Origin of the sequence: Phocaeicola abscessus CCUG 55929 (assembly GCF_000312445.1) — a bacterium.
GTDB classification, from domain to species: domain Bacteria; phylum Bacteroidota; class Bacteroidia; order Bacteroidales; family Bacteroidaceae; genus Phocaeicola; species Phocaeicola abscessus.
This window is the reverse complement of sequence record NZ_HE997182.1, coordinates 590,512-648,182: the sequence shown is the minus strand read 5'-3', so window position 1 is coordinate 648,182 and position 57,671 is coordinate 590,512. Positions and strand designations below refer to the sequence as shown.

General features: G+C 49.7%; 36 protein-coding genes, 3 tRNA genes, 1 other RNA gene and 2 pseudogenes (2 of these 42 only partly in view). 32 read left to right on the top strand and 10 right to left on the bottom strand.

Translation table 11 applies throughout. The features are described 5' to 3' along the window. Nucleotides 1-1,827, top strand: the 3' portion of a protein-coding gene (locus tag BN102_RS02560) for a SusC/RagA family TonB-linked outer membrane protein (RefSeq protein WP_019207504.1). It extends 1,260 nt beyond the left edge of the window; 1,827 of the gene's 3,087 nt are visible here — the last part of the coding sequence; its start codon lies beyond the left edge, outside the window; it ends in the stop codon at nt 1,825-1,827. 20 nt (nt 1,828-1,847) lie between these two features. Next, nucleotides 1,848-3,560, top strand: coding sequence for a RagB/SusD family nutrient uptake outer membrane protein (locus tag BN102_RS02555; RefSeq protein WP_019207503.1), 1,713 nt, complete (start codon nt 1,848-1,850; stop codon nt 3,558-3,560). Nucleotides 3,561-3,605: 45 nt separating this feature from the next. On the opposite strand, the gene recO is transcribed toward BN102_RS02555, so the two are convergent. Further along, nucleotides 3,606-4,334: a DNA repair protein RecO gene (recO, locus tag BN102_RS02550; protein WP_035456811.1), complete on the bottom strand. Its 729-nt coding sequence runs from the start codon at nt 4,332-4,334 to the stop codon at nt 3,606-3,608. Between the two features lie 150 nt (nt 4,335-4,484). Between recO and BN102_RS02545 the strand changes: the two genes are divergently transcribed. The 14 genes from BN102_RS02545 (at nt 4,485) to BN102_RS02475 (ending at nt 26,881) form a co-directional block, all read left to right on the top strand. Further along, nucleotides 4,485-4,556 (top strand) — tRNA-Glu (locus BN102_RS02545). Between the two features lie 42 nt (nt 4,557-4,598). After that, nucleotides 4,599-4,850 carry a 30S ribosomal protein S20 gene (rpsT, locus tag BN102_RS02540; protein ID WP_021312215.1) on the top strand — a complete coding sequence of 84 codons (252 nt, stop codon included), beginning with the start codon at nt 4,599-4,601 and terminating at the stop codon, nt 4,848-4,850. 197 nt (nt 4,851-5,047) lie between these two features. Continuing rightward, nucleotides 5,048-7,015, top strand: a complete 1,968-nt coding sequence (gene gyrB, locus BN102_RS02535) for a DNA topoisomerase (ATP-hydrolyzing) subunit B (RefSeq protein ID WP_019207500.1) — start codon at nt 5,048-5,050, stop codon at nt 7,013-7,015. A gap of 291 nt (nt 7,016-7,306) precedes the next feature. Beyond that, nucleotides 7,307-9,988, top strand: a complete 2,682-nt coding sequence (locus tag BN102_RS02525; protein ID WP_019207498.1) for a 4-alpha-glucanotransferase — start codon at nt 7,307-7,309, stop codon at nt 9,986-9,988. Nucleotides 9,989-10,561: 573 nt separating this feature from the next. Further along, nucleotides 10,562-11,455 (top strand): 1,4-dihydroxy-2-naphthoate octaprenyltransferase, encoded by an 894-nt coding sequence (gene menA / locus BN102_RS02520; protein WP_019207496.1) that lies wholly within the window; start codon nt 10,562-10,564, stop codon nt 11,453-11,455. A 122-nt stretch (nt 11,456-11,577) separates the two neighbouring features. Next, nucleotides 11,578-12,063 carry a CPBP family intramembrane glutamic endopeptidase gene (locus BN102_RS02515; RefSeq protein ID WP_198006538.1) on the top strand — a complete coding sequence of 162 codons (486 nt, stop codon included), beginning with the start codon at nt 11,578-11,580 and terminating at the stop codon, nt 12,061-12,063. Between the two features lie 154 nt (nt 12,064-12,217). Continuing rightward, nucleotides 12,218-12,805 (top strand): RNA polymerase sigma-70 factor, encoded by a 588-nt coding sequence (locus BN102_RS02510; RefSeq protein ID WP_019207494.1) that lies wholly within the window; start codon nt 12,218-12,220, stop codon nt 12,803-12,805. A gap of 77 nt (nt 12,806-12,882) precedes the next feature. Further along, entirely contained in the window at nt 12,883-13,821 is a 939-nt protein-coding gene (locus tag BN102_RS02505; RefSeq protein ID WP_019207493.1) for a FecR family protein, read from the top strand. A gap of 203 nt (nt 13,822-14,024) precedes the next feature. After that, entirely contained in the window at nt 14,025-17,354 is a 3,330-nt protein-coding gene (locus tag BN102_RS02500) for a TonB-dependent receptor (RefSeq protein ID WP_019207492.1), read from the top strand. A gap of 30 nt (nt 17,355-17,384) precedes the next feature. Further along, a complete protein-coding gene (locus BN102_RS02495) occupies nt 17,385-19,304 on the top strand; it encodes a RagB/SusD family nutrient uptake outer membrane protein (protein ID WP_021312206.1) in 1,920 nt (639 codons plus the stop codon). Between the two features lie 21 nt (nt 19,305-19,325). Further along, nucleotides 19,326-20,648, top strand: coding sequence for a Gfo/Idh/MocA family protein (locus tag BN102_RS02490; RefSeq protein WP_036786952.1), 1,323 nt, complete (start codon nt 19,326-19,328; stop codon nt 20,646-20,648). Nucleotides 20,649-20,655: 7 nt separating this feature from the next. After that, on the top strand, nt 20,656-21,582 hold the full coding sequence (locus tag BN102_RS02485) for a sugar phosphate isomerase/epimerase family protein (protein WP_036786950.1): 927 nt from the start codon (nt 20,656-20,658) through the stop codon (nt 21,580-21,582). 382 nt (nt 21,583-21,964) lie between these two features. Further along, nucleotides 21,965-25,228 (top strand): SusC/RagA family TonB-linked outer membrane protein, encoded by a 3,264-nt coding sequence (locus tag BN102_RS02480; RefSeq protein WP_245545298.1) that lies wholly within the window; start codon nt 21,965-21,967, stop codon nt 25,226-25,228. A gap of 12 nt (nt 25,229-25,240) precedes the next feature. Next, nucleotides 25,241-26,881 (top strand): RagB/SusD family nutrient uptake outer membrane protein, encoded by a 1,641-nt coding sequence (locus BN102_RS02475; RefSeq protein WP_021311814.1) that lies wholly within the window; start codon nt 25,241-25,243, stop codon nt 26,879-26,881. A 62-nt stretch (nt 26,882-26,943) separates the two neighbouring features. Here BN102_RS02475 and BN102_RS02470 read toward each other — a convergent pair whose 3' ends face one another. Both BN102_RS02470 and BN102_RS02465 read right to left on the bottom strand, forming a co-directional pair. Then, on the bottom strand, nt 26,944-27,861 hold the full coding sequence (locus tag BN102_RS02470; protein ID WP_019207486.1) for a DMT family transporter: 918 nt from the start codon (nt 27,859-27,861) through the stop codon (nt 26,944-26,946). Nucleotides 27,862-27,977: 116 nt separating this feature from the next. Then, entirely contained in the window at nt 27,978-28,298 is a 321-nt protein-coding gene (locus tag BN102_RS02465) for a hypothetical protein (RefSeq protein ID WP_019207485.1), read from the bottom strand. Between the two features lie 139 nt (nt 28,299-28,437). Between BN102_RS02465 and BN102_RS02460 the strand changes: the two genes are divergently transcribed. Next, a complete protein-coding gene (locus BN102_RS02460; protein WP_019207483.1) occupies nt 28,438-29,520 on the top strand; it encodes a phosphotransferase enzyme family protein in 1,083 nt (360 codons plus the stop codon). 289 nt (nt 29,521-29,809) lie between these two features. On the opposite strand, the gene BN102_RS02455 is transcribed toward BN102_RS02460, so the two are convergent. From BN102_RS02455 to BN102_RS02445, 3 genes are read right to left on the bottom strand one after another with little or no spacing between them, the layout of a single operon-like run. Then, nucleotides 29,810-32,782: a DEAD/DEAH box helicase gene (locus BN102_RS02455; RefSeq protein WP_245545297.1), complete on the bottom strand. Its 2,973-nt coding sequence runs from the start codon at nt 32,780-32,782 to the stop codon at nt 29,810-29,812. Nucleotides 32,783-32,795: 13 nt separating this feature from the next. Next, entirely contained in the window at nt 32,796-35,261 is a 2,466-nt protein-coding gene (locus BN102_RS02450; protein WP_019207481.1) for a bifunctional UDP-N-acetylmuramoyl-tripeptide:D-alanyl-D-alanine ligase/alanine racemase, read from the bottom strand. Beyond that, nucleotides 35,237-36,223, bottom strand: coding sequence for a GSCFA domain-containing protein (locus BN102_RS02445; protein ID WP_019207480.1), 987 nt, complete (start codon nt 36,221-36,223; stop codon nt 35,237-35,239). The genes BN102_RS02450 and BN102_RS02445 overlap by 25 nt, the downstream gene beginning before the upstream one ends. A 171-nt stretch (nt 36,224-36,394) precedes the next feature. Here BN102_RS02445 and dxs point away from each other — a divergent pair, with 171 nt between their 5' ends. The 4 genes from dxs to BN102_RS02425 are packed head-to-tail and all read left to right on the top strand — an operon-like array spanning nt 36,395 to nt 42,121. Beyond that, nucleotides 36,395-38,293, top strand: coding sequence for a 1-deoxy-D-xylulose-5-phosphate synthase (gene dxs / locus BN102_RS02440; protein ID WP_019207479.1), 1,899 nt, complete (start codon nt 36,395-36,397; stop codon nt 38,291-38,293). A gap of 15 nt (nt 38,294-38,308) precedes the next feature. After that, the gene (trkA, locus tag BN102_RS02435) at nt 38,309-39,649 is read left to right on the top strand and encodes a Trk system potassium transporter TrkA (RefSeq protein WP_019207478.1); all 1,341 of its coding nucleotides are present in this window, start codon (nt 38,309-38,311) and stop codon (nt 39,647-39,649) included. Continuing rightward, nucleotides 39,649-41,103: a TrkH family potassium uptake protein gene (locus BN102_RS02430; protein ID WP_019207477.1), complete on the top strand. Its 1,455-nt coding sequence runs from the start codon at nt 39,649-39,651 to the stop codon at nt 41,101-41,103. Before trkA ends, BN102_RS02430 begins: the two co-directional genes overlap by 1 nt. Nucleotides 41,104-41,149: 46 nt before the next feature. Continuing rightward, a complete protein-coding gene (locus BN102_RS02425) occupies nt 41,150-42,121 on the top strand; it encodes a type I phosphomannose isomerase catalytic subunit (RefSeq protein WP_019207476.1) in 972 nt (323 codons plus the stop codon). Nucleotides 42,122-42,640: 519 nt separating this feature from the next. Here BN102_RS02425 and BN102_RS02420 read toward each other — a convergent pair. Beyond that, nucleotides 42,641-43,819, bottom strand: a complete 1,179-nt coding sequence (locus BN102_RS02420) for a lactonase family protein (protein ID WP_019207475.1) — start codon at nt 43,817-43,819, stop codon at nt 42,641-42,643. 111 nt (nt 43,820-43,930) lie between these two features. Between BN102_RS02420 and ssrA the strand changes: the two genes are divergently transcribed. From ssrA to BN102_RS11080, 6 genes and pseudogenes are all read left to right on the top strand, one after another. Next, nucleotides 43,931-44,328: a transfer-messenger RNA gene (gene ssrA / locus BN102_RS10670) on the top strand. Between the two features lie 104 nt (nt 44,329-44,432). Then, nucleotides 44,433-45,602, top strand: a complete 1,170-nt coding sequence (pncB, locus tag BN102_RS02415; RefSeq protein WP_019207474.1) for a nicotinate phosphoribosyltransferase — start codon at nt 44,433-44,435, stop codon at nt 45,600-45,602. A gap of 17 nt (nt 45,603-45,619) precedes the next feature. Beyond that, nucleotides 45,620-46,684 carry a tRNA 2-thiouridine(34) synthase MnmA gene (gene mnmA / locus BN102_RS02410; protein ID WP_019207473.1) on the top strand — a complete coding sequence of 355 codons (1,065 nt, stop codon included), beginning with the start codon at nt 45,620-45,622 and terminating at the stop codon, nt 46,682-46,684. A gap of 73 nt (nt 46,685-46,757) precedes the next feature. Further along, nucleotides 46,758-46,832: transfer RNA gene (locus tag BN102_RS02405), tRNA-Val, on the top strand. Between the two features lie 33 nt (nt 46,833-46,865). Next, a tRNA-Val gene (locus BN102_RS02400) sits at nt 46,866-46,940 on the top strand. A gap of 270 nt (nt 46,941-47,210) precedes the next feature. After that, nucleotides 47,211-47,354, top strand: a pseudogene (locus tag BN102_RS11080) (RNA polymerase sigma-70 factor); the annotation flags it as partial. 42 nt (nt 47,355-47,396) lie between these two features. On the opposite strand, the gene BN102_RS02395 reads toward BN102_RS11080, so the two are convergent. Beyond that, nucleotides 47,397-49,880, bottom strand: coding sequence for a heavy metal translocating P-type ATPase (locus tag BN102_RS02395; RefSeq protein ID WP_019207472.1), 2,484 nt, complete (start codon nt 49,878-49,880; stop codon nt 47,397-47,399). Nucleotides 49,881-50,034: 154 nt separating this feature from the next. Here BN102_RS02395 and BN102_RS02390 point away from each other — a divergent pair, with 154 nt between their 5' ends. The 5 genes from BN102_RS02390 to cbiD all read left to right on the top strand — a co-directional run bounded on the left by BN102_RS02390 (nt 50,035) and on the right by cbiD (nt 56,836). Then, nucleotides 50,035-50,409 (top strand): hypothetical protein, encoded by a 375-nt coding sequence (locus BN102_RS02390; protein WP_019207471.1) that lies wholly within the window; start codon nt 50,035-50,037, stop codon nt 50,407-50,409. A gap of 197 nt (nt 50,410-50,606) precedes the next feature. Beyond that, nucleotides 50,607-52,016, top strand: coding sequence for a precorrin-3B C(17)-methyltransferase (gene cobJ / locus BN102_RS02385; protein WP_036787139.1), 1,410 nt, complete (start codon nt 50,607-50,609; stop codon nt 52,014-52,016). A gap of 7 nt (nt 52,017-52,023) precedes the next feature. Further along, nucleotides 52,024-53,226: a precorrin-6y C5,15-methyltransferase (decarboxylating) subunit CbiE gene (gene cbiE / locus BN102_RS02380; RefSeq protein ID WP_019207469.1), complete on the top strand. Its 1,203-nt coding sequence runs from the start codon at nt 52,024-52,026 to the stop codon at nt 53,224-53,226. Beyond that, nucleotides 53,223-55,019, top strand: a complete 1,797-nt coding sequence (gene cobM / locus BN102_RS02375) for a precorrin-4 C(11)-methyltransferase (RefSeq protein ID WP_019207468.1) — start codon at nt 53,223-53,225, stop codon at nt 55,017-55,019. Before cbiE ends, cobM begins: the two co-directional genes overlap by 4 nt. Next, nucleotides 55,016-56,836 (top strand): cobalt-precorrin-5B (C(1))-methyltransferase CbiD, encoded by a 1,821-nt coding sequence (cbiD, locus tag BN102_RS02370; protein WP_019207467.1) that lies wholly within the window; start codon nt 55,016-55,018, stop codon nt 56,834-56,836. The genes cobM and cbiD overlap by 4 nt, the downstream gene beginning before the upstream one ends. A gap of 12 nt (nt 56,837-56,848) precedes the next feature. Here the strand turns inward: cbiD and BN102_RS02365 are convergent. Together BN102_RS02365 and BN102_RS02360 are read right to left on the bottom strand one after the other, a co-directional pair. Next, nucleotides 56,849-57,628: pseudogene (locus tag BN102_RS02365) on the bottom strand (ABC transporter ATP-binding protein); the annotation flags it as partial. After that, nucleotides 57,621-57,671: the 3' portion of an iron chelate uptake ABC transporter family permease subunit gene (locus BN102_RS02360; RefSeq protein WP_021311801.1), read on the bottom strand. It continues 960 nt past the right edge of the window; the window shows 51 of its 1,011 coding nt (coding positions 961-1,011); its start codon lies off the right edge, out of view; it ends in the stop codon at nt 57,621-57,623. The pseudogene BN102_RS02365 and the gene BN102_RS02360, both read right to left, overlap by 8 nt.

Here is a 57,671-nt window from a genome sequence, read left to right as displayed (position 1 = left end):
CCCGCAAGCCTTGCCAATGCGAGAGTGGCCAGTCCTTTGGTGGATAATAAAATCGGGACGGCTAATTACGACATCTACTTAGGCAACGAACTTTTTCAACCCTATCCGTTAGTTTATCTATACATCGACAACTCGGATATCAGTAACGAACTTTTCTCCGTCGGGAGTGCAAAAGTAACCTTACCGTGGATAAAAGGATTGAAATACGAATTGAACTACTCACATACGTATACTGCCAGAAATGTCAGTTCGTTCCACAACTCGAACACCCCTTCGGGAGTCAATAACAGAGGAATGGGAACAAAAAATTTATCGGAAAGCAGAAACTGGATCGTAAACAATATCGTAACCTACTCGCGGGAATTCGGGAACCATAAGCTAAATTCCACATTCCTGCTGAGTCGCGAACAGTTGACGGGAAACACGACAGACGCAAGCGCGGAAGGATTCGACAACGAAGTATTGGGGTATAACAATTTAGGGTTGGGAACCATCCAGCATGCAGGATCGTCGGCCTACAAAGAAAGCAGCCTTTCGTATATGGCACGCATCAATTACAGCTACCTCTTACGGTATATGTTGACTGCTACGATTCGTAAAGACGGTTTTTCGGGATTCGGGAAAGGCAACAAGTGGGCAACGTTCCCCTCGGTTTCTTTAGCCTGGGTGGCCACGGAAGAAGCATTCCTCAAAGAAAAAGGCTTTTACCTGAAACTGAGAACCTCGTACGGCAAAAACGGGAATCAGGGAATAGGCCGCTACGCCAGTCTGTCGAAAATGGCTACGAATTATTATGTGTTCGGCTCGGAGACGGCAATCGGAATATACCCGAACACATTGGGCAATCCTCACTTAGGCTGGGAGACGACGGTTTCATACAATATCGGAACCGACTTCGGATTGCTCCATAACAGGATCACCGGCTCTATCGACATCTATAAGGCCAAAACCACCGACGTCCTTGTAAAAAGGCAGTTGCCCCGATCGTCCGGATACATTGACATCTGGTCGAATATCGGGGAAATCGGTAACAAAGGGATTGAGATCCAATTAAAGTCCGTCAATTTCAATAACAAACGATTCAACTGGGAAAGCAACATCACTTTTTCGCTCAACAGAGACCGGATCGACAAACTTTACGGCAAGAAAGACGATAAAGATATCGGTAACTCCTGGTTCGTAGGAGAGCCGATAAGTGCGATTTACGATTACCAGATGGCCGGAGGCGTATGGACAGAAGAGGAATTCTTCAGCGGAAAGATCCCTTTGGCAGGATGGTATCCCGGACAGTTCAGATATGTCGACCAAAATAAGGATGGCGCAATAGATCCTACCAACGACAGGACAATCGTCGGATACAAAGCTCCGAGTTATCGATTCAGCATCGCCAACAGCCTGTCGTACAAAAATATTTCCCTCTCCGTACTGATCAATTCCATCCAAGGAGGGAAAAAATACTATAAGGCAGACAATGCGTTGATGATCAATCCGCTCTATTACATGCAACAGAGAATGAACAATTCGGCGATCAATCCGTATTGGAGACCCGATGCCCCTACCACGAATACGACGGGGATCTACAACAATCCTCCGCAACAGAGCGGAATTTACCAAAGCCGAAGTTTTATACGGCTACAGGATGTTTCGCTGGCCTACGATTTCGATAAAAAACCGATCGAAAAGATCGGACTGCAATCTTGCCAGTTATACATATCCAGCAAGAATCCCTATGTCTGGACAAACTGGCAAGGATGGGACCCGGAAATCGGCGTAAGCGATATCCCGCTCATGCGAAGCATCGTCTTCGGAATAAAATTAAGTCTGTAAACAGTCAAAAAGAAACAAGGATGAAAACCCCTACTCATAAATACGGCAGTTTATTCCTGACCGTTTGCGCGTCGGCTGTTGCGCTGCTGTCGTGCAGTGAAAGTATTTTGAATGAAGAACCGTTGGATTTCCTTTCGCCGGAAAACGCTTATCTCACGGAGAAAGGAGCCTTACAAGGTATTACCGCCATTCATCATCGCGTGCGGAACGCGTATTACACGTACAGAGAATTTGGGGTGATGAACTGGGCTACCCATGGCTCCGACCTCGGTTATTGCGGCGAAGATCCTGCAGCGGGGAATGTTTACTTGAATTCGTACGGAGACATGACGCCGGTCCGTCGAAATGTAGTCGATACGTGGAACGCCGGTTTTCAAATTATCCAATGGGCCAATATGCTTATCGATAAAGTGCAAAAAGCCGACGCTTCCATTTTTAAAGACGGAGAAGCGGGGAAAAACAAGTACATCGCCGAAGGAAAATTCTTCAGGGCGTTCGCCTACCGGTATCTTGTCTCGACTTACGGAGACATTCCTCTTATAAAGGAACCCTTATATGCTCCCAAAACAGACTTCGTACGAAATCCCGTGGCCGATATTCACGCGCTTATGCTCGAAGATTTCAAGTTCGGAACCCAATATCTGCCTAAACCGGGCGAAGAAGATGCGCCGGGAAGGATCACACAAGGCCCGGCGTGGCATTATTTGGCTGAGACATATTTAGAACAGGGAAAGCCCCAACAGGCAGCAGAAGCCGCATCGCATGCCATTGACAATTATAAGTACGCATTGATGAGACAACGCTTCGGAACGAGATTGGGACATGATATTTTCGGTACGGGCGACGTCTACTACGATCTTTTCGGGTATGGCAACCATAACCTCGCATCCAACACGGAAGCCATGTGGGTGATTCAATGCGAACCCAATATCACGGGAGGAGGACAAATCGCAAGCGCTTACATATACGGCCCCCGCTATTTCGATATCGGTCTTACGCCCGACGGAAAGCGCGCCATCAACGGTACCATATATAACGGGACGTATACCGGATACACGGATACCTTAAGCCGTCCTACGGCAACCTGCCGCGGAACTACTTATGTCTACTACACGATCTGGAAAGACAATTGGAACAACGACATCAGAAACGCAAGACATAATTTAAAACGCGACTTTTACTATGACAATCCGGAATCCGCTTACGATAAAAAACGAATAGATTTCAGCTTGTATAATCCCCCGCGTCCCAATCCGATGCTCGATACTTGTAAAATACTGTTTCCCGTCCATATGAAATTTCACGATCCATGCAATTACTTCCTATATCCGAACAGGGCCGGAGCCGGCGTCACGCATAAAGACTGGTATGCCCTGCGTTTCGCCGAGACATTGCTTTTGCGCGCGGAGGCGTATATCGGAATGAACAGGCCCGATCTTGCAGCCCAAGATATCAACAAAGTAAGAGAAAGAGCCCAGGCGCACCCGATCGCCCCCGAAGAAGTCTCCATCGATTATATTTTAGACGAACGAGCTCGAGAACTTTATGGAGAAGAATGGCGGCTAATCATCCTGCGCCGCACGGGAAAACTGATCGAAAGGGTATTGAAATATAACGACAACCCGCTGTGCCCGGGAGCTTTCATCAAACCGCATAATTTCAGATGGCCGATTCCCCAAGCTCAGATCGATTTGAATGTAGATGCCGAATTCCCCCAAAATCAAGGGTATTAGATCGGACGAGACAATACGCCGTATCAAAACGGAAACAAGTCGAAATCATCCCCCAAACAACTCTTTCAATACCTCTATGGATTTCAACACGGGGAAATCAGGCAAGTGCAACCGATAGTAATCGTTGATAACGGTCAAACAACGGTTGCGCTGCACACGATTCAACCGGAACAGATGCATCGTGTCATAATTCATGCGCATTAGCATGCCGATCTGGGCAGCCTCTTCCGCTTTCAGATAAGCGCCGTGAACGGGTAAAAAAGGAGTAAACTGCGCATTCAACAAATCGAAATAATAACCGTCGATATAATGTTCCACATTCGGATAAAGCCCCAGGAAATGGGAAAGATGCATGAGAAAAACCAGATGGAAATTGGCATAACCGCTTTTGCAAACATCCAACCAACGAATGGAATGATTCAAATAGGCGAAAAGCGGAATGTTCTCTTCTTCCTCACGCAAAGAGCGATACAGAAACTCCGAAAGAAAGAGCGCCATAGCCGATTTGTACGGATCATAAGGAATGGTTTGGAAAGGGAACCATGACTTCGCATCGCGAATAGGATAAAGGCGAGTTTTCGGACGACAATCGGCCTCAAATTCGATAAAAGCGAGCGGTTGGAACAATACCGGCTTCACCTTCGATTGACGGGAATGGGAAAACCTTATCGAATAGGAAACCCTACCTGCATGCTCCGTATACATATCGACGATATTCATCGAATCATTATACTTCAAGCTGTGAAGAACTATTCCGATAGATTTTTGTAACATCCGACAAAAATACAGATTTTCAGGAAGAAAATCCAGAAAGAAAAAATCTTTTTTGTAAAAAAAATCGGATGAATCGTTGGGAGATTTAAAAAGAGTTTCTACCTTTGCGTCCACGTTTGGAGCACACATATGGCATACGACGTTGACGAAGGCCTCTTCGTCTACCGGTTAGGACGCAAGATTTTCATTCTTGAAATATGGGTTCGATTCCCGTAGAGGCTACGAATAAAAACAGTAAAAAATAATAATTAAAGATTAGTCGAAATGGCAAATCACAAATCATCAATCAAACGAATCAGACAAGCAGAAAAAAGAAGACTTCACAACCGTTACTATGCCAAAACCATGCGTAATGCCCTAAAAAGATTGCGTAACATGACGGATAAAAACGAGGCGTTGGAAGCATATCCGGCTCTGCAAAAAATGTTGGATAAGTTGGCAAAGCGGCACATTATCCATAAGAACAAAGCCGGCAATCTGAAGTCGAGCCTGTGTGCCTATATCAATAAGCTCTAACAATTCGAGCGCCTTGTTCAAATAAAGATTACAGGTCGAGTGTTTACATTCGGCCTTTTGTTATTTTGAATAAGTTAAGTCGGAAGTTCGAAAACCCAACAAGGCCCTATTTTTACGATTTTTAGGGTTTAAAGTAATGGCGTTTCCATTGATTTTTCGTAACTTTGGAAGCTAAAATAAAAGATATTGGAATTAATATGACTGAAGAAGAAAAGATGAAGGGAGAAGCCAACTACTCGGCCAGTAATATTCAAGTTCTTGAAGGATTGGAAGCCGTGCGCAAACGCCCGGCGATGTACATCGGCGATATTTCCGAAGGAGGCTTGCATCAATTGGTTTATGAAGTGGTCGACAACGCTATCGACGAAGCGTTGGCCGGATACTGCGACCATATAGATGTCTTTATTAACCAAGATAATTCGATTACCGTCGAAGATAACGGACGCGGAATCCCGGTCGATTATCATCCGAAAGAAAAAAAATCGGCATTGGAAGTGGTCATGACTGTGCTGCACGCCGGAGGAAAATTCGACAAAGGCTCCTATAAGGTATCAGGCGGGTTGCACGGCGTAGGTGTTTCATGCGTAAACGCCTTGTCCACGCACATGATTACGAACGTGTACCGAAACGGAAAAATCTATCAACAGGAATACGCTCGCGGCAAAGCTCTCTACCCTGTCAAAGTGATAGGCGAATGCGGCAATAAGACAGGCACCAAGCAATCTTTCTGGGCGGATGCTTCTATCTTTACGGTAACCACATACCGGTTCGATATTCTTCAGGCTCGCTTGCGCGAACTTTCATACTTGAACAAAGGCATTACCATCACCTTGACCGATATGCGCGAAACAGACGAAGCAGGCCGTCCCCGCTTTGAGAAATTCTATTCGAACGACGGACTGAAAGAATTTGTCCGCTATCTGGATCGCAACAATACGCCATTGATCAATGACGTCATTTACTTGAATACGGAAAAGAACGGTACGCCCGTCGAATGCGCCATCATGTACAATACCGGGTTCCGCGAGAACCTGCACTCGTACGTAAACGATATTCATACCCGCGACGGCGGCACACACGAAGCGGGTTTCCGTTCCGCCTTGACTCGCGTATTGAGCAAGTACGCCGAAGATTCGAAAACGTTGGAAAAAGCCAAGGTAAAGATCGAAGGCGAAGATTTCCGCGAGGGTTTGATCGCGGTCATCTCGGTCAAGGTCGCCGAACCGCAATTCGAAGGACAGACCAAAATGAAATTAGGCAACAGCGAAGTTCGCGGCGCCGTCGACCAAGCGGTCGGCGAAGCGTTGACGAATTACTTGGAAGAACATCCGAAAGAAGCCAAACTGATCGTAGATAAAGTGGTTTTGGCAGCTACAGCACGTATTGCGGCGCGCAAAGCGCGTGAAACCGTCCAACGAAAAAATCCGATGGGCGGTGGCGGACTTCCTGGGAAATTAGCCGACTGCTCCAGTAAAAATCCCGAAGAATGCGAATTGTTCCTCGTCGAGGGCGATTCCGCCGGAGGTTCCGCCAAACAAGGCAGAAGCCGCGCTACACAAGCCATCCTCCCCTTAAGAGGGAAGATCCTCAACGTAGAGAAAGCCATGTGGCACAAAGCTTTCGAAAGCGATGAAGTAAACAATATCATCACGGCTTTAGGCGTGCGTTTTGGCGTGGAAGAAGACGAGGACAGCAAAAGAGCCAATATCGACAAACTCCGTTACGACAAAATCATCATCATGACCGATGCCGACGTCGACGGTTCGCATATCGATACGCTGATCATGACGCTGTTCTATCGCTATATGCCGGAACTGATCGAGCGAGGGCACCTGTACATCGCCAATCCCCCCCTGTACAAGTGCACCAAAGGCAAAGTAAGCGAATATTGCTATACGGACGACGCCCGCGAAGAATTCATCAGGAAATACGGAAACGGTGAGGAAACAGGTATCCATACGCAACGCTACAAAGGGTTGGGCGAGATGAATCCGGAACAACTGTGGGAAACGACGATGGATCCCGAAAAACGCATCTTGAAACAAGTAACCATCAATGAAGCCCAAGACGTCGACGAAACGTTTTCTATCCTGATGGGGGACGACGTCGATCCTCGGCGGGAATTCATAGAAAGAAACGCTACCTACGCCAATATCGATGCGTAACGTCGGATATACCATTTCCGTCCTCGCATCTTAAGTGAAGAAAGCCCCGATTCGACTGAATCAGGACTTTTTTCTTTTCTATTTTATTTCATTTTCAAAAGGGGACATTGGAAGCAAAGCGGAACAAATCGTTTCCCTTTTTACCGATGAAATGAAAAAAAACGAACGATACGAAAAGAGAGAAGAGCCACGAATTCAGCCATTCAAACTTATATTTTCAATCGACTATAGAAAGGAAATAAACGGAAAAGTCTATATTTACACCCTCAATTATAAAATCGATCATACAGTATGAAAATCACATTCCGAATCGAGTATCGCACCGTTTGGGGAGAAAATATGGGCGTGACCATAAATGGAAATGAAAATCAACCTGTTTTATTAAACACGATAGACGGCATCAATTGGGAAGGTGAAACGGATTGCTGCGAAAAACCGATCGACGGATACCTGACCTATCGATACGGCGTATACAAAGACAATACCTGCATCCGACGGGAAAGCGGCAATATGCCGCATCTTATTCCTCATACCGAAGCAGAGGAACTCCGTTTCCAAGTCAATGATCACTGGAAGGAGCTTCCTGCAAACAGCTTCCTCTACAGTTCCGCTTTCAGCGAAAGGTATGAACCGAGAAAACGAAAGGGCGAGTTCGATGACCTTGCACCGAACAACATCGTCTTCCGGGCGATCTGTCCGCCACTGAGACAAAAACATCAGAAAGTAAGAATCTGCGGGAGCGTCGCGGAACTCGGCGAATGGAATCCCGCAAAAGCGACGAAAATGATCGAAGTACGCCCCAACGAATGGTTCACCGCCGTCAATGCCTCGCAAATGCACTTCCCTATAACATACAAATTCGTCGTATACGACGAAGAGACTGAAGAAGCGGAAGAATGGGAACACCGCGACAATCGGATCATGGACAAGCCCTCCCCTCTCCCCGCGACCGTCTTCTTTACTCCGGAGACGGAGCTACAGTTCGAATCCGCCAAATCGAAGGCAGCGGGGACAGCCATCCCCGTATTCTCGCTTCGCAGCGAAGGGAGCTTCGGTGTCGGCGATTTTGGAGACTTGAAGCAACTGATAGATTGGACTGTCCTGACACATCAGCGCGTCATTCAGATCCTCCCCATCAACGACACGACTAATACACATACGTGGATCGATTCCTATCCTTACAACAGCATATCCATTTACGCTTTCCACCCGATGTATGTCGACTTACGACAAGTCGGAAAACTTCGAGATAGAGAGAAACAAACAGTCTACGATCAAAAACGGAAAGAGCTGAACGCACTCCCTCAACTGGATTACGAAGCAGTCAACCAAGCCAAGCGGTCTTTCCTCAAGCTGATGTTCAAACAGGACGGGAAACGTTTGCTGCGCACGAAAGGTTTCAAAAACTTCTTTCACGCAAACGCCCGTTGGCTCGAACCTTATGCCGCATTCTCCTATTTAAGGGATGAATACGGTACGTCGGACTTCGCCCGATGGCCCGAATATGCTCTCTATCGGAAAGAAGAAATCGATAAGCTCTGCGCAGCTGAAAGTCCGGCTCACGAGGAGATCGCGTTTCATTATTACGTCCAATATCTGTTACACATTCAATTATCGAAAGCGAGCGATTATGCGCGAGAGAAAGGAATTATCCTGAAAGGAGACATACCCATAGGCATCAGCCGCCACAGCGTCGAAGCATGGACTGAGCCTCATTACTTCAACATGGACGGGCAGACCGGCGCTCCTCCCGATGCTTTTTCCGTAAAAGGCCAGAATTGGGGATTCCCTACCTATAATTGGGAAATCATGGAACAGGATCATTACTTGTGGTGGCAAAAGCGACTCAGCAAAATGGCCGAATATTTCACGGCTTACCGAATCGATCATATCTTGGGATTCTTCCGTATCTGGGAAATCCCTACCCATTCCGTCCATGGTCTGCTCGGCCAGTTCGTGCCGGCGTTGCCCATGAGCGCGGCCGAAATAGAAAGTTATGGCTTACCCTTCCAGCAAGAGTTTATGACAAAGCCTTTCATCAGCGAACGGATGATCGCGGAAATATTCGGAGAGAAAGCCGCATATGTGAGCCGTCATTTTCTGAAACACGAGCATCACGATATTTACTCCATGCAGTCGAAATTCGATACGCAACGAAAGGTAGAAGCCTTCTTCGCCGAGAAGCCTGACCAAGAAAGCCAGCACCTCAAAGAAGGTTTGTACGCATTGATAAGCGACGTGCTCTTCGTCCCCGACAGAAAGCATCCGGAGATGTACCACCCTCGCATCGCGGTACAAAACGACTACGTATTCCGTCAACTCAGTTGGAAAGAGGCAGAGGCGTTCAACCGCCTATACAACGATTACTATTACAAAAGGCACAATCAATTCTGGTACGACCAGGCGATGCGGAAATTGCCCGTACTCACGCAGGCTACTCCCATGTTAGTCTGCGGAGAAGATCTGGGAATGGTTCCCGAGTGCGTGCCCTGGGTCATGAATCAATTACAGATCCTCAGTTTGGAGATTCAACGCATGCCGAAAGATCCGCGATACGAATTCGGACACGTCTGGGAATACCCCTATCGGTCGGTATGCACCATTTCCACACACGACATGTCGACCCTTCGGGGCTGGTGGGAAGAGGATTTCGAGCAGACTTCCCGTTTTTACAAGCAGATCTTAGGGCATTGGGACGAAACGCCCCAAGCGGCGTCGGGAGCTATTTGCGAAGAGATCGTCCGTCGCCATCTGGAATGCCCCTCCGCCCTCTGTATCCTTTCGTTTCAGGATTGGACCTCCATGGACGAAGAGGTTCGTTGTCCGGATACGGAAGCGGAACGCATCAATATCCCCTCCGTTCCGCGACATTACTGGCGCTATCGCATGCACCTCTCCATAGAAGCCTTGACGGAATGCGACAGGCTCAACGAAAAAATCAGCACGTTGATCGATCAAAACGAAAGGAATTGAATGCCATGAAACCGATACCCGACAAACATTTTTCACAATGATGGAATCTCAGCTTCGGCTTTTTCGGAGTGCAGATCGCAGCCGCCGCTTCGGGCGGCACCATCCTTACCCTGCTTACCCGGTCGGGCATGGTCTCTCCGGACAAGAGGCTGCATCGTCGAGGTTCAAGATCGATCCGACGAGGTTCCGGACCTCGTCGTTGGGGTTAGGAGACCTATCCGTTGAGGTTCCGGACCCCGTCGTTGAGGTTGGGGGACCTGTCCGTTGAGGTTCCGGACCCCGTCATTGAGGTTAGGGGACCTGTCCGTTGAGGTTCCGGACCCCGCCGTTGAGGTTCCGGACCCCGTCGTTGAGGTTCCGGACCCCGTCGTTGAGGTTGGGGGACGTAAACGGAGGTATCCCGAACCTCGTCGGATAGATTCCGGACGTCATCGTTCAGGTCGAGGGACGGTATTTATCTAAAACGACCGGCACCCTCCGTTTTGTCGGATAGTTATTTTTTGCTATCTTGCGCCCCCGATGCAGAAGCCTCTAATTAAGGCATTATATTTTTGAACATAAAAGGGTTTTCTTATGAAAAAATGGATTCTCGCTACTCGCCCGTGGTCGTTCCCGGCGTCTATGATGCCGGCTTTGCTTGCACTCGCCTATGTCTTTTACTTATTACATACCGGCGATTCGATGGAGGTAAATCCGTTTAATGGCCTAATGGCATTGATAGGAGTCGTGATATTCCAGGCTGCAGGAAACTTAATCAGCGACTATTACGATTTTCAGTTCGGGGTCGACCGAAAAGGCACCTATGGCTCCAGTCAACTGATCGTAGAGGGAATTTTTACTTCCAGGACTATTCTGAAATTCGGTTTCGGATTACTGCTCGCAGGAATCTTGGTAGGACTGTATCTATGTTTGAAAACTGACTTTATACTGTTATTCATCGGTCTGTTCGGAGTGATCGGTACGTTATTTTACTATCGGTTCAAGTACCATGCACTCGGCGATCTGGTCATCTTTGTGCTCTACGGGATGCTGATAGCATTAGGCACGATGTACGTCGTCACCGGCCGGATGGAGTGGCAGCTATTATTTGTCTCGTTGCCTGTCGGGCTATTGGTAGTAAATATTCTCCAGGCAAACAATACTCGGGATATAGAAAATGATCGAAAAGCCGGCATCACCACGTTGGCCATGCGACTCGGTATCACGGCTTCGAAGGTTTTGTACCAAGTCATAGGCATTTCGGCCTATCTGATTACCGTGCTGCTCATTATTGGGGGAATACTCCCATATCATTGCCTTATCATCTTTTTGTCTCTGCCGATTTTGATTCGAAACATGACGCAGATACGGAAGATAGCTTCCGGCCATTTGGAGCTTATTAAAGACTTGGATAAGGATTCTGCAAAACTGGTGATGGTTTTTAGTCTGCTGCTGATCATGGGTATTATATCGGCCATATACGTATGAGAAAGATGATTTTTGCAGTGATACTCGCTGCTGTTTTATGGTTTGTCATATTCTTCCCACAGCACCATGCGGAGTCTAATTTTTGGTGGAGGATGTCTTTCTCGACATCGATAATAGGGGCGATGAGTTTATATTTGGGCAGAGGACTGAAAAGGTACTTCGCCTTCAACTGGAAAGATGCGTTTATCGGACTCAGTTCGGCAGCTCTTCTTTGGGGGATGTTTTATGTGGGGAATTGGTTGTCTTCGCTGATGTTCAGCTTCGCCGAGGCGCAGGTCGATTCGATATACGCTTTGAAAGAGGGGAGTGATAAATGGTTGTTGGGTGCGCTCCTTTTCTTTTTAATAGGCCCTGCTGAGGAGATCTTTTGGCGAGGGTATGTGCAACAACTTCTCGAGGAACGAAAAGGGAAGCAGTTCGCCCTTGTCGCAACTTCGACAGTGTACGCCCTCGTCCATCTCTGGTCGTTCAACTTCATGCTGATCATGGCTGCATTAGTGTGTGCTCTGTTTTGGGGACTGCTGTACATGTACCACAAAAATCTCCTCACACTGACCCTTTCTCATGCGATGTGGGATCTGACAGTATTCGTGCTATTCCCCATATAAGAATTCTTCCAAAGAACTCGTAAGTAAAAACCTGGAACTCGAGCGGTTCGCGCGATAGACCTGTAGAACATTCTGCTATAAAAAACAGAGCAAATTAACTTACTATCAAATAAAGAATTAACTTTGCTCTTGGGATAGCTTATAATATAATACGATGAAGGGTCCTCATTTCCTTACTGCTTCCGAACTTTATACCGACAGGGATTTCTCCAAATTCTATCGGAAGTACTACTTTCGATTTGTGAGGTATGCTTACTATTATGTCAGCAATATTCCTGCTGCCGAAGATATTACGCACGATGCGCTCCTCTATTTCTGGGAGCACAAAAATCTGTTGAAATTCACTACGGACGAAATGTTAAACTATATCCTGAAATCTATTAAAAACGGATGCCTCAACTATCTCAAACATGGAAGACTCCAAACTGATTTTAATAAAGAAAACAAAGGATTGGAAAAATGGGAAGTAGCTATCCGCATTCAAACTCTAGAAGATGAAGAATACGATACAATCTTCACGAAAGAGATAATGGATATCGTCATGAAATCGCTATCGGAGCTCCCGGAACGAACCCGTAAAATCTTTATCTTGCACAGGATGCATGATAAGTCGCGGAAAGAAATTGCCAACCAATTAGGAGTTACCGTCCAGAATGTAGATTATCATATCCGCAAAGCTACGGATTATTTACATATGAAATTGAAGGATTACATCCTGATTCTATTGCTTTTCATGAATTAAAAAACGTTAAATCTCCGTTCTTCCTTTTGGTTCCGGGCTATTTCAATTGCTTGTATAGGTAAAAAAGGAAGAATACTATGCAACTAAAACCAGATACGCTCCATCGTTATTTTTTAGAACAATCCACTCCAGAAGAAAAGGAAGCTATTCGGAAATGGCTGGAAAATGACGAAGCCCATAAAAAAGAATTCATTCGCGAGCGGATTCATTTCGACGCCATTATACTGACCGATGAAAACGACATGGTCGGCATCCCTCGTAAGGTTATTCCGCAATGGATAAAATATGCGGCGACCATTGCGGCGACCGTATTAATCCTGTTATTGGGTTTCAACAGATATCATGTCATTCCATTCGAGAAAATGGCAAGTACGAGCCAGACTATCCACGTTCCGGCCGGTAATTATGCTACGGAAATAACCTTACCGGACGGCACAAAAGTCTGGTTAAACGCCAATTCTACTTTCAAGTATCCCTCTTTCTTCGACAATGACGTCCGAAAAGTCGAACTCGATGGGGAAGGATATTTTGAAGTCGTAAAAGAAGCGGAAAAACCATTCATCGTACACACGGATAAATATGACATAAAAGCCTTAGGAACCAAATTCAGCGTAGAAGCCTACTCTGCTAATAGAAATTTCAAAACACTGCTTTACGAAGGCAAAGTCTTCGTATCGAACGTCAACCGTACGGAGAATATCGTACTGAAACCCAATCAAACCGCCCAACTTGTAGACGACAAGTTGAATATATTGAATAAAGCCGATGTAAACAGCATTCAGTGGAAAGACGGCATCATCTATATTGACAACATCTCGTTTGAAAGTATCATGAAACTCTTTGAAAAATACTACGACAAAAAGATTATCATCAATAATAAAAAAGTAAAAGAGACGGGATACAGGGGAAAATTCCGAATATCGGACGGAATAGAACATGCACTCAATGTACTTCGGAAAGATTTTCCCTTTTCGTATAAGATAGAAAGAGAATCCAATCAAATATTCATTAATTAATCTTTTAAACCAGGACGCCTATGGAATAAATACTGAAAAACACACGAAAAAAGAATCGGCGATTGTTCCCGCAATCACCGATTCAGCAAGTACATTTAATAAAAAACATACTTTAATCTTAATAGCATTGCAAAGATATGAAAAACATTTCATTACCTCATGTTTTTTCAAGAAAAACAAGGGATCGACAAATTTGTAGAATTATGAAACTGACAGGCTTCTCCTTATTCTTCTCCGTCTTTTTCGCCTATGCCGGGAACATGCATTCCCAAGAGAAAAGAGTCAGTTTAGACTTGAAAAACGTACAATTAGAAAAGGTACTCAACGAAATCGAACATCAAACGGATTATCTGTTTATCTCTAATTTGAACATAAATCTGAAACAAAAAGTATCTATCAGTGTAAGGAACAAATCCGTAAAAGAAGTTCTGAGCGAGCTTCTAAAGCATACCGATATAACATTCTCGATCGAGGGAGTGAACATCATTCTATCTGAAACGATAGAAAATCGTACCCGGACCCAGCAAACAGGGAATATCATCACAGGGAAAGTGGTAGATAGCAAAGGGGAGCCGATTATCGGTGCCAATGTGCTAGAGAAAGGCACTGCGAACGGTACCATCACCGATATGGACGGTCATTTTTCCTTGAACGTCGGAAAAGAAGCGATATTAGAAATCTCGTACATCGGCTATCGGAGCATCGAAATCACAGTAGGAAACAAAAAGGACCTGGCAGTCACGTTAAACGAAGATACGGAAGCGTTAGACGAAGTGGTGGTGGTAGGATACGGAACGCAGAAGAAAGAAAATTTAGCAGGAGCTGTAGCGACATTGAAGGGAAAAGAAATTTCATCTGTAGCGACGTTCGATGCGACCAATGCCATTTCGGGACGATTGCCCGGCGCCTTCGTTACCCAAAATTCCGGTGAACCGGGTAAAGACGAGGCTAAAATCCTCATCCGCGGTCGGTCTACGTTGGGAAAGAAAGACGATATCAACCCGCTCATCGTAGTAGACGGTATTCCCGATAGGAGCCTGTATGAAATTGATCCCAACGATATCGAAAACATATCCATACTAAAAGATGCTTCTGCGGCAATCTACGGGTCAAGGGCTGCCAACGGAGTCATCCTCGTCACGACGAAGAGCGGAACGAACAAAAAAGCCACATTAAATTACCAATTTTATCAAGGGTTCAATAAGCCGACCATCCTTCCTAAAACGGCCGATGCGGCAGAATATGCCCAATATATAAGCGATTATCAGGATTATGAAGGGCTGAGCAGATTATATTCGGATAGGGATATCGAATTGTATAAAAGCGGAGAAGATCCTTGGGAACATCCCAACACAAATTGGATGACAGAATTGGTAAGGGATTGGACTACCGAATCCCGGCATAATCTTTCCATCAGCGGAGGATCTGATAAAATCAGATATTACGCTTCGTTCGGATATAAAAACAACGAGGCTATCTATCAGACAAAATCTGCCAGATACAAACAATACAACTACAGGATAAAGCTCGACGTCCCGATCATTAATTGGATAGAAACTTCGATTCTGTATAGTGGCTATGTCACGATAAAAAAATATCCGACGACCGATACGAGCCAATTATTCGGTTGGGCCTCCTTGGTCGTCCCGACCACCCCTGCCTATTGGCCTACAGGAGAACCCGGACCCGATTTTGAGGCAGGCGTGAATCCCGTGGTAAATACCAGTTTCGAAGCAGGATACGACCAGACGGATAATTACAAGAATGAAGCTACGTTCAAAGTATCGATAAAACCTCCCATGATAGAAGGTTTATCCATAGACGGTTTCTTTAATTACGACGTCAATCACCAGAATAACAAAAAATTTAAAAAACCATGGACCCTGTATTATCCCAAATATGAAACGGCAAAAAGAAATGCAAACGGATTTATAACCAGCATGGAATTGGAAGCCAGACTTCGAGGACTCGATTCTCCCGAATTGACGGAAGAGAACGCCAGAACAAAACGAAAGATGTACAATGTGAGCCTCAGCTACGGCAGAACTTTCGGAGACCATGCCCTCCATCTCTTCGGTGCTTACGAACAGTTCGACGAAGACTTTTTCGATTTCGAAGCCTATAGAAAATATTTCATATCCGATTTAGTGCAGGCCTTGGATGCTGGCGGAGAAAAAGACAAATCGAATAAAGGAAAAGTCAGCATATATGCACGGAAATCTTGGATCGGAAGATTGAATTACAGTTTTAAAAGCAAGTATTTGTTAGAGTTTATTTTTAGACGGGACGGCTCATTGAAATTTCCTCCTTCTAAAAGATGGGGCAATTTCCCTGCCATTTTATTAGCATGGCGCACTTCGGAGGAAAAATTCTGGAAAGATCATCTCTCTTTTATCAATTATTTCAAATTGAGAACTACTTACGGAACGATGGGAATGGATCCCGGAGACCCCTTCCAATATATCAACAAGTATGCCTTAGATGCCGGCGTAACCTTAGGAACGAATAAGGATGTAGTCACTAAAATTTATCAGTCGGTATTGGCAAATCCCAACATTACGTGGGAAAAACAAACGACCTATAACATCGGTTTCGATTCTCGATTTTTGAATCAAATGTTTTACCTGAATACGGAGTTCTTCTATAACAGGCGTTCCGGTATATTGGTAAAAAAAAATGCGTCCGTCCCAAGTTTCACCGGACTTTCGCTACCAGACGAAAATATCGGCATTGTGGATAATAAAGGTATCGAAATTGACGCCGGTTTCAATAATTCGTTCGGTCAATGGAATCTAGACATATCAGGGAACTTAAGTTGGGTGCGCAATAAAGTGAAATTCATGGATGAACCGGAACGATCCGTCCCCTGGCAACAAGTCACCGGACATCCTTACGGTTCGAAACTGCTTTATCATGCGATCGGAATCTTTAAAACACAGGAAGAAGTGGATGTCTATCCGCATTGGTCGGGTGCTAAACCGGGCGACGTGATTTTCGAAGACGTCAATGGAGACAAAGTCATCAATGCGGACGATAGGATCCTAATGGAGAAAACCGATGCTCCCGAATTGTTCTACGGAATAAAAATCGGCGTACAGTATAAAAATTGGAGTCTGAATCTATTGGGACAAGGACAGGGGACTTTTTATCGAAGCACCATCACAGGAAATAGAGGAATCGGACAAAATGTATTCAAATGGATGGCCAACGGCTATTGGACTCCGAAGAATAACAAGGTCAATCAGCCTCGGCCCTTCCATCGAGCGGATCAATACTGGTCGTATCTCAGCAATGACAATTCATACTGGTACGACAACATGGCCTATTTCCGCTTGAAGAACGTTACGCTCTCGTATAGTATTCCTAAAAGTTTATTGAGTCGTTTTTACATCTCGCAGGCCAACATTTTCTTGTCGGGAAATAATTTATGTCTGTTATACTCGGCTCAGCGGAACTATGATCCGGAAGTAGGAAATCCTCAAGGCTATCCGGCGATGAAAACTTATTCCGTCGGACTTAATGTTACTTTCTAATAGTACAAATACTTTATTATTCTGAATGATATGAAAAGACATCTATATCCTATTTTTATCGTTATCTCATCGATGGTAATGATTTCGTGTGAAGACGTATTGGACAGAGATCCTGTGGATTCCTTCAACGAAGAATCGCTCTTCAAAGACATCAATTTGGTCGAAGCGTTTCTCTATCAATGTTATGATCAAATCGGGGGAGACCATGAGAACGTACTGGGAATGAAAGAAGATTTATTATCTTCTTCTACAGACGAACTGCTCAATATCCATAGGGCCGGTCAGGTGACTTTTACAAAGGGGACATTGACTTCCAGTTATCTGGGACATTTCGGTGGCACAAGCGGAGTACGTTACAATTTTATTCTGTGGGACGACCTCTATAAAAATATAAAGAACGTAAATATTTTATTATCCGGCATCGACAATGTGCCTGTTAAGTCCAAGTCTGATGAAGAAAAGATCGGACAAATAAAAGCGGAGGCCTATTTCATCCGCGCTTTCGACTACACCAATTTGCTTAGAGCTTACGGCGGACTGATTATTTCCGATAAGCGATATAACCTCGATGACGATTTTTCGACGATTACCCGCTCTTCGTTGCAAGAAACGTTGGATTTCATCTTAACCGATATCGAGAAAGCCATCGCCGGATTGCCCGTAAAAGGACAGATCGCTCAGGGACGTGCCACCAAGGGAGCTGCGGCTGCGTTAAAGTCGAGATTGCTGAGCTTTGTTGCCGGTGAATTGACCAACGGCGGTTATAAAGAAGCGGATTCGTTCGTCTCATTTATGGACAACAATCGCAAAGAGCGTTTACAAGCCTCCCAAAAGGCGGCGAAAGATATTATGGACGGGAAATACGGAGCTTACGCCTTATCCGGTTCCACTTCCGAACCTCCCGCCGCTATGAGCGAAGAACAGGTGATGGAATATGCCGATAACTACGCGAATATTTTCTTGCAAAAAAACGCCTGGAACGACGAAGTGATCTTCGGCGTACAATATTTGAATAAACAGGGAAATAGAGCCCGAAATAACCTGTATTGGGGACCGAACGGATATAATTGCTGGGGGAACAATGAACCGACAGAGGATTTGGTAAGAACGTACGAGATGAAAGACGGTTCCGCGTTCAAATGGGATAAATACAATCCCGGAGAAACGAATATAAGATCCTATACGAAAGAGCAACAACTCGGCGATCCAGAGGTCAATCCTTATATGGGCAGGGAACCTCGCTTTTATGCATCTATCTTGTTCGATGGAGCACCTTGGAGAGAAAGAGCGGAAACCGACGACAAAGTCGAAATCGGAGCAAAAGTAAAAAGCGCCGGAAAAAGGCTGGTCGGGAAAAATGTGACGGAGCTGATGAATGAGATAAAAAACCTCGAGGCGGTCACCGTAGGAGGCAACGATTCCCGTTCGGCGGCCAACCAAGCCTGGAACGGAACCAAAACAGGTTATTATCTGAGGAAAATGCTCGACATAGGAATCAACGGCGAAACGGATAATAACGAAAACGCCTGGATTGAAATGCGATACGCAGAGGTACTGTTAGATTACACGGAAGCTTGCATCGAACTCGGAGAAATCGCAGAGGGACTAAAAACATTAAATCTGGTGAGAAACCGCGCAGGATTGCCGAGTCGGGCATTGATTGCGACTCAGGAACAAGCCAGAGAATGGTATAGACACGAAAGGCTGATCGAAATGATGGGCGAAGGAGACAGATGGTATTGCATCAGGAAGTGGATGATTTGCGATAAAGTAATAAAGAGTTTCAGCCCGACCCACATCTATCATTTCGAAGACGGTGTTTCGTTTTACATCTACAATACTACTACATGGGCCGATTCAAGAGAATGGAAAGACAGGCAATATTGGCTTCCCATCGCTATCGAAGAAATCAATAAAGCCCCAAAATTACGACAAAATCCAGGTTATTAAACACATTAAATTTTACATATTATGAAATACTCAAGAAGAAACTTTTTAAAAGTAGCTGGTGCCGCCACGATAAGCAGTATGATACCCGCTACCCCTACCATTTCGGCGGAATCGTCGCGGTCGACCCACAGCAATACCTTAAAAGTCGGTCTAATAGGTTGCGGCGGACGAGGAAGCGGAGCAACCGAAGAAGCGTTGAATGCGGATCCAAATGTCGTATTGACGGCAATGGCGGATGTTTTCGACGACCAACTGGAGACATCCTATCGAAGGCTAAAAGAAAAATTCCCTCAGAAAGTGCAGGTCTCGCCCGATAAGAAATTCATCGGGCTGGACGCTTATCAGAAATTAATCGACTCGGATGTGGATGTGGTCTTGTTAGCCGCTCCACCGGCTTTCCGACCGGATCACCTGGAATACGCCGTGAATGCCGGCAAACACCTGTTTTGCGAGAAACCCTTCGCCGTGGACGGCCCCGGTCTCCGTCGAGTAATTATGGCAACCCAAAAGGCGAGAGAAAAACACCTGTCGTTGATTTCCGGATTCTGCTGGCGGTATCATCTGCCTAAAAGAGAAACTTTCAATCGGATAATAAACGGTCAAATCGGAGAAATACTTACGGTAGAAGCCACCTACAATACCGGAGAGCTCTGGTTCAAAGAACGCCGAGACGGATGGTCGGATATGGAGTACAAACTTCGGAACTGGCTCTATTATAACTGGCTGTCGGGAGATCATATCATCGAACAGGCCATACACAGTTTGGATATGTTACAATGGGGAATGGGCGACACATTGCCCGTTCGAGCCACCGGTTCGGGAGGCAGACAGAAGAGGGTCGACAAAAAGTTCGGTAATGTCTACGATCACTTTGCCGTGACATATGAGTATCCCAACGGGACAAAGGCCTATTTCTCCTGTCGACAACAAAACGGAACGTCACCTTCCTACGGCGTCGAATTCGTAGGGACGGACGGCAAATGCATCGTAGACTGTCGTACCGGCGTCCATGAAATCAAGGGCTCCCATCCCTGGATATATCAGGATGAAACGAAGTTTACGGACGAAAATGCTTACCAAAAAGCGAAGTCGAGAGGTATGTATCAACTGGAGCACGACGAACTATTCGCCTCCATCAGAAATAATCAGCCGATCAACGACGGCGACTGGATGACCAGATCCAATTTGATCGCACTGACAGGAAGGATAGCCGCCTATACGGGACAGACCATCACGTGCGAGCAGGCCCTTTGCTCTACGGAAGCGTTGTTCCCCGGACCCGTCTCCTGGGAAACGACATACGATTTGCCCATTGCTATCCCCGGAGTCTCATCATTTAAATAGACAAAAGATGAAAAGGAGAAAATTTGTAAAATCCGCCGCTCTTCTGACAAGCCTGTCCATGATGCCGGACAGCATGAATGCATCGATGCTTCACTTCCGGGAGAAGGCTAAAAGCAGCATCAAAAAATCGCTCGGTTACGGGATGATCGCCGGGAAGTATTCATTGTTAGACAAATTTAAAATGGTAAAAGACATCGGATTCGACGGGATAGAATTCAACAGTCCGCTGGAATTTCCCGTCTCGGAACTGATCGAAGCAAAAGAAAAGACAGGCATCGAACTTCCGAGCACGGTCAATAAGGATCATTGGGCCAAACCGCTCTCCCATCCGAATGCTGACGTTAGGCAGGCGTGCATCGCATCGGTTGCCCAGTCGTTGGAAGAGACTAAAATGCTCGGGGGAGACACGGTGTTGGTCGTACCCGGAGTCGTCAACGAGCACATCCCTTACGAACAAGCTTATAACCACGCGTTAGCTGCTGTCAGAGAATTGATCCCCAAAGTGGAAAAAACCGGGGTCAAAATCGGCTTGGAAAATGTATGGGGTAATTTTATTTTGAGCCCGATCGAAGCCCGACGATTTGTGGACGAAATCAATCACCCGTTGATCGGCTGGTATTTCGACATCGGCAATATCTTACGCTATGGATGGCCTGAACATTGGATCGCCACGCTGAATAAGCGAATCTTTAAGTTGCATGTCAAGGAATTCAGCCGGGACATCATGAATAAGAAAGGATTGCGCGAGGGCTTTCAGGTCGAATTGTTGGAAGGCGATAACAATTGGCCCGTAGTCATGAGAGCGTTAAACGACATCGGCTACGAAGGCGGATGGATGACCGCCGAAGTAGACGGTGGCGACAAGGACCGTTTGAAGAAGATATCGGAACGAATGGATCGGATCCTATCCTACGTCCGAATTCACTCCGTTTAAATCGTTTACTTCGCCGACCGCGTTCGAAGAACCGAAGCACAACCCCGACCCGATGGAACTGTCGGGGTTCGTTCCATGGCGGCAGGGTTGTCGATTCGCTCCAACGTCTGTCCTCTAAAGGGCGAATCCCCGATAGGAATTGCTTCTTCGTGCACGTCAAACGAAGGCGATAACCGGCATCTCCCTCTTTTCATCCCTCCTACGGGACGTATTCCCTTCGTCGGCGGTATCTTTTCCCTGTTCGGTTTAGGGGTCGAAACTTCTCGATCGTATTACCAGCATAACCAGGCTGTCGCCCGAACAGTAACTGAAACGAGAAACCGAAGTACGTCACCGTATATCCATCACACGAATGTCGAACCTTAAAATTATATGTAAAAGTATGAACGTTCTATCTGGTTACAAAACGTGGAAACATTTCTTGCGCGGTATGAAAATGACCGCTTTGCTGCTATTCCTTTGCGTCGGTTCGGCTTCGCCATCTGGAAGGTATTCGGATGGCGTGCTCACTCCCCGAGCGGAGGAATCGTGTGATGCGAACGGGAGAGAATCCGTCGATCAGCATCGCCGCATACGTGGGAAAGTCGTAGATTCTTCGGGCGATCCCGTCATCGGTGCCAATGTGCTGGAGAAAGGCACTGCGAACGGTACCGTCACCGACGTGGAGGGCAACTTTGTCTTGACAGTCTCCGACCACCCGACCCTGGTGGTTTCTTATATTGGCTATACCACCGTTGAAATCAGACTCGGAGATCGGCAAATCGTAAACATCGTCTTGAAAGAAGATGCGGAAGCATTGGACGAGGTAGTGGTGGTGGGATACGGCTTCATGCAGAAGAGGGACTTGACCGGTGCAGTTTCTCAAATCAAAGGAGATCAACTCTCGAATTTACCGCTTCGCAGCGCATCGGACGCCTTACAGGGAAAAATAGCGGGCGTGACCGTAACTGCCAATTCCGGTAGCCCCGGCGCGCTGGGCGATGTCCGCATTCGCGGTATAGGGACGCTGAACGGCAACGATCCGCTCTACGTGGTAGACGGTTTACCGCAAGGCGGCATCGGTTGGCTGAATGCCCACGATATCCAAAACATAGAGGTATTGAAAGACGCTTCCGCCCAGGCGATCTATGGGTCGCGCGCGGCCAACGGCGTGATACTGATCACCACCAAGCGCGGAGAAAAAGGAGATACGTACGTGACGAACATTGAATTCGACGCCAGCGTCGGTTTCCAATCGGCCAACAAAGAATACGACATGCTGGATGCGGAAGGCTTCATGGAATATAAGAACAGAGCCTATACCGCCGCAGGCAAAGAATTGATCTCAGACTTCTCCACCCCGGAGAAAAGAGAAACGATCTTGAATTTCCTCTCCAAGAATAGCGGAAGACAAGGGACAAATTGGTGGAAGGCCATTACCAACAGCCCGTCCGAAGCGCTGAACCAAAATTATCACATCGCTTTCTCCGGAGGAATGAATAAATGGAGGTATCGAAGCAGTTTCGGCTATATGGATCACCAAGGACTCGTAAAAGGTTCCGCATACAAACGTTTAAACGGCAGATTGAATGTAGATGCAGAGGTTAAGAAATGGCTGGCTCTCTCGGCCAACGTGAACGTATCGTACGAAGAGCGGAAAAACATCGACGAAAACAATTCGTACCAAGCTACGGTCTTCACCGCCGCCGCCGCCGACCCGATCACTCCCGTATACCGCGACAAGCTGGTCGACGTACCGGAATTCTTGAAAGACAGGATTTACGATTCCTACGAACCCACTAATCCGTGGTCGAAGTATACCGGCGTATTGTACTCCAACAAAAACAATCCGGTCGCTCAAGTCCATCGCGCCGGCTTAAATAAATGGCACGGAACAGCCACCAAAGTCGGCTTATCCGGCGACTTTAAAATAGCCCCTTCCCTGACTTTCAAATCGAGCATATCGATCGATTTGATCCGCGATCAATCCGACGGATTCACTCCCAAATACTATTTGGATGGCGATGAATACAGTTCGTACGCTACGGCAAGCCGCTTTCTGTCCAACACAGATTATTGGGTCTTCGACAATTATCTGACATACATTCAAAAATGGGGCGAACATCATGTCACGGCAATGGCAGGCACCTCTGCCGAAAAAAACCGTTACGAATACATCGGCGCATCTAAACAGGGCATGATCAACAATGAAAAGGGACAGCAAATCATCGATGCCGGCACATTGAATCCCGCCGCAAGAGGTTACTATACCGTCAACACCTTGAATTCATACTTCGGCAGAATATTTTATTCCTACGCCAATAGATACCTGTTGACGGCGAATGTTCGATACGACGGCTCTTCGCAATTCGCAGCCGGGCATCGGTGGGGAATATTTCCTTCCATATCCGGAGGTTGGAATTTCTCCGAAGAACCGTTCATGAACGGGATAAAAAAATGGCTTTCGCAAGGAAAAGTCAGAGTAGGTTGGGGCGAAATTGGCAATCAGACCATTCCCGGAGGAGCTTATCTGAACCTGTTTTCCAATAGCGATTACGTACTGTTCGGCATCAATAATCCGCAACTCTCCGGAAGGAGGAGTCAAGTGGGCAACGAAGACTTGAAGTGGGAGACCACCCGGCAGTTCGATATCGGGTTGGATTTATCGTTCCTCAACGGATCGTTGAGAGTCTCTTTCGATTATTACAATCGCAAGACCGACGACATGTTGGTGCAAGTCCCCGTTCCGGCAGGCTTGGGATTCCCCAACATCCCTTGGGTGAATGCCGGAAGCATTGACAACCGAGGCTTTGAAATAACCGTCGAATACGATGGAAAAATCAATGATTTCGGATACATGATCCATGCCAACGTATCGACCTATAAAAATAAGGTGACGAACCTGGGCAGCGATGCCAATATCCCCGGAACAGACGTGCACCTGGGCTATTACACCTACACGATGACCGAAGTGGGAAAACCGATCGGGTATTACTACGGTTATAAAACGGATGGCGTGTTCCAAACGCAGGAAGAAGTGGCTAACTATGTCAACAACGGACAACAGATCATGCCTCATGCCAAAGCCGGAGACTTGAAGTTCGTCGACCGGAATAAGGACGGCAAGCTCGACAATAACGACAGGACGATGATCGGCAATCCCCACCCCGATTTTACCTTCGGACTGACCTTAGGAGGGCAGTATAAAGGATTCGATCTCATCGCATTCTTCCAAGGGTCGGTAGGCAACGACCTCTTAAACATCTTAAAGTATGACCTGTACGGCGGCGTAGGTTGGTACAACGCTCCCAAAGATATTTTGACGACATTCTGGAACGGGCCGGGAAGCACGAATAAAAATTTCGCCATCGACGCGGATAGCAGATTGAACAGGGAAATGTCCGACTGGTTCATAGAAGACGGATCGTACGTACGCTTGAAGAATCTGCAATTAGGCTATACCCTACCGGCTTCCAGCACTCGGAAGATAAATGTAAATAAGCTGCGCGTGTATGTGGCAGCACAAAACTTATTCACTATCACGGGGTATTCCGGATTGGATCCCGAGATTGGCGAATTCAATAAGAATCCCCGGTACAAGGGTGTCGATATGGGATATTATCCCCAACCTCGCACGATCCTGTTTGGCGTCAATATGAAATTTTAAAAAGAACATCGTATGAAAACATCTCTATTCAAGTATTTAGGAACGGCCTTACTCACCCATATCTTCCTTTCAAGTTGTACGTCCGAATTCTTAAATCGCCGTCCTCTCGGCTCAGTGGACGAGTCGGTGTATTTAAATTCGGAAAACGGCGGATTCAAACTGCTTATCAACTGCTATACGCCTATTTTAGATCACTGGAACTTTCAACAAATGAGATTCGATATGGGAGACCAGCTCACCGACGACTGTATGAAAGGAGGCTCGGACGCCGCCGATAGAGTGGTTGTTACGGAAGTGAGCAGGGGCAATCCTCCCGCCACCAGCAGCCTGTTGAGAGACTTATGGAATCACCGATATCAAGCCGTTTCGTGCTGTAACGTATTCCTGGCGACAGTAACGCCCGAAACGAAAGTCATCGCTACGGGCGGAACCATCGTACCCGAAGCAGAGATTCTGCGCTGGATCGCCGAAGCCAAATTTCTGCGCGCCTTCTATTATTTCGACTTAGCTGTGATGTTTCAGAATATCCCGATTATCGACCGTCCGTTAACCGCTACCGAAAAGCGGCAGATCTCGAAGTCGGACGGAAAGGCCGTCAAGGAATTTATCCTGAGCGATTTGAATGCAGCCGTATCCGAACCGAATCTGCCTGCTGCCGCTCAAATTCCGGAATCGGAATTCGGCAGGGTTTCCAAAGAAGCCGCGCTATCGTTCAGGGCGCGGGTTAAAATGTTTTTCGGAGATTACGAAGGCGCCTTGCCCGATTTGAAAAACGTGATAGAGAGCGGTTCATTCGATTTGGTAAACGACTATGAGACGCTCTTCAACAGCGTGCCGAAAGGTTATATGTCCGACGAAGCGATCTTTTTGACTCCCCGGGCCTATATCCCCAATTATACCACGGGAAGCGTCGTCCCGCAAATGTGTATCGGACGCAATACCACCGGAGGATGGGGAGGAGAATGTCCTACGAGGAATTTGGTCGACGAGTATGAAATCGGCGATCCGCGCCTGACGCACACCGTGATGTCGTCCGGAGATATCTTCTATAAAGGCGACGGCGTTACGACGGAACTCCACGACTACTCCGGTTACGACGATTATTCGCTCCAGCACAACCGGAAATTGTGGGTGGATTATTCCAGAAGGCCGGATGGAGATCTGATACATACGGATTGGTCGTTCTTCCACATCCGTTATGCCGACGTCCTGTTGATGTACGCGGAATGTTTGATCGAAACCGGCGGCGATAAACAATCGGCGGCAGACATGATCAACAAGGTGCGTCGTCGAGCCTTCGTAACCACCTCTTCCACGGATTCGTATGCCAAGTACAGAAAGTTTAATATCCCCGAAAATCAAAAGGTAACGGAAAAAATATTCGATGAAAAATATAAAGTGAAGCTCTCCGACGACCTGCGTGCCGCCGTCAGGCACGAACGCAGAGTAGAATTTGCAGGCGAAGGACTGCGCCTCTACGATCTGTTGCGCTGGAAAATATTCGTGCCGACCATGCAAGCTTTCGGGCGGACGGACGAAGGTGTCTACAGCGGTACGGGGACCAACGTAACGGATAAAACCTGGCCTTACCCGATCCCTCAGACGGAAATCGACTATGTGGGCGGTTCGTTGACGCAGAACGAGAATTACTGACCCTCCGAAGAGGGGGAGAGGTGTCTCGCTGCAAAGAGATGCATCTCCACCCTCAAGAGGTATCATTCTCGCTCCTTTCGGCTGGTTGCCGGAGGACGCGTCGTCACGATATAAGCGCCGAGCAAAATCAGGACGGCAGCAACGGGCTTATCCCAAGTCATGGCGTCTTGCCCGATGCCCATAGCAACGAGCGAGGCTACCACCGGCTGGAGATTGGTATAGATGCTGACGGTGGTCGCACGCAAATATTTCATCGCGAAAGGAATGAGGAAGTACCCGAGCACCGTGGCGAAGAGTACGACGAACGCCATCTCCACCACGCCGTCCCAACCGAAAGCCGACGTATATAACTTATTGGAAGAAAAATCGTGCATGGCGAAAGGTACCGTCGCTACAGCCGAGATGAGGAACACCCATTTCATCTGCGTGACCGGACCGTACTTCTGCGAAACCTTTCGCGTCGCAATCAGGTAGATCGCCCACGTCAACAAACTGAGCACGGCCAGGCTGATGCCCAACAAATCGTCGGAACCGCCATTCGTCGACGATTTACCTGCAAAAATCATCAATAAAGCACCTCCGATACCCATCGCAACGCCGAGAATGCTCAACCCGGTAATAGACTCTCCGATAAAAACGGCTGCCAACAACATCACGGCCACGGGAGTCAACGCGGCGATCAACGAAAAGTAAACGGGACTGGTATAGACCAAGCTTTCTGCCGTCAACGTCTGAGAAACGACGAAGCCCAACAGCCCGCCGGCGAGAATGATCAGCAAATCCTTGGAAGCGACCTTCTCCTTGGGCAGGAAACACTGGATCGTCCAGAAGATTAGGGCGGCGAACAGACTTCGCGTGGCCATATATCCCATGGGCGTCACCCACTCATCCAACAAGATCTTGGTAACCGGCACTCCCAACCCGAAAATGACGTTTGCCGAAAGAATAGCGGCATGTCCCTCTGCTTTATGTTTCTCCATATCGTTATAACTAAAAGACGGTGCAAAGATAGGGATTATTCGCCCTTCCTGCCGTCTACCTCGAAGAAAATCGCCTCCGAAGCTCATGCGACGCCTTTAAGAAGGATACGACCGCATCATTCCTCGACAGGCATTAAATAACGTACGGGCTTGCCGGTCGATCGGGCATAAGCGATCTCTCGCCGGGTACTTTCGCCGATATAACCGCCGACGTTGATCACAAAGATTTCGTCGGCCAGATCGATCTTCCGCAGATGCATCTCGTCCAACATCTCCTTCACTCCCGGTTTCCAGACCTCCTCGTCGCCCGAATGCCCGAACAGACCGACCGAGATAACGATGTTTCCCTGGAGAGAAAGGTTCTTCTGAGCCTCCAGAAACGCGTCCTTAAAGCGGGTGCTCCCGCAAAGCGTAACGATTTTATAATCCTTGATCATGAGTCATCCTTTTATCGCAAAGCAAAATTACGGATTTCCGTCATCAAAGACGAAGGATCGTGCTTTTTTCGCAAAGAATTTCCCCGTTTGGCAGAAAGGAATTATCTTTGCCGCAAATAATCATTTATAAACACATACCATGGAATTAGAAGCAATTATAAAACAATTTCCACAGATAGGCCAAACAGCGGAAATCAAGCCGTTGACTTCCGGATTTATCAATCGGACCTACGTAGTGGTTTCCGAAAATCCTGCAGCACCCGATTATATCCTCCAGCGCATCAACCACCAAGTGTTCCGGAACATCGATTTGCTGATGCACAACATCGAAACGGTGACACGGCACGTCTACGATAAGCTGAAAGCCGCTCATACCTCCGATATAGACCGCAAGGTGCTCCGTTTCCTACCTACGACCGAAGGGAAGATCTATTATTTCGACGGCGAAGGGTATTGGAGAGCCTGCCTTTTCATTCCGCACTCGAAGACGTTGAATGCGGTCACTCCCGAGACATCTTACCTCGTAGGACTGAAATTCGGCGAATTCGAATCGATGCTGGCCGACGTCCCCGAGAAATTAGGCGAACCCATTCCCGATTTCCACAACATGGAGCTGCGTCTGCGGCAATTGCGCGAAGCGGTTACCGCCAACCCCGTCGGACGACTGAACGAAGTACGGTCCATCGTCGACGACATCGAGAAAGACGCCAAAGAGATGTGCAAGGCGGAGGAACTCTACCGACAGGGACTGCTGCCCAAACGAATCTGCCACTGCGATACCAAGGTCAGCAACATGCTTTTCGACGAGGAAACCGACGAAGTGCTCTGCGTCATCGACCTGGACACCGTCATGCCGAGCTTCGTATTCTCCGACTTCGGTGATTTCCTGCGCTCGGCAGCCAATCCCGCTCCGGAAGACGAGCCCGACCTGACGAAGATCCGCTTCGATATGGAAATCTTCCGCGCATTCGCCAAAGGGTATCTCGAATCGGCTAAATCATTCCTCACCCCCATCGAGATCGATAACCTGCCCTATGCGGCCACCCTATTTCCGTATATGCAAGCCGTACGTTTTCTGGCCGATTACATCAACGGTGATACGTACTACCAGATCAGATACGAGACACATAACCTCGTGCGCACGAAGGCGCAATATCAACTCTTTCGGGAGGCTGTAAAAGCCGTGCCCGCCATGAAAGCGTATATCGAAAGCATTCGATAATACGCCGTTTGCAGCCTGTCGGCAATTCTTTTTCGATGCCCCGGCAGCCAAGTGCTTCCGGCGGAGACTCTTTTTCGATGTCCCGGCAGCCAAGTGCTCCCGGCGGAGACTCTGTTTCGATGCCCCGGCAGCCAAGTGCTCCCGGCGGAGACTCTGTTTCGACCGCCCGGCAGCCAAGTGCTCCCGGCGGAGACTCTGTTTCGATGCCCCGGCAGCCAAGTGCTCCCGGCGGAGACTCTGTTTCGATGCCCCGGCAGCCGGGACCGCTCAGCGGAGCATTCAGCGGACGTCAAGCAAGGGGAAGAAAGCTCTCTGCCGCCGTGGCGTGCGGAACAGCGTCGATGAGCCGGGCATAAATCGCATTCTGCCTGAGGATGGCAGGGACACCGATGATGTACATCCGTCTCCGGGCCCTGGTCAATGCCACATTCAACTTGCGATCGATCGACACGCCGTCGTCTTCTACCACGTTGGGCAACCATTGGAGCTGTGCCGCTTCGTTCACGCTGAAAGAGTAGATGATCACTTCCCGCTCGCTGCCTTGATAACGCTCTACGGTATCCACGGAAATTCTGTTCAACGAAGGGATGCGCAAAGCGTGGAGCTCTTTCCGGATCAATGCGATCTGACTGCGATAAGGCGTAATGACGCCTAAGGTGCGTGTCGGCTCGAAGCGTTCTCCCTCCGAGAGATAAATCTGCCTGGCCAGTCTGGCGACTATCCGGGCTTCATGTCGATTGGTCTTTCCCGAAGCGCTCGACGCATCGATTTCCGAGGGAATGAACTGTACGGGGTGTGTTACGGCTTCCCGCTGATGAGGCAGGCCTACCGATTCCAGCTTGCCGGCGTAGAACGCTTCGTTGGGGAAACGGGCTACTTCCGGATGCATCCTTCCCTGCCGGCATAGCATATCGACAGCTCTCGAATCGCCCGTCGAACGGAGATGACGATACAGGCGTTCGAAGAGAGAATCTCTTACGTTGTACAAGGATGCATTCTGCAACAGCTCATCCCGCACTTCCGAGTCTTCGGCCGATTGAAGTACTACGGCGGGCAACTGTTTCGGATCGCCTATCAGTACGAATTTGCCGACGGCGTCCCTCCCGTCGGTAAAGCGAGCGGTCAACACGCCCAACAATTGCGGCTCGAGAATTTGCGTAGCCTCGTCGACGATGGCGACATCGAACCGCTTCAAAGTGAACAGTTCCGGGCGCATGGCGATCGAAGCGAGAGTACCCACGAACACGCGGCAGCGGCGAATCCGCTCCACCACTTCGCGGCGAGTGGTGCAAGCGTCCAACACGTTCGTCAACAGACGCTCCCGATACCGTTCGTCGCAAGCCAGCGTCGTCCCCACCCGGATATAATCCACCGCGGGAGAGATACCCGAAATGGCCTGACAGATCTCATCGACCGCCCGATTGGTATAGGCCATCAAGAGCATCTGCCGCCGCTCGTCCTGATATCCGTGCGCAACCATCTGCCGGAGCGCTCTCGAGGTCTTGCCCGTTCCCGGAGGTCCTACCAGCAAAAAGAGGTCTTCGGCGGCTTCAACTTTCAACGCCATTCGCTCGAACACGTCGCCCGTCCGATCGATCGCTTCCCGATACCGGTCGTCGAAGCGAGGCGGTCGCCGACCGAGCAACAAGTCGCGCCGTTCCCGATTGGCCGTGAGAAAGGCGGAAAGTCCCGCATACATGCTCCGATAAGCCGTATCCATCGCATCGTGCTCCACGGCGTAACAGCTGTCCGTAGCGAACACCGACGGATTGCGCTGCGTAGAACGAAGCCGGATGCGCAGCATCGCATCCGTGATCTCGACGACGCTTCCTTTGAAAATCAGCTTATTCGTCACCTGATCGGCATCGCTGTTGCGCTCGTACAGCACCACCGCATCTCCGCCGCGGAAGTTAGGCAGGAAGAGCTCCTCGTATTGCGGGAGGGATAAGGTGACGGAAGGGGTCTGTTCCTCCGAAGCGCGATTCTCGATCAGTTTCAAGCCGTAGAGGATCTCGCCCGCCTCTCTCTTCTCGTCCAACGAACTGAGCCACCAGGCCGAAGCCCCCGTCCTGCCGTAGCAATCCACGCTGCCCGCCTTGCTGAGATAAAGTTCCTTGGTAATGAAATTATAGAGCGTATAAAAGTAACGCTTTTCCACCTCGGACAAAGCCGCCAGGTGCGTGCCGAACTGGCCGATGCCCGGCTTGAGATAATGCTCCCAGAAACGTCCGGTCAGGCGGCGCACATTGAGTGTCGGGGGATCGATACGGTTCAGCAGTTGCGCCGTAAAAGCGATATCGTTATGCGCTTGCGTTTCATACTCCCCGGCTACGATCAGATTCCGCAGATTGATGATGCGTTTGACCTGCTCCCACGAGGCCCTTGCCGAATACAATAACGGATAGCGCGTATAGAGCAGGTAAGGATGAGTGAGGCGATGGTCGCGATTCATGCTGAACTCCAACACCGCCAGGTACAGCAATATCTGAGCCCGGTTGTTCTCCTTGGGGAGGATCTCGCCCCGGAGGGTCCGCTCGTCCGCCCGTCCCGACTTCATTTCGATAAAACTGCTCATATCCCGCTGCATATAGTCGAGGCGTCCCTGAATGCCCAAGGGTTCGCAGATGTACGAGGGTTCCAATACCGCATCGGCTTTATTCAATTCGTAACCCGGCTGCCGAAAAGTTTTCTCCACCGTCTGACGAATATGTTCGAAATGCATCAGACAGTCTCTGGCAAAATCTTTCTCCTTCAACTCGTCCAAGAGTTCCTCGCAGGCGGCCAATTCGATAGGATACCTCCGAAAAGCTTTCTTCATGCAAGACGGGAAATCGGGCGCATCCTTCCCCGCGTAAATCCATTCGTCCAAAAACAGGTTGGCGATATTCCCGAGCAACAGCGGGCGGGTGTTATCGATCGGATCCAGGCGGTTTAACAGGTAGTTGACCGGATGACTGCCGTATTCCTTGAAACACTCGGCCAGCGAACTGATGTCCAACAGATAATCCGGCTCGAGGACGATAAACGCAGGGAGGTATTCTTCCTCCGCATTCACGGCCACATTCAACAGGTTGAGTTGGGCATCCCGCCACAGTCGCCCGACCGTTTCGTCGAACTCTTCATTCAGTCCGCGCAGATGATATTTCACTTTCATGACTTCCTTCACGGGAGAAGCTGCGGGAAGCACATACAAATAATCCTTATCCGCCGTGATGAACTTCACCCGAATGCGACGAACGGTGGGCGGTCGACTCTTATCCACTCCTCTCTCCTCCTCAATCCTGATAGTATACCCGCTTTACCCGGTCGGAAACGCTGGTAAGAACCTCATACGGAATAGTGCCCAACGTAGCAGATAATGCGGTCACGGGCAAGTCGTCGCCGAAGATAATGACGCTGTCGCCTTCCTTGCAATCGATGTCCGTAACATCGATCATCGCTACGTCCATACAGATATTACCTACGTAGGGCGCTTTCTTACCGTTGACCAAGCAATAGGCATTTCCGTTGCCTAAATGGCGGTCCAGGCCGTCTGCATACCCTATGGGGATCGCTGCGATACGGGAGTCGCGTTCCAATCGTCCTTTTCGGCTGTAGCCCACCGTATCTTCCTTTTTCACGCGACGAATCTGGAGGATGGTCGTCTTCAACGTGCTGACGTTACGCAACATGTTGTTCGTAAACGGATCGACCCCGTAAAGGCCCAATCCCAAACGCACCATATCGAACTGGGCATGACCGTACCGTTCGATGCCGGCCGTATTCAGAATGTGCCGGAGAATCTTATGCGAGAAAGCCGCTTGCAACTCCTCCGACACCTGTTCGAAGAGACTTATCTGACGGACGGTGAACGAGTCGAACTGCGCAGAATCGCTGCCTGCCAGATGCGAGAAGACAGAGCGGGGAATGACCGCCGCCTGGCGCTTCAACCGTTCTATCAGCTGAGGCATTTCCGTCGGTTCGAAGCCCAACCGGTTCATCCCGGTATTGATCTTGATATGAATAGGGAAATTCGTTACGCCTTCTTTCTCGGCTGCCCTGATCAATGCGTTCAATATGTAAAAGCTATAGATTTCCGGCTCTAATTTATAATCGAACATCGTCTTGAAGGCGGTCATCTCCGGATTCATGATCAGGATCGATGCCGTAATGCCGGCCTTGCGCAAGGCACTGCCTTCGTCGGCCACCGCTACAGCCAGATAATCCACCCGATGATCCTGCAACGTCTTCGCCACTTCGTAGGAGCCTGCGCCGTAGGCCGAAGCTTTCACCATGCAGACCATCTTCGTTCCCGGCTTCAACTTGTTGCGATAGTAGTTCAGGTTATCGACCAATGCGCTCAGGTTGACTTCCAAGATCGTCTCGTGCACTTTCAACTCCAAGAGGTCGGAAATATCTTCGAAATGAAAGCTCCGCGCTCCCTTGATCAATATAATTTCGTCGCGTAGGCGTTGCAAAACGGTCGATTCCTGCAGCTTCTCCGTCGTCTGAAAAAAATATTTCTCCGCATTGAACATGTTCATCGCCGAGCGAATCTCTTCCCCGACGCCGATGAGCTTGTTCACACCGCGATTTCGGGCCAATTCAGCCACTTGCCGATAGAGCATTCTGCTGCTTTGGCCGGTTTCCAGCATATCCGAAAGGATCAAGGTTCGTTTCTTTCCTTCCCCTTCCGAACGTCGCTGCATGAAATCCAGCGCAATATCCAAAGAGGCCAAGTCCGAGTTGTAGCTGTCGTTGATCAAGATGCAATCGTTCTTCCCTTCCTTCACCTCCAGCCGCATGGCTATCGGTTCTATCCGGCTCATCCGTTCCGCAATCTTCGACGGAGGAATCATCAAATACAAGGCTACCGCTAAACAGTGCAGGGAGTTCTCGATAGAAGCGTCATCGATAAACGGAATAGCATATTCGCTCGGCAGATTCAAATACCGGTATTTTACAGTCGTATGCTTGACTCCTTTCTCTATGGCCTCGATAAACAAAGGACATTCCGTATCGACCTTCGACCAAGCGATCTCGCGCACGGAGAACAACGATCGCTGCACGCAAGAACTGATCAGCTCGTCGTCCGCATCGTAGATCAGCACGTCACAATCCTTGAACAAGGATAGTTTTTCCATGCACTTGTCCTGAAGGGAAAAGAAATTCTCCTGATGCGCTCCGCCGATATTCGTCAATATACCAATTGTGGGAAGAATAATGCTGCGCAGGGATTCCATCTCCCCCATTTCGGAGATACCGGCTTCGAAAACCCCGACTTGGGTCTGTTCGTTCATCAGCCAGACCGACAAAGGAACACCGATCTGGGAATTATAACTCCTCGGCGAGCGGGTAACGACCTTATCCGGACTCAGCAACTGATAAATCCATTCTTTGACGATCGTTTTGCCGTTGCTCCCCGTTACTCCGATGACAGGAACCTGAAATTGCTTGCGATGCTCTCTCGCCAATTGCTGCAACGCTTTCAACGGATCCCTTACCTGCAAGAAATTGGCATCGGCGTAGCGTTCCAGATCGATCGGCAAATCGGCGACGACAAAATTCCGGACGCCTCGCTCGTACAGCTCGGGAATATACTTATGTCCGTCGTTCCTTTTCGTCTTCAGGGCGAAAAAAAGCGTTTCCTCCGGAAAGCCCAAAGAGCGGCTATCGGTTAATAGCCAATCTATACGCGTTTCACAGGTTCCTGTTCGGCGAGCTCCGATAGCTTTGGCTATACTTTCAATTGAATTCGACATTGTTCTATTTCTTTTTTCAGATCGACATAAGGAAAGTTCTCCCCGAATCGATTTAATTTTAGTACTGTCTCGTTTACAAACCGACGATACGCCGCTGTGTGCGAATGAAAAGGTTGATGATTCAATCGCTTTGCAATTTCTTGCCATTGGCGCATTACTCCAAGGGTAGACGCAGAGAAATAACATCTTTGGAAACAATCCCAAATATAATCTATCGCCAAAGACGAAGGATGCAACATATCGTCGGCATAGAAGCGATAATCTCTCAACTCGTCCATCATAATCTCGTAAGAGGGGAAATAATAACAGTCCTCCCTTTGCTTTTGCATCTTGTCTACAGCTAACAACAAGGTCGCCTTGCCCACTTGATTGCCGTGCATCCCGTCTCTACCGTGGCGAACAGGACTGACGGTAAAAAGAATGCGAATCTTCGGGTTCAATGCCCTCATCCCGTCGATGACGGAGACCATACGCCGAACAATTTCATCGACCTCCAATAACCTGCGACGGAAAAGAACATCGGGTTGCTTGTGACAATTGCCTACCACGCGTCCGCTCTCCTTCAGTTCGTACACCCAGGCAGACCCGAAAGTACAGAGCAGCACATCGATTTGCGGCAAGACCGAGAAAGCATCCTGAAGGCGGCGGTTGATCTGTGCCAAACACGCAGCCCGATCAGTCGAGGAGAAAGAAGAATGATGCATCCAGCTGTTCCACAACCCGTTCGAGTAAAACAGCTCATCCGATCTGTACTGCCTGCCGGCGAGCAACACGTTCATCGCCTCGGCCATGGACCACGGATTATATAAAACGCCGAAAGGGTTGACGGTTATCGGGAATTTGTATGCCGTCAATCGATGTCCTATCTCCTCGACAAAGCAAGACCCCCATAACATCATCTTGTCGGAATGGCGTATTTCCATCTGCTTCAGCGGCAATTCCGCCGGTGTTCTGAAATCCATATTCGATTCGCCTCTAAAATTTAAGCACAAATTTACGCAGAATATACATAAAAGTAGTAATTTTGGGGATCTAAATAAAGCGAAAATAAAATGTATCTCTGCAAATCGGAAATAAATTTTGCTCGTCGCTCGGCTTGGGTTATCTTTGTTCGTGCATAAGGTGGTTACGGAATGGGAGAGGATAATGCATACCGCTTATTGAATCATACCGATTCGCCGGAAGAGCTTCGTACGTTGAAACCGGATCAGCTTCCGGAAATCTGTAAGGAACTTCGACAGAAAATCGTAGACGAACTTTCCTGCAATCCTGGTCACTTTGCTTCCAGCTTGGGTGTGATAGAGCTCACCGTCGCCCTGCATTATGTGTTTAATACACCTTATGATCGGATCGTGTGGGATGTCGGTCATCAGGCATACGGACACAAGATTTTAACCGGGCGGCGCGATGCATTCTGCACGAATCGTAAATTGAACGGTCTTCGCCCTTTTCCTTCGCCCGAAGAGAGCATCTACGATTCCTTTGCATGCGGACACGCTTCCAATTCCATCTCGGCGGCACTGGGCATGGCCGTAGCGGCCAAGAAGAATGGAGAAAGCGACCGGAACGTAGTGGCCGTCATCGGGGACGGATCGATGACCGGCGGACTTGCCTTCGAGGGGTTGAACAACGTTTCGTCGAATCCGAACAATCTGCTCATCGTCCTCAACGATAACAACATGTCCATCGACCACAATGTGGGCGGTATGGAACAGTACTTATTGAATCTGCAAACGTCCGAGAGCTATAATTACATTCGCTATAAGCTTTCCAAACTGTTTTCCAAGATGGGCATTCTGAACGAGGAACGCAGAAAAAGCATCATCCGCTTTAACAACAGCTTAAAGTCCGTGCTGACGCATCAGCAGAACGTGTTCGAAGGGATGAACATCCGCTATTTCGGTCCGGTTGACGGGCACGACGTAATAGGATTAACCAAAACGTTGAACGACATCAAAGACATGGAAGGCCCTCGCCTCCTCCACATCCACACCATCAAGGGAAAAGGCTTCGAACCGGCGGAAAAAGAGGCGACCATCTGGCACGCACCCGGAATGTTCGATAAAGAGACGGGAGAACGTTTCATTCAAAATGTCCAAGGGCTACCTCCCAAGTTCCAGGACGTGTTCGGCGAGACGCTTCTGGAATTAGCCGAACAAAACGATAAGCTGGTAGGCGTTACGCCAGCCATGCCGACAGGGTGTTCGATGAATATCATGCAAAAGGCATTTCCCGACCGGGTATTCGACGTGGGCATTGCGGAAGGCCATGCCGTCACGTTTTCGGGAGGGATGGCCAAAGAAGGCTTATTGCCTTTCTGCAACATCTATTCCGCTTTCATGCAACGAGCTTACGACAACTTCATCCACGACGTAGCCTTGCTGAACCTGAACGTCGTCCTGTGTCTGGATCGGGCGGGATTGGTCGGAGAAGACGGTCCGACGCATCACGGCGCCTTCGACCTGGCCTATATGCGTCCGATTCCTCAAGTAACGATCGCCTCCCCGATGGATGAAAAAGAACTTCGGAACCTCATGTACACCGCCCAACTGCCGGACAAAGGGCCGTTCGTGATCCGCTATCCCAAAGGCAGAGGATCCATCGTCGACTGGCGATGTCCTTTCCAAGAAATAACGATCGGGACAGGAAGGAAATTGAAAGACGGAAAAGACATAGCCGTCGTTTCATTAGGACCGATGGGAAAGACGGCGGAAAAAAGCATCGGCAGGGCAGAGAAAGAAAGCGGAAAGTGCATAGCGCATTACGACTTGCGCTTCTTAAAACCTTTGGATGAACGAATGTTGCACGAAATCGGACAGCACTTTGAAAAGATCGTTACCCTGGAAGACGGCGTACTGAACGGCGGGATGGGAAGCGCCGTGCTGGAATTCATGAACGATCGCGGCTATTGCCCGCGGATTCGTCGCGTGGGCATACCCGATCGGTTTATTCAGCATGGGCCAACGGCAGATCTATACCGCATCTGCGGCATGGATGAGGAGAGTATCTATAACCTATTACTTACTTTTTAAACAGAGGGCAGGAAGATGAAAATAATCATTGCAGGAGCTGGTTCCGTAGGCACGCACTTGGCCAAACTGTTGTCGAGCGAGCGCCAGGACATCATTTTAATGGACGAAGACGAGAATAAGCTGAACGGCATGGACTCCAACTTCGACTTGATGACGGTATGCGCTTCGCCGACGTCTATTTCCGCGCTCAGAGATGCAGGGGTTTCGGGTGCCGACCTGTTCATCGGCGTCACGCCGGAAGAAAGCCGGAATATGACAGCGTGCATGCTGGCGACAAAATTAGGAGCCAAAAGAACGGTAGCGCGAATCGACAATTACGAATACCTGCTGCCGAAACATAAAGAATTTTTCGCTAAACTCGGAGTCGATTCCCTGATCTATCCCGAAATGTTAGCCGCCAAAGAAATCGTCGACGCACTGAAGATGAGCTGGATTCGGCAATGGTGGGAATTCGCCGGAGGAGCCCTGATCCTGATCGGCACCAAGATGCGTGAGACAGCTGAAATCCTCGACATCCCCCTCAAAGATTTGGGAGGGCGAGAGAATCCGTACCACATCGTGGCTATCAAACGGGGCAGCCACACCATCATCCCGCGAGGCGACGACATGATTAAACTGTACGACATCGTTTATTTCACGACCACCAAAAAATACATCCCGTACATTCGGAAAATCTCCGGAAAAGAGAACTACGCCGACGTGCAGAACGTGATCATCATGGGCGGAAGCCGGATCGCCATCCGTACTTCGCAATACGTGCCCGACTATATGCAGGTCAAGATCATCGAAAAAGACCTGAGCCGATGCAATCGCCTGACAGAGTTGGTCGACGACCGTATCATGGTGATCAACGGCGACGGACGAGACTTGAGCCTCCTGATGGAAGAAGGTATCAGAAACACGGAAGCCTTTGTGGCACTGACGGGAAATGCCGAAACGAACATCCTGGCCTGTCTGGCGGCCAAACGATTGGGAGTGACGAAAACCGTAGCGGAAGTGGAGAATATCGATTATATCCGCATGGCGGAAAGCCTGGATATCGGAACGGTCATCAACAAGAAAAAGATTGCGGCCAGCCACATCTATCAAATGATGCTGGATGCGGATGTGACCAACGTAAAATGTTTGACGTTCTCCGACTCCGACGTAGCGGAATTCGTCGCAAAAGAAAATTCCAGAATCACGAAACGTCCCATCAAGGATATGGGATTGCCCAAAGGCATCACCATCGGCGGAATGATCCGCAACGGAGAAGGAATCTTGGTCAACGGCAACACGCAGATATTACCGGGCGACCACGTGATGGTGTTCTGTCTGGGCGAAATGATCCAGAAAGCCGAAATATTCTTCCACTGATGATCAACAAAAAGATTATATTCCGGGCCTTGGGCATCCTGCTCTTCATTCAGGGGGGCTTCCTGCTGTTATGCGCCGCGATCTCTTTCTATTACAAAGAAGACGACAGCATCGCCTTCCTCTGTTCGATAGGAGCCACGCTAAGCGTCGCCGTACTGTTTTATTATCGCGGAAGGGGAGCCAAACGGTCCATAAATCGAAGAGACGGATATGTGATCGTGGCCTCCGCATGGATCATCTCTTCCGTCATAGGCATGCTGCCTTACCTGATCAGCGGCTATATCGAAGGGGTGAGCGACGCCTTTTTCGAGGCGATCTCTGGCTTTACCTCCACGGGAGCGACGATCGTGGATCGCATCGAATCGTTTCCGCACGGCCTGCTGTTTTGGAGAAGCATAACCCAATGGATCGGCGGGTTGGGAATCGTTTTCTTCACCATTGCCGTCCTCCCGATGATCGGTACGGGAGGAGTCAAACTCTTTGCCGCCGAAGCCACCGGACCGACGCACGACAAGGTGCACCCCCGCATCGGCGTGACGGCCAAATGGATCTGGATGATCTACATCGGATTGACGCTCTCGCAGGCAGTATTGCTCTATTTCTCCGGCATGGGGATCTTCGACAGCGCTTGCCATGCCCTGACCACCTGTTCGACGGGGGGCTTCTCGACCAAGCAGACCAGTATCGCCTATTTTCATTCCCCTCGTATAGAATACATCACCGTCGTCTTCATGCTCCTGAGCGGAGTGAATTATACATTGCTCTATACGACTTTATTGAAGTTTCGGATCAAGAAATTATGCCGTAACACCGAGTTCCGATGGTACATCAGCATCGCCGTTCTGGCTACGCTGCTCATTGCCGCCGGTCTGTTCCTCACCACAGGCGGAAATATGGAAGAGTCGTTCCGGAAGGCGTTGTTCCAGGTGGTCTCCATACAAACCTCCACCGGCTTCATGAGCGCCGATTACATGTTATGGACGCCTTCGCTCTGGATGATTATCAGTTTGCTCATGATCATCGGATCGTGCGCCGGCTCTACGTCGGGAGGCATCAAATGCATTCGGATCGCGATCATGAGCAAAGTAGCCCACAACGAGTTCAGACGAATCATCCACCCGAACGCCGTCTTTCCCGTTCGGGTAAACAAACAAGTTCTTCCGGACGGCACCAAAACCATCGTCCTCGCCTTCATCTTTACGTATCTGGTCGTGATGTTCGTCAGTTGGCTCGTACTGATGATGGTGGGCATGAACTTTACCGAAGCTTACGGAGCCGTCGTGTCGTGCTTGGGGAATACCGGGCCGGCATTGGGAAGCTGTGGACCGGCATACTCCTTCAGCGCCATTCCCGCGGTCGCCAAATGGATCTGCTCGTTCCTCATGCTGGCAGGCCGTCTGGAACTGTTTACCATCCTCATTCTCCTTATGCCGAGTTTCTGGAAGAAGCGGTAAATCGAAAAAAATACATACCTTTACGTCCGAAATAAATACCACAGACATGTATCCGTATAAATTCGATCCTATACTGAAATCCACCCTTTGGGGCGGAAATAAGATCATTCCGTTCAAACGCCTGGACAGCCGGCAGCAACAAGTGGGCGAGAGTTGGGAAATTTCAGGCGTGCGCGGCAACGAATCCGTCGTTCGCAACGGAAAAGATACCGGCAAAACCCTGACCGAATTGGTCCAGGAATACCGCGAGAGCTTGGTCGGCAGAAGCAATTACAGACGGTTCGGCGATACGTTCCCCCTGCTGATCAAATTCATCGATGCGCGCAACGACCTCTCCATACAGGTTCATCCCAACGACGAACTGGCCCAAAAACGGCACCATTCCATGGGAAAAACGGAAATGTGGTATATCATCGACAATGCCCACGGAAAAGCCCGGCTCTACGCCGGCCTGAAAAGGCGTATCACACCCGACGAATACGCCGAAATGGTAAAGAAGCATACCATCGTAGACGCGCTGGCCACCTATTCCGTAAAGCCCGACGAGGTGTTTTTCCTGCCGGCCGGACGGATCCACAGCATCGGCAGGGGATGTTTCCTGGCCGAAATCCAGCAAACCAGCGATATTACTTACCGAATTTACGATTTCGACCGGAAAGACGAAGAAGGGAACACCCGCGAACTGCACACGGAGCTGGCCAAGGAAGCGATCGATTACACCGTCCTGCCCGATTATCGGACAGCTTACGCACCCAGGCGGAACGAGTCCGTCGAATTGATCAGTTGTCCCTATTTCACCACCTCCGTATACAACCTGACCGAAAGCATGACCGTCGATTACCGCGAGCTCGACTCGTTCGTCATCTACATCTGCATTGCAGGGACCTGTACGATCACGGACGACGAAAGGAACGAACTCCCCCTGCAGGCAGGCGAATCCATCCTCTTCCCCGCTACCGTGAAAGAAGTCCGAATCGATGTCGAAACGCACGTCAAATTCCTCGAAAGTTACGTCTAAGGCATACATCTGCCGTCCGATCCACCGACAACCGGCCCGGCGAGAGCGGAAACGGAAGGAGCCCTCCGTCGCGCCAGTCGACGAAGGAAAAAGGAGAATTATATTTTCGCTGAACGGCTCGACAAGAGCTAAAACGGATTCATCTTCCCGCCGCGTCGGTTGCAGGGAGTTAAAATGGATTTGTATGCATGCCGCATGAGTCGCAAGGAGTTAAAATGAATTTGTATACATGTCGCATGAGTCGCAAGGGGTTGAAACGGATTTTCATGCATACCGCATGGGTTGCATGGTACTAAAATAAATTTGTATACAGACCGCATGCGTTGCAGCGACCAAAAATGAATATTCACTCGTTGCAACCGACGCGGCGGTACTGAAATCGAAGTTTTACTCTCGTCGGGCCGCCCGGCAACACCTCAAACGGATTTTTATTCTCACTGCGTCACGCTGCGACAGGAAAAACGGCTTTGCATGTTCGGCGCGGCGCGCAGCGGAGAGAAAAAACCTTCCGCACAAGGATCATGCCGGCGAAACCGGTCGTTCGAGAAAGCGGATGCAGACAGGCTTGTTCATCTCGACCACCTGGCCCGTGTCCATCAACAGCCCCGTTTGCTCATCCCGTCGAAAAATCTGGATGCAATGGCTGTCGCGGCAAGCCGCCAGCAGATACCTTCCGCTGGGGGTGAGCGCAAAGCCGCGCGGATGAATGCCGGTCGGCTGATAACCTATTCTGGTCAGCGTCCCGTCTTGCGCATCGATCTTAAAGATGGCGATGCCGTCCGCTTTCAGCCGGTTGGAAGCGTACAGGAACCGCCCGTCGGGCGAAAGTTGAATATCCGCACTTCCTCCGGCATGCAGGGTATCCGCTTCGAGATACTGCTTCGTCGCCAGCTTTCCGTCGGCATAATCGAATACGACGACATTCCCCGACAATTCGTTAATCAGGTAAGCATAGCGCCCGTTCGGATGGAAGACGAGGTGTCGCGGCCCGTTCCGCGGCTTTACCTCTACGTCCGTCATGCCGTCCGGTTTTACCAAAGAATTCGGTCGACCGGCTACCGCTTTTTCATTCACGGGGAAGATGTGGATACGGTCCGTACCCAGATCATCCGCCAAGAGAAATCGGCCGTCGGGCGAAAACCGGACGGCATGCAGATAAGGCTTGGTCTGCCGCTCCGGATCTGCACTCTTGCCCGTAAACGGGATCACGCAAACAGGCTCTTTCAGCCTGCCAGAATCGTCCACCGCCATGATCGATATATTCCCGCCGAAATAATTGGCCGTCACGACAAAGCGTTCCGACGGATCGAGGGTAATATGACAGGGGGCCCCTCCCTGCGTGGCGACTTCGTTGAGCAAAGTCATCCGCCCGTTTTCTGCATCGAACGAGATGGCATAGGCGCCCGCCGTCTGGCCTTCGTCCTCCTTCACCGCATAAAGATGTTTCCCGTCCTTCGTCGGGACTAAAAACGAAGGATTGGAAAGTCCGCTCAAACCGCAAAGATAAGTCGCTCGCACCGAATCCTCCTCGAACCGAAAAGCTTTGACTCCCTCCTGCGCGACATCCGCATAACTTCCTACCAGCATAATCGGCGAAACCTGTGCAACCTCTGCCGACGCCCTGTCTTTCATCGCCGGCTTGCAGGCAACGAGAACCGATACCGTCAGTACCCCTCCCCAAAAAGAAATCCGTTTCATCTTTTAAGCATTAAACATCGCACAAAGAAACGACGTTTTCCGAAAGTAGAAAAATTAAATCGAAAAAAGATACGACAATCCATAAATATTCGTACCTTTGTCGTAACCATTGGGCTTGTTCGGTTTTGACAGCGAGTTGAGGTGGTATGTAAGCATGCAGAGCGTGGATAATAGGGCTCTATAATCTCCATTATCAAAATTTATCTGGCAACGAAAATTATGCTCTCGCTGCGTGATTGAAGCAAAGTAAATCACCTTTATTTCCGGCATAGTGCCGGGAACGGGATGTCGCTCAAAAGCTCTTGTTCCGAAGCGTTTGACAAAGCGGCACAGCAAATTCGGAAATAATCGAAAGTTCGCCTCGCGCTTTCGACGAAATCTGAGAGGATAAGGCACAAGTGGGTGGCTTTGGTCTTGCCTGTGCACGAAAACCGAAGGCAAAGCTAAGCATGTAGAAAGCATATGGTCTCCTTGTTTGGACGAGGGTTCGACTCCCTCCAGGTCCACCGCTCCATCGATACGTACGAAGTTGCTGAAGGAGTCTCTCCGTGCGTTTCTATTTTTCGGGCAAAAAATATAATACCTTTACTGCGCCACTTTTAAGCTTTATATTATGGTCATAAAATCAATTTTGGATACCGATCTATATAAGTTCACCACCTCGTATGCTTATATCAAGTTGTTTCCATATGCACAAGGCACTTTTATTTTTAAAGACCGGGATGAAACGGAATACAATGAAGATTTCATGAACGAATTCCAAGCGGAAATCCGTCGTCTGAAGGAAGTGCGTCTGCATGACGACGAGCTGGAGTACATGAACGCGCACTGCCGTTTCCTGCCTCGCATCTACTGGGAATGGTTGGCCGCTTTCCGTTTCGACCCCGAGAAGATACGTCTTTCCTTGGACGAGGCGCATCATCTGCATATCGACATCACCGATTACCTGTACAAGGTCACGCTGTACGAAGTCCCCCTGTTAGCGATATTATCGGAGATCAAAAACAAATACGACCGCCACGTTCCCGACAAAGCGGAAGTCTACAAGAGGCTGAAAACTAAAGTCGACTTGTCCAATGAAAACCAGATGACCTTTTCCGATTTCGGCACTCGTCGCCGTTTCTCTTTCGACGTGCAAGAGATGGTTATCCAATACCTGAAAGAACATTCGCAATATTGTACCGGCACCTCGAACTGCTACCTGGCCATGAAATACGATATGCGCCCCATGGGCACCCATCCGCACGAATGGTTTATGTTTCACGGCGCACAGTTCGGCTATAAGCACGCAAACTATATGGCGCTGGAAAACTGGGTCAATGTATACGACGGAGATTTAGGGACGGCATTGGCGGATACCTATACGTCCGATTCTTTCTTGAGCAACTTCAGTAAGAAACAAGCCAAACTGTTCGACGGCGTCCGTTGCGATTCGGGAAACGAACTCGAATTCATCGATCGACTGATCGAACGTTACAAAGAGTTAGGCATCGACCCTACCACCAAAACCATCATCTTCAGCAATGCGTTGGACTTCGAAAAATCGCTTCACCTCTTCAACTATTGTCAAGGCAAAATTCGCTGCTCATTCGGAATCGGAACCAATCTGACCAACGATACGGGGTTCAAACCGTCGAACATCGTGATGAAACTGGCGCAATGCAGAATGAACAGCCATCAGGATTGGCGCGAATGCATCAAGCTCTCCGACGATATGGGCAAACACATGGGCAGTAGCGCCGAATTGGAAGCATGTCTTTACGAGCTGAAACTGAAGGGTTAAAAAAGTCGTTCTTCATGATGCACATAGCCACATTATTCTCCGGAGGCGTAGACAGTTCCGTCGTCGTCCACCTGCTGTGCGAACAAGGTTACAAGCCCGACCTGTGGTATATAAAAATAGGCATGGATCAGGATGAAGATTTAACCTGTACCTCCGAAGAAGATATAGAAATAGGTAAGACGATAGCCAAGAGGTACGGGCTGCATTTTGACATTATCGACCTGCAACAACAGTATTGGGACAACGTGGTAGCCTATACCATCGACAAGGTGAAACGCGGACTCACACCGAATCCGGATGTGATGTGCAATAAACTCATTAAGTTCGGTTGTTTCGAAAAAGAGGTAGGATATCGCTACGACAAGACGGCTACCGGTCATTATGCAAACATCATAGAGAGAGAAGGAAAAAGCTGGTTGGGCACCGCCGTCGATCCGGTAAAAGATCAGACCGATTTCCTTGCACAAATCGACTACCTGCAAATCTCCAAACTCATGTTCCCACTGGGGAAACTGAGGAAACAGGAAGTTCGCAAAATCGCCCAAACAGCCAAACTTCCAAACGCTTACAGGAAAGACAGTCAAGGCATTTGCTTCCTTGGAAAAATCAATTACAACGAATTCATCAAACGATTCTTGGGAGAAAAAGACGGACCGATCGTCGAGTGGGAAACAGGAAAAGAGATAGGCACCCACCACGGCTTCTGGTTCCATACCATCGGACAAAGAAAAGGATTAGGACTAAGCGGAGGCCCGTGGTTCGTGATAAAAAAAGATATCGATCGAAATGTCATCTATGTCTCTCACGGTTACCACACCGAGAAACAATACGGTACCGATTTCATTCTTCACGACTTCCATTTTATCACCGACGACCTCTGGAAAGGGAAATCGCCCGTAGATATCACTTTCAAAATCCGCCATACCGATTTTTATTCCGTCGGAACCTTGAACCGATTAGAAAACGGATCGCTCCATATCCATAGCGAAAAACCCGTTCAAGGAATCGCTCCCGGGCAATTCGGAGTACTCTACGATCAGGATGCCCGAATATGTGCAGGCAGCGGCGAGATAGCCGGATAAAAAATTATAGATTAAAAATTTGTGGTTTACGGAATAATATCTATCTTTGTCACGTTTTCGAAAAGAGGAACCGGGGCGTTTAGCTCAGCTGGTTCAGAGCGTCTGCCTTACAAGCAGAGGGTCGGCGGTTCGAATCCGTCAACGCCCACTTCTCCTCTCTCCTCTTTTCTTAGAGAAATCGGGGCGTTTAGCTCAGCTGGTTCAGAGCGTCTGCCTTACAAGCAGAGGGTCGGCGGTTCGAATCCGTCAACGCCCACCTCAAAAGGGTGGACTCATCGGGAAAAGAGAAGGTGCAGCCAAAACGGTCAGATCGATCGACAGAAACGGATCTATTTGAAACGTAAACGACGGGACTTCTTACGTCGAATGTCGGTAAAAGAGTATCTCACCGACTTCGAGTCGCCTCTCCCATCAATTCTCTATATTCTTCAATAGTAGGTTCTCAGCGTGTTTGAAGAACGGCCATAGGCATCTCCCTGAAAAAAGTCTCCGGTTGTCTCCACGACAGATAATCAAATTCATGCCTGCGGACCGTTTTGTCGACCTGGAGGATGCGGAAAGCATCGTGCAGGACTTGATGACTTGGCTCTGGGAAAATAAAGAGCTCGTGCTCATCGAATCATCGCTCGGCAACTATCTGTTCCGCCCGACCTATAACCGGACGCTGAACCTGAAATACCTTCCGCTCATCCTTATCCTTTTACGAGGAGCGCTACACTTTCAACGCATACGCGCCGGCCCGCTCGGTGACTACCCGTTGCAAATCCTCGAGCGTCCGCTCCGTCCCTTCGAACTCAACCGTAGCAACGGGTGGATCTAACGTCACCGTAGCCTTCACGCCGTCCATACTGTTCAACGCTCTCTCCACGTGCATCCTGCAATGGTCGCACATCATGCCTTCTACTTTAAATTCTCTTTTCATCGTCGTCGTATTTAATGATTTATTTCTCAACGCTTTCGTTCGTCCTTCCTTCCCCGTTATTTTCTTCCGTTTCAGCCGCAAACTGTTAGAGACGACACTTACGCTGCTGAAAGCCATAGCCGCACCTCCTATCATCGGATTCAGCAGGAAGCCGTTGACGGGATAGAGTACGCCGGCGGCCACCGGCACGGCTATCAAGTTATAGAAGAATGCCCAGAACAGATTCTGGCGGATCGTCCGAGTCGTCAGCCGGGACAACGTCAATGCTTCCGGGATTTTTGTCAAATCGGACGAGATGACAGTCATCTTTGCCACATCCATCGCCATATCGCTCCCGCTCCCCATGGCGATGCTCAAGTCCGCCTGGGCTAAAGCCGCACTGTCGTTGATACCGTCACCAATCATCGCCACACATTTCCCGTCGGCCTGCAATGCTTTGACAAAGGCCGCCTTATCACCAGGCAATACGCCCGACCGATAATGGAAGATACCGACTTGACGGGCGATTTCTTTCGCCGTCGATTCGTGATCGCCGGTCAGCATAAATACGTCTATCCCCTGTCGTTTCAACGTCTCGATCGCTTTCACCGAAGTATCCTTGACCTTATCGGTAATGCCGACGACGGCTCTGGCTTGCTTCGCATCCGCAAACCAGATGACCGTTTCGGCCTTCGCCGTCAATCGGGCGGCTTCCGCTTTCAGGGAGGCTTCCATCGTTACTTGCAGTTCCTCCATGAAGTCCTGATTACCCGCATAATAGAGCGTTCCGCCGACATTTCCTTTTACACCTTTCCCCGTCAGACTTTCGAAGGCGGTCACTTTCAGCGAAGGTTCCACCCCTTCGAGATAACGGACTACCGCTTCGGCCAACGGATGTTCCGAAAGCTTTTCCAAACTGAACAAAGCGCTCTCGAGTCGTTCTCCGTCCGCCGTCGCCCATTTTATCGAAGAGACTTCCGGTTTCCCTTCCGTGATCGTTCCCGTCTTATCCAGTATTACAGCATTTATTTTTCTGGCGATTTCCAAACTCTCCGCATCTTTGATCAGAATTCCGCTCTCCGCCCCTTTCCCGATGCCGACCATAACAGCCGTGGGAGTAGCTAATCCCAGGGCACAGGGACAAGCGATGATGAGGACTGTGACCAGAGCCAGCATCCCGTGCGAGAAACCATTCACCGGATCTAAGATCACCCAGGCGATCCAGGCGATCAAGGCAATCGCCATAATGACGGGGACGAAGACTGCCGCCACCCTATCGACCAATTGTTGGACGGGGGCTTTGCTGCCCTGCGCTTCCTGTACCATCCGGATAATCTTAGCGAGCAAGGTATCCGTACCGACCTTCCGCGCTTGAAAGCGGAAACTTCCTCTTTGGTTCAGCGTCCCCGCAAAGACGTTGGTACCTGTCGACTTGGCGACGGGTACCGGTTCGCCATTCAGCATGCTCTCGTCGACATACGAATCGCCCTCCGTTACTACGCCGTCGACAGCTATTCGTTCTCCCGGCCGGACCATGACGATATCATTCGGCCGAATCAGCTCAATAGGAATCGGTCTCTCCTCGTCCCCCCGGATAATCGTCGCCGTTCTCGGCTGCAAGCCCATCAGCTTTTTGACAGCCGTGACCGTATGTCCCTTCGCTTTCGCCTCCAGTAAACGCCCTAAGAGGATAAAACCAACGATCATACTGGCAGACTCGAAGTAAAGGTGAGGAGTTATGCCCCGCGAAGTCCAAACCTGCGGAAAGAGCAGATTGAACAAGCTGAACAGATAAGCCACACCCGTGCTACAAGCCACCAGCGTATCCATATTGGCGGAACGGTGCTTCAACTGCTTCCACGCACGGATGAAGAATCCCCTCCCTAACCAGAAGACGGTCGGAGTAGCTAACAGCCACATCGCCAGCTTGCCCAACCATACTTCCTTGAAGCAAATACTTATGATAAATACGGGTACAGCCAAGACAAAAGCACCGAGAGTCTGCCCCTTCAGCGAACGATAATTCTCCGATTGCACTCTTTCCAAAGCCTCGACGGAATCGTCCCTTTCGATAGATAAATCGTAGCCGATTTGTCGGACGACTGTTTGCAGCGCCTCGGGCGAAGTCTGTTTACTATCGTATTCTACCGTGGCCATACCGTTGGCATAATTGACCGAAGCTCCGCAAACTCCCCGTTGCCCGTTCAAAATCTTATCGACACGAGTCGCACACGCCGCACAACTCATTCCGATTACGGGAAAGAATTCCTTAACGATATGCCTGTCTGTCTCCATTATCCGAATATTTTAAGCAAAGATATGACCGAAAGTCCGCGACATATTACGGAATTACGGAAGAAAGTTACGGATTTATGGACAAAAATCACAGAGAACGATCAGACATACACAAAATGCGTTATCTTTGGTCCGGACATTTAACCGTCCAATCGTGGAGAAGACGTTGCTCCTCACCCTTTCAATTCTGTTTTTCGAATCGTGCACGAACAAAGAACGTTCCGACGGCATTGCCGTTTATACGTACGAGCAAATGAAGCATGCCGATCCGCTCGGCAAAACCTCCCTCATCGACAAAAAGAGTCGTACCGTCTATAAAGCCGATAATACCGAAAAAGGAATAAACATCCCCGACACGCCGCTGTTCTTCCGGCCGACATTCTACTCCGACCGTTGCGCCATAGGCATCCTGACCGCCGATAAAATCTTTGACGAGAAAACGGATGAGATTCGAGACAAAAGGCTGAAACCGATGATCGACAGGCTGAACGAAGAAAGTAATCCGATATTGGTGATTTATAAAGAATAGCCCGCTTCGCAAGTCATGCAGGAGTGTGATCGAAGGAAACAACCTCTTTCCTCCAAAGCGGGCGGTAGTTTTAAAATCTATGCCTCCGAATCTCGGATGAGGAACGAATTCCGCCTCGCCATTCGGAATTCATCCGCGGAAATGACATCGCGATTTGCCATTAATTTATTACTTTTGCATTACCAATCGAAATGATCATGAATCAGGCTAAAATAATTGTGGCAGGCCTCGGGCCGGGAAGTCCGGAAGACCTCACCCCCGCCGTCTTGAAAGCCCTGAAGGAAGCGGATGCAATCGTCGGATACAAATACTACTTTCGTTTCGTCGAACCCTTTCTTCGTCCTCAAACGGCATGCATCGATACGGGGATGAAGAAAGAGAAAGAGCGCGTTCGGCAGGCGTTCGAACTGGCAGAGCAGGGAAAGACCGTCGTCGTGGTCAGTTCCGGAGACGCCGCCATCTACGGAATGACGCCGTTGATCTACGAAATGAAACGGGAACGAGGAAGCGACATCGAAGTCACATCTTTCCCAGGAATCAGCGCTTTCCAGAAAGCTGCTTCCATCTTGGGCGCACCCATGGGGCACGACTTCTGCATCCTCTCTCTCTCCGACCTGATGACTCCCTGGGAAACGATTGAGAAACGGATCACCGCTGCAGCAGTGGCCGACTTCGTGACCGCCATCTACAACCCGAAAAGCGACGAGCGGTACTGGCAACTGTATCGATTGAAGGAGCTCTTCCTCCAAGAAGGACGCTCGCCTGAAACGCCCGTCGGCTACGTTCGTCAGGCCGGACGGGAAGGACAAACGGCAAAAATCACGACACTCGGTGATTTCGACCCTGAGGACATCGACATGTTCACCGTCATCATTATCGGGAACTCGCAGTCTTACACATGGAACAACCGGTTCGTCACCCCGCGCGGATATTACCGCGAAACCCCGAGCGAAGGAGATCACATCGGACAACACATCATGATAAAAAGCTTCCAAACCATCGAGCAAGAGATGAAACACAGCGAGATACCCTTAGGCCGCAAATGGGCGCTGCTGCACGCCATCCATACCTCCGCCGATTTTACGATGGAAGACCTCCTATACACCGATCCTTCGGCCGTAGAAATCCTGTACGGGAAAGTGGCCAGGGGCGAATTGACATACATCGTTTCGGATGTGAACATGGTCGTCAGCGGATTGCGCAAAGGTGCACTGCAACGTTTGGGCGTCGAGGCAAAATGTTATTTGGACGATCCCCGCGTAACAGACATGGTGCGGCGGGAAGCGCTGACAAGAACGCAAGCGGGGATCCGCCTGGCTGTAGCCGAGCACCCCAATGCCTTATTCGCTTTCGGGAATGCTCCGACCGCTCTCATGGAACTGTGCACGCTGATCCGTCGGGGGAAAGCTTCCCCTGCAGGCATCGTCGCCGCACCGGTCGGCTTCGTCCATGTCTGCGAATCCAAACAGATGATCAAACCGTTCGCCAACATCCCCAAACTCATTATCGAAGGCAGAAAGGGAGGGAGCAACCTGGCGGCCACACTGGTCAATGCCATCCTCACGTTCGACGACGCCGAAGCCTTACGGCCGGGAAGAGACCTCTAAAGAAAAAATGCTATCATTCATCGTCATAGGAATCAACGACTCGCATGCGCCCCGCTTCTCGCGGGAGATCACTCGGGAGATAGAGAAGGGAAAAGTATTCTCCGGAGGGAAGAGACACCGTGAAATCGTCAACGCCCTCTTGCCTCAACAAGCTCGATGGATCGATATCGCCGCGCCTCTCGACGAGACATTCAAGCAGTACGAAGAAGCGCGATGCAACGGAACGGAAACGATCGTCGTCTTCGCCTCTGGCGACCCCCTGTTTTTCGGCTTCGCCAACACAATAAGGCGGAAGATGCCGCAGGCGGAGATCAAAGTCTTCCCCGCCTTCCATTCGCTTCAGATGCTCGCACACCGGCTGGTCATGCCTTATCAGGAACTGCGGACAGTATCCCTGACGGGACGTTCGTGGCAAGAACTCGACCGTGTGCTGATCGAAAGGACGCCGGAAATCGGCCTTCTCACGGACGGGGAACACTCCCCCGCAGCGATCGCCCGCCGCATGACGGAGTTCGGCTACACGGCCTATCGGATGCATGTGGGCGAACATTTAGGGAATCCGGAACGAGAACGCGTGACCAGCTGTTCGCTGGCAGAGGCTTCCGAAATGAAATTCGATGCGCCGAATTGCGTGATCGTCCGCGCCGAAGAGCCGGGGATCAAACCTTTCGGAATCGACGATCGGGCATTCGAATTGCTGGACGGCAGAGAACGAATGATCACGAAGATGCCCATCCGATTGCTCAGCCTGCAAGCTTTGGCACTGAATACGCATCAGGCTTTATGGGACATAGGCTCCTGCACCGGTTCCATTTCGATAGAAGCGCGCCTGTTGTTCCCGCATCTCTCCGTCACCGCCTTCGAGATCAGAGAGGAAGGGCGACGACTGATGGAAACCAACAGCCGGAAGTTCGGCGCGCCGGGCATCCGATTCGTCTCCGGAGATTTCCTCACGACGGATATTTCCAACCTCCCTCGACCGGACGCCGTATTCATAGGCGGGCACGGAGGAAAGTTGAAAGAGGTGATGCGCAAGGCGAAGACCGTCCTTCGACCAGGGGGGTGCATCGTAATGAATTCCGTGACCTCTACCGGCTTCGATCTGTTTGAGCGAATGGCCCGGGAGCTGAATCTCGCGCTGCAGCCTGCCCTGCACCTCGTATTCAACGATTACAATCCCATTGATATATTGAAAGCGATAAACCGATGAAAACAGCGATTATCCTCGTCTCCGAAGCAGGTTATGCGACGGCCGAACACATCCGAAAAGAATTCGACTTCCCTATCTTCTCTCTGCACGAAGAAGAAGGAACTTCTCGCATCCGCACGATCGACGAGTTCCTTCGAAAAGACTTCCATACATTCGATGCCTTTATCTTCGTCGGAGCCTTAGGCATCTGTGTGCGCAGCATCGCTCCTTACATCGAAAACAAGCATATCGATCCTGCTGTCCTTTGCACCGATTGCACGGGGCAAATGGTCGTTTCCGTTCTGTCCGGCCATCTGGGCAGGGCCAACGAGCTGACCGAGAAGATCGCCCATGCGCTGGGGGCGTCACCCGTCATCACGACGCAGAGCGACCGTTTGGGACTATGGGTACTCGACACACTCGCTCAGCGGTTCGACTGGCACGTCAACAAGGTGAATATGAACGCCGAAATCGCCCTATTCGCTTCCGGCAAACCCACGGCCTTACTGCTGACCGTCCGCGATAAGGGCACAGAATGGTTGGTGTCGAACCGGCCAGACAATGTGACCCTCTTCTATCATGCCGAAGATATCCGGCAAGAAGATTTCGCATTGCTATTGATAGTCTCGCCCGTTCGCCCCGCACGCATCCGCATTCCTTACCTGTGGTTCATCCCTCCCTGCCTCCACGTCGGCATAGGCCTCGCTCGCGAAGCCCGGCCGACGGATGGGTTGATACGTGAGATCGAAGATTCTCTGTCGGATAAAGGCATACCGCTGCAAGCGATCGTCGACTTCTCCACCATCGTGGAAAAACAGTGCGAACCGGTGGTACAGGAACTGCAAAAGACGTACGCCTTCCGCTTCTTCCCTGCCGAAGATTTGGAAAAGATGAAAGTCCCACATCCGAGCGAAACGGTCAGGAAGTATATGCGGACATCCAGCGTCAGCGAAGCCTCAGCGATGCTCGCCGCTCAAAACGAATCCCTCGTCCTACCGAAAATAAAAGGTGAGAAATGGACCTTAGCTGCAGCTATCGATCGCCGGTTTCGGAGAAAGGGGCACATAGAAATCGTTGGTGCCGGCCCCGGCGACCCGGATTTGATCTCCGTGCGCGGAAGGAAGATACTGCAACAGGCAGACCTTATTCTTTACGCCGGTAGCTTAGTTCCTATCGAACTTACGGCCTGCGCAAAACCTCAGGCCACGGTCAGGAATTCCGCTTCATTGAACCTTACCGAACAGATTGCATTGATGAAAGAAGCCTATGATCGGGGAGAACTGATCGTCCGCCTCCACACGGGCGATCCTTGCCTGTACGGCGCTATTCAGGAACAGATGAACCTCTTCGACAAGTACGACATGGACTATCACATCACCCCCGGCATTTCTGCTTTCCAGGCAGCAGCAGCAGAACTCCGGTCGCAGTTCACGATTCCTCGGAAGACGCAAACCGTCATCCTTACGAGAGGCGAAGGCCGTACGCCGATGCCCGAGAAGGAACAACTTCACCTATTGGCGCGCTCGCAAAGCACGATGTGCATCTACCTCAGTGCGGACCTCGTAGAAAAGGTACAAGCGGAGTTGCTCCAAGCATATCCCCCGACGACGCCGGTGGCCGCCTGCTATCGCCTGACATGGAAGGAACAGCGCATCTACCACGGACAACTGAAAGACCTGACCGACCTATTGCGCGGCAACGGTCTGACGTCAGACACCTTGATCGTCGTAGGCGAAGCCATCGGTCATCGCGAAGGATTGTCCGAACTGTACGCTCCGCATTTTACTCATCGATATAGAAAGGGCAACGCATGATCATCGTTTTCGGAGGTACGACCGAAGGACGCAAGGCGGTCAAAGAATTGGAAGAGGCGGGAAAGCCTTATTACTATTCGACCAAGGGCGCCGGGCAACAGATCACGCTCAAAAATGGCATCCGACTGGAAGGGGCGTTGGACTTTCCTGCCCTCCTGTCATTCTGCCGAACACATGCCATCCGTCTGCTTGTCGACGCAGCCCATCCCTTTGCCGAACAGCTCCACCGAACAGTTGCGGATGTGGCCGAACGGTTGCGAATCCCCGCCATCCGCTTTGAACGAATATTCCCTCCTCATGACGACGAGCGCATTATCTGGTGCAAAGACTATTCCGAGGCCGTCGAACAGATTTGCGTACCGACACTTTTAGCGACCACCGGCGTGCAAAGCATCAGCAAGTTGAAACCGCTCGAAGCTAAAGGAACGAAAGTATACTACCGCATTCTGGAACGGGAAAGTTCCATGAAATCAGCCTGCGAACAGGGGATAGACACCTCCGTCCTGTACTACTACCGCCGGGGAGAAGATGAGCACAACCTCCTTCGCCAACTGCATCCGGACGGCATCCTCCTGAAAGAAAGCGGAGAAACGGGTGGGTTCGAGGAAAAGGTAAAAGCGGCCGAAGACTTGCACATACGGATCTACGCTATTTCCCGCCCCCGAACGCCTGCTGTCTTCCATCGGGTGAACGGAGAACACGGCTTGCGCAGGAGCGTCGAACAACTATTGCCCGATTTCTATGCGCTGCACAGCGGACTGACCAGCGGCAGTTACGCCACGGCTGCCGCCGTTGGTGCCGCGCAGTCGTTTCTACACAGAAAGGGCTCCGGTTATATTCTCTCCGATGGAATCGTTGAGGGAGTCGTCCCCGTCATCCTTCCCAACAAAGAAACCGTTTACGTGCCGGTAAGCTACGGAGAATCTTCCGCCACTGCAATCAAGGATAGCGGCGACGATCCCGACGTGACGAACGGCATCGAAATCACAGCCCGTGTGTCGATCTTAACAGATCCGGAACAAGGCGAGCGGGTTCGTATCGAAGGAGGCGAAGGCATCGGCAGGATCACCCTGAAGGGGTTCGATTCCCCCATCGGATCGGCAGCCATCAATAAGGTTCCGCGAGAGATGATCGTACACAACATCCTCGAGCAGCTCCAACCCGAAGTTCCGCTGTCGATCATCATCTCCGTACCCAAAGGAGAAGAGTTGGCCCGTCGCACGTTCAATCCCCGGCTCGGTATCGTAGGAGGAATTTCCATCGTAGGTGTTTCCGGTGTCATTAAACCTTTCTCCGAAGAAGGATTTGTCCTATCCATTCGGAAATGCATAGATGTGGCCAAAGCCACGGGATGCGACCGCATCGTTATCAATTCCGGAGCGAAGAGCGAAAGGTACGTGAAGGCTTATTACCCCGAACTTCCCGCACAGGCCTTCGTAGAGTACGGCAACTTCATCGGCGAAACGATTAAACTCGCTGCAGAAGCGCAGATCCCTCACCTTACCCTGGGAATCATGTTGGGCAAGGCTGTAAAATTAGCCGAAGGGAACCTCGACACGCACAGCCGAAAAGGGATCATGAGCAAGGACTTCATCAAGCGGATGATTCGGGAAGCGGGATGTGGACAATCGGTGGTCGATGTGGTCGACACGTTGACCTTAGCCCGAGAGCTTTGGGAAAAGATTCCTCCGGAGAAAACAGACGATTTCTGCAAAGTCGTTATCTCGCACTGCTATCGGCATTGCGCACCCCTTTTGCCCCACGGGCATCTCATCGTTTTGCTGATCGGCGAGAACGGAGAGATTCATACGGCCTGATTATTGCCTCAGCACCCGTATTCCCAAGGTCGTTCGGTCAAACAGGATTCCCTTCCGCTCGATATAAGCGCTCAGCACGCCGGCGGCAGCCAGTTCGCGAGGAGTTCCCGTCGTCAATCCCTTGTGCTTATCCATCATCCACACGGTATCGACGATTTGAAGCGCCAATTCCAAATCATGTGTAGAGAAGAAAATGGTCTTATCGGTCTCTTTGCTAAGCCGACGCAAAAGCTGCATCATCTCGACTTTGCTGGGGAAATCGAGAAATGCCGTCGGCTCATCGAGGAAGATCACAGGCGTTTCCTGAGTCAGCGCTTTCGCAATCATCACCTTCTGACGTTCGCCGTCGCTGAGCGTCTGTATCATCCGATGAGTCAGATTACCGATGCCGACCTGTCGAATCGCATTGTCTACTATCCGGTAATCCTCCTTGCCGAGATTACCCCAGAAGCCGGTGTACGGACTGCGTCCCAACCCGACCAATTCCCTGACAGACATATTCTGAATATGGACTTTGTGGGTAAGCACTACACCGATAAGTCTGGAAAGTTCTTTGTCCGTGTATTCGTCGATTTCTCTGTCATTGACGAATATCTTTCCTTCCAGCTTCGGCTGAAAATCCGATAACGTCCGAAGCAAAGTCGACTTCCCTACGCCATTCGCTCCTAACAGACATGTGAGCTCTCCGCTGCGGATAGTTGCGTCGATTTTCGACGCCACGACCTTCACTTCGGCTTTCTTCCCCCGATACCCGATACTGAGATCTTCCAAACGGATCGTTTCTTTACTCACGGATCTCCTCCTTCCTCTTTCTGAACAATACAGAAGCGATGAT

Bases quoted from the DNA above. Each gene is read 5' to 3' on its own strand.
- BN102_RS02525 (WP_019207498.1), top strand. From the start codon at position 7,307: ATGAAAATCACATTCCGAATCGAGTATCGCACCGTTTGGGGAGAAAAT.
- BN102_RS02425 (WP_019207476.1), top strand. From the start codon at position 41,150: ATGTATCCGTATAAATTCGATCCTATACTGAAATCCACCCTTTGGGGC.
- gyrB (WP_019207500.1), top strand. From the start codon at position 5,048: ATGACTGAAGAAGAAAAGATGAAGGGAGAAGCCAACTACTCGGCCAGT.
- BN102_RS02480 (WP_245545298.1), top strand. From the start codon at position 21,965: ATGAACGTTCTATCTGGTTACAAAACGTGGAAACATTTCTTGCGCGGT.
- BN102_RS02495 (WP_021312206.1), top strand. From the start codon at position 17,385: ATGAAAAGACATCTATATCCTATTTTTATCGTTATCTCATCGATGGTA.
- cobJ (WP_036787139.1), top strand. From the start codon at position 50,607: ATGAATCAGGCTAAAATAATTGTGGCAGGCCTCGGGCCGGGAAGTCCG.
- cobM (WP_019207468.1), top strand. From the start codon at position 53,223: ATGAAAACAGCGATTATCCTCGTCTCCGAAGCAGGTTATGCGACGGCC.
- trkA (WP_019207478.1), top strand. From the start codon at position 38,309: ATGAAAATAATCATTGCAGGAGCTGGTTCCGTAGGCACGCACTTGGCC.
- BN102_RS02470 (WP_019207486.1), bottom strand. From the start codon at position 27,861: ATGGAGAAACATAAAGCAGAGGGACATGCCGCTATTCTTTCGGCAAAC.
- cbiE (WP_019207469.1), top strand. From the start codon at position 52,024: ATGCTATCATTCATCGTCATAGGAATCAACGACTCGCATGCGCCCCGC.
- dxs (WP_019207479.1), top strand. From the start codon at position 36,395: ATGGGAGAGGATAATGCATACCGCTTATTGAATCATACCGATTCGCCG.
- BN102_RS02420 (WP_019207475.1), bottom strand. From the start codon at position 43,819: ATGAAACGGATTTCTTTTTGGGGAGGGGTACTGACGGTATCGGTTCTC.
- cbiD (WP_019207467.1), top strand. From the start codon at position 55,016: ATGATCATCGTTTTCGGAGGTACGACCGAAGGACGCAAGGCGGTCAAA.
- rpsT (WP_021312215.1), top strand. From the start codon at position 4,599: ATGGCAAATCACAAATCATCAATCAAACGAATCAGACAAGCAGAAAAA.
- BN102_RS02555 (WP_019207503.1), top strand. From the start codon at position 1,848: ATGAAAACCCCTACTCATAAATACGGCAGTTTATTCCTGACCGTTTGC.
- BN102_RS02510 (WP_019207494.1), top strand. From the start codon at position 12,218: ATGAAGGGTCCTCATTTCCTTACTGCTTCCGAACTTTATACCGACAGG.
- BN102_RS02460 (WP_019207483.1), top strand. From the start codon at position 28,438: ATGGAATTAGAAGCAATTATAAAACAATTTCCACAGATAGGCCAAACA.
- menA (WP_019207496.1), top strand. From the start codon at position 10,562: ATGAAAAAATGGATTCTCGCTACTCGCCCGTGGTCGTTCCCGGCGTCT.
- recO (WP_035456811.1), bottom strand. From the start codon at position 4,334: ATGTTACAAAAATCTATCGGAATAGTTCTTCACAGCTTGAAGTATAAT.
- BN102_RS02430 (WP_019207477.1), top strand. From the start codon at position 39,649: ATGATCAACAAAAAGATTATATTCCGGGCCTTGGGCATCCTGCTCTTC.
- pncB (WP_019207474.1), top strand. From the start codon at position 44,433: ATGGTCATAAAATCAATTTTGGATACCGATCTATATAAGTTCACCACC.
- BN102_RS02515 (WP_198006538.1), top strand. From the start codon at position 11,578: ATGAGTTTATATTTGGGCAGAGGACTGAAAAGGTACTTCGCCTTCAAC.
- BN102_RS02490 (WP_036786952.1), top strand. From the start codon at position 19,326: ATGAAATACTCAAGAAGAAACTTTTTAAAAGTAGCTGGTGCCGCCACG.
- mnmA (WP_019207473.1), top strand. From the start codon at position 45,620: ATGCACATAGCCACATTATTCTCCGGAGGCGTAGACAGTTCCGTCGTC.
- BN102_RS02500 (WP_019207492.1), top strand. From the start codon at position 14,025: ATGAAACTGACAGGCTTCTCCTTATTCTTCTCCGTCTTTTTCGCCTAT.
- BN102_RS02475 (WP_021311814.1), top strand. From the start codon at position 25,241: ATGAAAACATCTCTATTCAAGTATTTAGGAACGGCCTTACTCACCCAT.
- BN102_RS02450 (WP_019207481.1), bottom strand. From the start codon at position 35,261: ATGTCGAATTCAATTGAAAGTATAGCCAAAGCTATCGGAGCTCGCCGA.
- BN102_RS02485 (WP_036786950.1), top strand. From the start codon at position 20,656: ATGAAAAGGAGAAAATTTGTAAAATCCGCCGCTCTTCTGACAAGCCTG.
- BN102_RS02445 (WP_019207480.1), bottom strand. From the start codon at position 36,223: ATGGATTTCAGAACACCGGCGGAATTGCCGCTGAAGCAGATGGAAATA.
- BN102_RS02465 (WP_019207485.1), bottom strand. From the start codon at position 28,298: ATGATCAAGGATTATAAAATCGTTACGCTTTGCGGGAGCACCCGCTTT.
- BN102_RS02505 (WP_019207493.1), top strand. From the start codon at position 12,883: ATGCAACTAAAACCAGATACGCTCCATCGTTATTTTTTAGAACAATCC.
- BN102_RS02395 (WP_019207472.1), bottom strand. From the start codon at position 49,880: ATGGAGACAGACAGGCATATCGTTAAGGAATTCTTTCCCGTAATCGGA.